The organism is Streptacidiphilus neutrinimicus, assembly GCF_000787815.1.
Taxonomy (GTDB): domain Bacteria; phylum Actinomycetota; class Actinomycetes; order Streptomycetales; family Streptomycetaceae; genus Streptacidiphilus; species Streptacidiphilus neutrinimicus.
Genome location: NZ_BBPO01000004.1, coordinates 118,815 through 164,026, shown reverse-complemented (window position 1 = coordinate 164,026; position 45,212 = coordinate 118,815). Strand labels below are relative to the sequence as shown.

Genomic DNA, 45,212 nt, shown 5'->3' with positions numbered 1-45,212 from the left:
CCCGCCGCGACGATCCCGCCGACGATCGCGCAGGTGGTGTCGACGTCGCCGCCGACGGAGGCGCACGCCCACAGCGCGTCCTCGTACCGGCCCAGGTGCCGGGCGGCGCACCAGAGCGCGAACGGCACCGTGTCGGCGGCGCTGACCTGCCGTCCGTTGCCGAGCCGGTGCGCGGCGTACGCGGCGTGCGGCTGCGACAGCAGCGTCCACGCCTCCACGAGCCCGTCGCGCACCCGCGTCCGCGGCGTCAGCTCCGTCGCGGCCTCCAGCAGCTCCGCCCCGCCCCCGCCCCGCGCGGCCACCGCCGCCGCGACGGCGACGGCGACCGCCCCCGCGGCGGCCTCGGGATGGGTGTGCGTCACCGCGGCGGACAGCCGCGCCTGCTCGGCCACCAGTCCGAGATCCCCGGCGAACCACGCGCCGAGCGGCGCGACCCGCATGGCCGCGCCGTTGCCCCACGAGCCCTGCCCGTCGAACAGCCCGGCGGCCAGCCCGCGCCAGTCCCCGCCCTGCCGCACCAGCCGCAGCATCCGGTTCATCGCGGGCCCGTAGCCGCGGTCGAAGTCGTGCCGCTCGGCGAAGGCCCGAGCCAGCGCGTCCTGCTCCACAGCTCCGCAGCGGGTCAGCACCTCGACCACGGAGCAGGCCATCTCCGTGTCGTCGGTCCACGGCCAGGTGCCGGGCGGCAGCCGCCGAGCCCGCAGGGCCGGCAGGTTGTCGGGGACGAAGAACTGGGCGCCGAAGGCGTCGCCGACGGCGAGGCCGGTCAGGGAGTCACGGATCGAGGAGGGCGTCGAGGAAGGCGTCGAAGGAGGCATCGGCGCCATCCTCCGGTCCGGACGCCGCCGACCGCGACCGAATTCCGTGGCAGCCCCCGGTCTGAGTCGGCGATCGGGCCCTCACGTGGACTTGACGGGCGATGTTGCAGACTTGGCGCATCGTCGACCCTCGACGACGGAGCGGGAGGGCACATGCGGGAGGACGGTGAGACCGCCGACGGCTGGGATTCCGTCGTCCTCGACGAGGCGTTCGTGCGGGGCGCGGAGGTCAGTGAGCCGTCGGGGCGGGCGCGGATGCTGGCGGCACGGTGGCGGCAGGAGGCGCCGGAGCCGCAGCCGTGGCGGGCGGACAAGCCGCCGGCGGGGTGGTTCTTCGGCCGGCGGCGTCGCCGCTGGAGGTAGGGAGGGGCAGCGTCAGGAGCGGCTCGGGGGTGGCGACCTGCAGCGTCTTGGCGAACAGCTGCTCGCGCAGCTCGTCGGGGCGGCCGATGGTGCGCAGCGTGGTGTTCATGATGCCGACGCATAGCGCCTCGAGGCCCGAGGTCGGCTCGTCGACGAAGAGGATTCAAATGGACTGCGTGGCCACGGACTGCGTCACAGCGGTGCGGTGGACGCGTTCGACGGCCTGGCCCCAGTACGTTCCCACGATCATCAGCACGGCTCCGAGCGAGGCCGGCACCGTGAGGCGTTCGCCACCGAGGCTGATGCCGACCACGACGGCCCAGATCGGTTCGGTGCCCAGCAGCAGACTGGCCCGGCTTGCGGAGGTGCGCTGCACCGCCCAGGTCTGCGCCACGAAGGCGAACACGCTGCAGAACAGGGCGAGATAGACGAGCTGCGACCAGGTGGCGGCGCTGCTGTGGGCCAGGGCGGGCACGTGAACCAGGGCGAGCGGCAGGAACAGCGCCGAGCCGACGACGGTCTGGGCCGTCGTCAGGTGCAGCGGGTCCATGGGGCGGTGGGCGGTGAGCCGTCCGACGAACGCGACGTGCCCTGCCCGCACGACCGCCGCAGCGAGCACCAGGGCGTCACCGAGCCGCAGCGTGTGCAGCCCGGTGCTCGAGGTCAGCAGACCGACTGCCAGCACGCACAGGCCAGCGGCGGCGAAGAACGTCCAGGGCAGTCGGCGGCCGCTCGCCGTCCGGTCCAGCAGCGGCGTGAGCACGATAGTCAGGCTGATGATCAACCCGGCGTTCGCGGCGCTGGTGTGCGCGACTCCGTAGGTCTCCAACGCCAGCACTGCCGCCTGCGTGACCCCCAGCAGCGACCCGGCGCGCACCTCCGCGCGCGTCCAGGGGCGTCCCCGGCGGCGGAAGGCGACCAACGCGACGCACGCGAGCGCGGAGATCGCGTAGCGGGCGAACAGCACGGTGGGGACGGGGAGCGTGCCCGTGGCCGTCTTGGCCGCCAGGTAGCTGGAACCCCAGACGAGGGCGATCAGGAACAGCACGGCATCGGTACGGCGCGCGACAGGCATGCCCCCACGCTGGACCAGCGGCATGTTGAAGACAATCACCAGCTTTCTAAACCCAAGCTGTAGCAGGCCTACACTGTCGGCATGGACGAGCGGCAGCTACGGATCCTGCGCGAGCTGGGAGAACTGGGAAGTGTGAGCGCCGTGGCCGAGGCGCTGCACGTGACGCCCTCCGCGATCTCCCAACAGCTGCGCCTCCTACAGCGCTCGATCCCGGTCCCGCTCACCGAGCGCGCCGGGCGCCGGGTGGTGCTGACCGACGCCGGGCAGGCCCTGGCCCGCGCGGCCGTCGAGGTGGAGAGCGCCCTCGCCCGGGCGCGGCACACCGTCGCCGACTTCGCCGAGCAGCCGGACGGCGACGTCTCACTGGCGGCGTTCCACAGCGCGGCCTCGGCGTTCTTCCCCCTGCTGCTGCGCGACCTCACCGGCCCGGGCCGGCCGCGCCTGGCGCTCGCCGACGAGGACGTAGCCCAGGACCGCTTCCCCGCCCTGACCCGGGACTACGACCTCGTCCTCGCCCACCGCCTCGACCACAGCGCGCCCTGGCCCCGCGGCGTGACCGCCGGCACCCTGCTGCGGGAGCCGCTCGACGTCGCCCTGCCGGCGGGCCACCCGCTCGCCGCCCTGGCGGTGCTGCTGCCCCAGGACGTGGCCGAGCAGCCCTGGATCACCGTCCACGACGGCTTCCCGCTCATGTCCACCATCGAGGCCATCGGCAGTGTCGCCAACCGTCGCCTCGGCATCGCGCACCGCGTCAACGACTTCGCCGTCGCGGCGGAGATCGTGGCCGCCGGGGGCGGCCTGGCGCTGATGCCGCGCTGGACCGCGCGCGCACACCAGGACCTGGTCCTGCGGCCGCTCGGCGCCGTCCACGCCCGACGCCACATCGACGTCCTGCACCGGCCGGAGCGCACGGCGCGACGCGCCGTCCGCACCGTCCTCGCCGCGCTGCACCGCGCCGCCGCCGAGATCCAGGGCCGGGACCCGCAGCCGGACGACCCGGCATGACGACCCCGCAAGGTGAGGCCCCGGACCGGGCTTTGCCGGGGGCTGCCGCGGCGAAGCCCCCGTCCGGGGCCGGGGAGGTGGCTTGCGGTGGACGAAGCGCGATGGGCGGACGAGACGCGGTGGACGGACGAAGCGCGGTGGACGGACGGCGGGTCAGGACGCGCCGGTGGAGGTGTGGCTGCCGCCGGAGCCCGCGCCCGGCAGGCTGGGGGCCTGGGCCCCGCCGCCGGAGTTCGCGCCGGAGCCGCCGGTGAAGTCGCTGGTGCCGCCGCCGTCGGAGGCGTGCGACGGGAGCAGGGAGGCGAGGTCGGGCAGGGCGTGGGCGTAGCCGAGCCCCAGCACCAGGGCCGAGGCGGCGGAGCCGACCAGGGTCCACCGGGTCACCCGCCGGACGCGGAGCAGCCCGGCGCTGCGGCGCTCGGAGGGACCGGGCGGGGCGGGCGGTCGGTACGGATGGGCGGCGGACAATGCGGCCTCCTCCCCCTGGAGCGCGGAACGCCGGGAAGCACGGAAGGCGGGCTTCCCGCTCATGTCTCCAGTGTGCGTGAAGCCCCGTCAACCGACGGTACGGAACGTCTTCAAATCCGGTTAAGATCCCGGGCCGTCCCCCGCATCGGCCCGGAGCACCTCGGGTCAGGCTCTACGCTGGGCCAATGGCACAGGTCACCGACACCGCAGTGGCGAGCGCCGCGCTGTCCGTGCTGGTCGTCGAGGACGACCAGGGCATCGCTGACTCCCTCGTGCGCGGGCTGACCCGCGCCGGCTACGCCGTCCGCTGCGCCGGGACGGGGGCGGAGGCGCTCGGCGCGCGGCCCGTCCCCGACGTCGTCCTGCTCGACCTGGGCCTGCCCGACGTCGACGGCGTGGAGGTCTGCCGCCGCATGCGCCGCCAGTCCGACGCGGCGATCATCGTGGTCACCGCGCGCGGTGAGGAGGCGGACCGCGTCGCCGCCCTCGACGAGGGCGCGGACGACTACCTGGTCAAGCCTTTCGGCCTGGCCGAGCTGCTGGCCCGGCTGCGCGCGGTGCTGCGGCGCACCCGCCCGAGCGGCGTGGAGCTGATCGTGCACGGGCCGCTCACGGTGGACCCGCGCACCCGGCGCGTCACCGTCGGCGGCCAGGAGACCGCGCTCACCCCCAAGGAGTTCGACATCCTGCACTGTCTCGCGGTCGACCCAGGCCGCGTGGTCACCCGGCAGGAGATACTCGAACGCGCCTGGGACGCCCACTGGTACGGACCGACCAAGGTGCTCGACGTCCACATCGCCGCACTGCGCCGCAAGCTCGGCGCGCCGGGCCTGGTCGAGACCGTCTACGGGCGCGGCTTCCGCCTGGGCGACCTCTCCGAGCTCGCGGACGCCGCAGCAGACGCCGACGCCGCGGGCGCGGACGCCACGGAGGACGAGGCCGCGGAGGACGAGGGCGAGGAGCACCGCGGCTCCGGCTCCCCCGCGCCGGACGTCCGGTCGTGACCCGACGGATCGCCCTCAGCGTGGGGGCGCTGATCGTCGCCCTGCTGGTGCTGGCCGTGGTGCCGCTCGGCATCTCCATCACCGACCGCGAGCACGACTCGTTCCGCGAGGAGACCGCCGCGCGTGCCCGCGCCGTCGCCTCCGCCGCCGAGGAGCACCTCTCCGACAACCACCCCGACACCGAGGCCGCCGATCAGGTCGCGAACGCCGGCCGGCACGGCGACTGCGCCCTGGTCTACGACAAGCACGGCACGCTGATCCTCTCCACCCCGTGCCACGCCTCCGCCCTGCCGCCCTCCGCCGTCGCGGACGTGCTCCGCACCGGCAAGGCACAGACCCGGCAGAACGACGGGTGGCTGACCATGGCGATCCCGGTCGACGACACCGTCCCGGCCTCAGGCGCGCTGGTCTACTCCCGGCCGACCGACGACCTGAACCACCAGCTGCTGACGGTCTGGGGCTGGCTCAGCCTCTGCGCGCTCGGCGCGCTGGCCGCCGCCCTGTTCGTGGCCACCCGGCTGGCCCGCTGGGTCGGGCGACCGCTGGTCGAGCTCGACGACGCGGCCACACGGCTGGGCGAGGGCGACCTCGGCGCGCGGGCCGCGGTCACGAACGGCCCACCGGAGGTGCGCCGGCTCGCGGCCACCTTCAACGCCATGGCGGCCCGGACCGAGAACCTGATCCACGGCCACCGCGCGGTGATCGCCGACGTCTCGCACCAGTTGCGCACCCCGCTCACCGCGCTGCGCCTGCGGCTGGACCTGCTGGCCGCCGACGTGGAGGACGACCTCGCCGTGGAGCTGGCGGGCGCGCAGGAGGAGATCGCGCGCCTGTCCCGGATGGTCGACGGCCTGCTCGCGGTCGCCCGCGCCGAGAACTCGGTGCCCCGGGCGACCCCGGTGCGCCTGGACCGCGTCGTCGCCGACCGGATCACCGCGTGGGAGCCGGTGGCAGCCGAACGCGAGGTGCGCTTCACCGCGAGCGGACCGGCCGAGCTGACCGCGTCGATGGGGCCGGGCGATCTGGAGCAGGCGCTGGACAACCTCTTCGCCAACGCGCTGGAGGCGGCCCCGGCGGGCGGCCAGGTGGAGATCCGCACCAGCCGCCCGGCGGAGGGCGGCACGGTCACCCTCGCGGTGATCGACCACGGGCCCGGGATGGACGAGTCCGCGCGCGAGCGGGCGTTCCGGCGCTTCGACACGGGGCGCGAGAGCGGGACCGGGCTCGGCCTGGCCATCGTGCACCGGCTGGTCACCGCGAACGGCGGTCAGGCGACGCTGGAGGAGACGCCCGGCGGCGGGCTCACCGTGCGCCTCTCCCTTCCGGCCGGCCCCTCCGAGGCACGCACCGCCCGTCCCGTCCGCCGCGACCGCCGCCCCCCGCGCGGCGAGCGGACCGAGCGGGGCGAACGCGGCGAGCGGGCCGAGCGCGGCGACTCGGGCGCGAACGGCGGTGGCACCGGGACGCCCACCGGATGATCTCCGTACAAAAACGGATGTTTACCGGTTCTTAAGACTTCCTGAACCGAAATCCCGGGTGCCGGGTGTGCAGGCTGGTGCGGTAGCCGCCCGCCGAACCCGAGGAGACGCCCCGATGGACGCCCCCGAGCAGCCCGCCGCCCGCGCCCGGGCCCACCGCCGCGACCGGTCGGTACGCCGCGTCGGAAACACCACGCGCTGGGTGACCGCAGCCGCCGCGGTCGGTTCGGTCGCGCTGGCCACGGGCTACGCCCAGGCCTCCACCACGGGCGGCGGCTCGACCGGCGCCGCGACGACGCCGAGTCCCTCACCCTCGACGTCCTCGGCCACCCCCTCCGCGTCCCCGAGCACGAGTGCGACCGCCGCGCCCAAGCCGACGCCCACGCACACCCAGACTCCGGCCACGCACTCGGCGACGCCGAAGCGCACCCACAGCGTCTCCCCGGTGCCGGCGCCGGTGCACAGCTCGGCCGCGCCCTACGTCCCGCCGACCCCCGTCGCGCCGCCCCCGACGAGCGTCGCTCCCCCGTCGGCGCCGCAGCCGACCCACACGACCACGGGTGGCTCATGAGCACCCCCTCCCATGATCAGGACCAGCCTCCGGGCCAGGCGAGCTTCCCCGTCTTCGGGACGACCGCCCACCTGCTGGTGACCGACCCGACGCGACTCGCGCCCGCCCTGCGCCTGCTGCACGCCGAGCTCGCGGCGATCGACACCGCCTGCAGCCGGTTCCGCACCGACTCCGAGCTGTCCCGCGTCAACGCGGCCGACGGCGCGGCCGTGGTCGTCGGACCGCTGCTCGCCGAGGCGCTGGACGTGGCGTGGCAGGCGGCGGCGGAGAGCGGCGGCCTGGTCGACCCGACCGTCGGCGCGTCCGTCATCGGCCTGGGCTACGACCGCACCTTCGCCTCGCTGCGCCCCGAGCAGCTCGGCGGGCCCGCGACCTCGCCCGCGCCCGGCTGGCGGAACGTCGTGTGGGACGCCGCCCGCAGGCGCGTGCGCCTGCCCGCCGGGGCCGCGCTGGACCTCGGCGCGACCGCCAAGGCGTGGGCCGCCGACCGGGCCGCACAACGGATCGCCGCCGCACTGCGCTGCGGCGTGCTGGTCAACCTCGGCGGCGACCTGTCCGTCGCGGGCGGGACCCCGGCCGGCGGCTGGCGTGTCTCGATCGCCGACGACCACCGCGCGCCCGCGCCCGACTCCCCCGTCGTCGCCGTGCACACCGGCGGCCTGGCCACCTCCGGCTCCGCCGTGCGCGCCTGGCAGCGCGGCGGGCAGCGCCTGCACCACATCGTCGACCCCCGCACCGGCCGCAACCCGGCCGTCTGCTGGCGTACCGTCACCGTCGCGGCGCCCTCGTGCGTCGCGGCGAACACAGCCGCCACGGCCGCGATGATCCTCGGCCCCGAGGCCCCCACAGCTCTCCGCCACGCGGGCCTGCCCGCCCGCCTGGTCAACGAGGACGGCACCGTGCTCCGCGTCGGCGGCTGGCCCGAGGACGTGCCCGGCGAGGCCCCGCACCACGCCGAGCACGACGCCCCGGCCGACGCGCCGACCGACACCCCGAACCAGCGAGGCGCGGCATGACCCCCACCACCGCTCTGCTCGCCGCGAGCACCGCACCCAGCCCGCTCTGGTACGCCACCCGCGCGGGCGGCACCGTCGCCCTGGTGCTGCTCACGGCCACCGTCGCCCTCGGCATCGCCGTGGGCGGACGGCACGCGCCCCGCACCGTCGCCCGGTTCGAGGTCACCAACCTGCACCGGAACCTGGCGTTTCTGACGCTGGTCTTCCTCGCCCTGCACATCGTCACGGCCGTCATGGACTCCTTCGTCCACCTCGGCTGGTGGATCACGCTGGTGCCCTTCACCTCCGGCTACCGCACGCTCTGGCTGGGCCTCGGCACGGTCGCCTTCGACCTGCTCCTGGCCGTCACGCTGACCAGCGCGACCGCCGGCCTGCGCCTGCGGATCGGGCAGCGGCGCTGGAAGGCGATCCACTGGCTGGCCTACGGCTCGTGGCCGATCGCCGTCTTCCACGCCGCCGGCACGGGCACGGACACCAAGGACACCCTGCAGCTCGCCCTGTACGCGCTCTGCCTGGGCGTGGTCGTGCTGGCCGTGTGGTGGCGGCTGTTCCGCGCCGGACCGGGACACGCCCTCGTCCGCGTGGCGGCGGGCGCGGCCACCCTCGCCGTCCCGCTCGCGCTGGTCACCTTCCTGCACGTCGGCCCGCTGGCGCCCGGCTGGTCGCACCGCGCCGAGGGCCCGGCACCGGCCGCGGCGTCGCCGCTCCCAGAAACCACCACACCCGGAACCACCACACCCGGGACGACCACGCCCGGAACGACCACCCCCGGAACAGCGACGGCCGCGCTCGCCACGCCGCCCACACCGACGAAGGAGGCGACCCGATGACCGCCGAGAGCGTCCACGAGTCCACGCGGCCGATGCCCGCCGTCCCCGCCGACGGCTCCGCGCCGGGACCGCACGGCACCCGGCTGCTGTCGGGCTGGTTCACCACCGGACGGGCAGCCGACCTGACCGACCACCTGGACCGCTACGGCCCGCTCCCGCTCGACCGCGCCCGCCGCGGACACGCGTCGCCGCTGATCAACGCCGTCGAGGAGGCCGGTCTGACCGGCCGCGGCGGCGCGGCGTTCCCCACCGCGCGCAAACTGCAGGCCGTCGCGGACGGCCGCGGCGCGGCCGTGGTGGTCGCCAACGCCATGGAGAGCGAGCCCGCGAGCGCCAAGGACGCGACCCTGCTCGAACTCGCGCCGCACCTGGTCCTGGACGGGATCGCGCTGGCCGCGCGGGCGGTCGGCGCGCGCGAGGCACACCTGTGCGTGGCCCGCACCCGGCAGCACCAGGTACACGAGCTGCACGCGGCCCTGGCCGAGCGCGAGCGCCGCCGCGTCGACCCGCTGCCGGTGCGCCTGCACGAGCTGCCGCACCACTACGTCTCCAGCGAGGAGAGCGCGCTGGTGCGCTGGCTGAACGGCGGCGACGCCCGGCCGCTGTCCACGCCGCCGCGCCCGTTCGAGAAGGGCGTCGGCAAGCGCCCGACCCTGATCGACAACGTCGAGACGCTGGCGCACCTGGCTCTGATCGCCCGCTACGGCCCGGCCTGGTACCGCGAGGCGGGCACCCCGGACGCGCCCGGCACCACGCTGGTCACCCTCGGCGGGGCGGTGCGGCACCCCGGCGTCTACGAGGCGCCGATGGGCGCGCCGATCGGCCGCCTGCTCGCCCACGGCGGCGGGCCGAGCGAGCCGCTGTCCGCGGTGCTGGTCGGCGGCTTCTTCGGCAGCTGGCTCCCGGCGGAGCAGGCGCTGCCGACGCCGTTCACCAAGCAGGACCTCGCCGCCTTGGGCGCGGGCCCGGGCGCGGGTGTGCTGGTCGCGCTGCCGCAGCGCGCCTGCGGCCTCGCGGAGACCGCGTCCGTGCTGGCGTTCCTGGCGCGCAACGGCGCGCAGCAGTGCGGTCCGTGCCGCTTCGGCCTCCCGGCCGTCGCGGAGGACTTCGCCGCGCTCGCCTTCGGCCGGCTCGACCCGGACGGGCTGAGGCGCCTGGAGCGCCGCGTCGGCCTGCTGGCGGGACGCGGGGCCTGCCGCCACCCGGACGGCGCTTCCCGCTTCGCCGCGACCGCGCTGCGCACCTTCGCCGCGGACGTGGAGCGCCATCTGCACCACGGCCCCTGCCCGGCGGTGCACCACGAGCCCGTCCTGCACGTGCCGACGGGCTCCGTCCCCGGCCCGGACGAGTGGAGGTGACGGGCATGGCGCTGACCCGATCGAACGAACAGTCGCTGCGTCTGGACCGCATCGCGTGCGAGGGCCACGGGGCCTGCGCCGAGCTGCTGCCGGAGCTCCTGTCGCTGGACGAGTGGGGTTTCCCGATCGTCCACTCCGCGACCGTCCCGCCCGAGCTCGCCGCGCACGCCCGCCGCGCCGTCGCCGCCTGCCCGGTACTGGCGCTGCGTCTGGAGCGAGCCCGCCCCTGACGTCAGGGGCGGTGCACGGCGAACGAACTGAACGAGTTCTTAGTCACCGGTCCGGCAGACTCGCCGCACGAGTCCGAGTCCTGCGCGCAGGTCCGCTGCACGCGCCCCCGGAAGGATGCACGGTGACCACTGCTCCCGCCGCCGCCACCCGTCAGGAGCACCGCCGAGCGCGCGGCCCCGAGGGCAACGAACGGCTGACGGCCGCCACCGGCACGGTGCTGCTGGTGCTCTTCGCCGTGCAGGGATTCACCATCCTGTCGCTGACGCAGCTGCTCACGGTGCACTTCTTCGTCGGTCTGATGCTGACCGGCCCGGTCGCGCTGAAGATCGGCTCGACCTGCTACCGGACCTTCCGGTACTACACCGGCGCGGACGCCTACCGGCGCAAGGGCGCGCCCGCGATGCCGCTGCGCCTGCTCGGCCCGCTGCTGGTGCTGACGTCGGCGGCCGTGCTGGCCACCGGCATCACGCTGGCCCTGCTGGGCCGCGGCCGCACGGCCGACCAGGTGCTGTTCCTGCACAAGGCCTCGTTCGTCCTCTGGGTCGGCCTGGCCGGGATCCACGTGCTGGTGTACCTGTGGCGGCTGCCACGGCTGCTCGGCTCGGAGCTGCGCCGCGACGCGGTGGCCGGACGCGGTCTGCGCTGGACGCTGCTCGCGGCGGCCCTGGGCGCGGGGCTCGCGGTCGCGCTGCTGGGCGTCCATCTGGTCTCCGGCTGGGCGCCGGGCCACTTCGGCAGGTGACCCAGGTCGCCGAGGTGACCCTCGCGGCCCGGTCCGCCACGCACAGCGACATGATTTGCGCAGGCCAGCGTGGGTACGTGGCCTCTGCGGGGACTCCGCTTTGAGCGGCCGGAGCCCCGTGTCGCGAGGGCATGGACAGGTTTCCTCGCGGCTCCTCACCCGGGATGCCGGGAACGTGGGTACTCCGGCATCCCGGGACCACGCGGCCGCGTGACACCACCGCCGCGAGCCGCCGCAGCCGCCGCGGGGAACGGCGGGCCGATGACCGATCCGAACGCCCGGCCCACACCGGCCGGAGGCGTCCTCGACGTGGCGCCGACGCCGCGGACGGCCCTGGCCTGGCTCCCACCCGACGAGCTGTGGCCGCCGGTCCAGGCGGTGCGCCGCGAACACGACCCGCAGATCCGGCGCTGGCCGCCGCACGTCAACGTGCTCTTCGGGTTCGTGCCCGAGTCCGACTTCGAGCTGGCCGCTCCCCTGGTCGCCGAGGCGCTCGGCGGAGTGGCTCCGTTCCCGGTCCGGCTCGCCGGGATCCGCACCTTCCGGCACCGCGGGTCCAGCACCATCTGGCTCGACCCGGCTGCGTCGGGCGCGGGCGGGTGGCGGGCGCTGCACGCGGAGCTGGCCGAGCGGTTCCCACGCTGTCGCGGGCGCTTCGAGGTCTTCACCCCGCATCTGTCCCTCGGCCGGACCGGCGATCCGCGACGGGTGGCCGCCGAGTGCGCCGTCCGCCTCGGCGCGTACTCCGCGCGGGTGATCGAGCTGGCGCTGCTGTCGCGGCGCGGCGCCGAGGATCCGATGCGGCCGCGGGCTTACGTCGCGCTCGGCACGGGCAAGGTACGTCGGATGGCGGGCGCGGACACGACACGCCGGTGACCGTGCGCGCCGATGCGAGCAGGCCGATCATCTGCTTATCGTCATTTCCATGCACGTCGAACGGCGTCTGATCCTTCGTCGGGCCGCGCAGGCCACCCTGGTCGCCGGCGTCACCGCGGTGGTGGCGCGCGCCTCCGCCGCGGCCGGTCCGGACACCGCACCCGCCCGCACCTGGGCCCAACCGGCGGACCTGCACTGGGTCGCCGACCAGCCCGCCATCGTGCGCCGCGCCGACTGGGACACCGTCGCCCCCACCCGTCCGCTGCCCCCACCGCGCTACGCGCAGGCGGTGAAGGCCGTTTTCGTGCACCACACCGACAGCGGCAACGAGTACGCGCTCAGCGAGGTGCCGAGCATCATCTGGAGCATCCACGACGACCAGACGGGCCGGCGCGGCTGGGACGACATCGGCTACAACTTCCTGGTCGACCGCTTCGGCACGATCTACGAGGGACGCCACGGCGGGGTCGACAGGCCCGTGATCGGCGCCCACTGCAGCGGCTTCAACATCAACACCGCGGGCATCGCCGCGATCGGCACCTTCACCGACGGCGCGACGCCGACCGCCGCCATGCTGAAGGCCATCGGGGCGCTGGTCGCCTGGAAGCTGAGCCTGCACGGCGTCGACGCCCTCTCCTCGACGACGCTGACCTGTACCGACTCCGAGAGCCGCTACAAGGTGGGCAGCCGGGCGAACTTCGCGGTGCTCTCCGGCCACACCGACGCCGACTGCACCCTGTGCCCCGGCTCGACGCTCTACGGCGCGCTCGCGGGGATCCGCCAGGATGCCGCCCGGATCCAGCAGTCCAGCGTCCACCCGGTGTTCGGGAAGGACTCGCCGGTACTCCAGGCCAAGCCCACGCCCGGCCGTTGAGCGGATCGGCCCGCGCGTGCGGGTGATTCACCCCCGTCGCGCGTGACGGAGCCTGAGCCGCGGTGATGCATACACATCATCCGATGATCCGCACGCCGCTCGCGCACGCCCTGAGGGAATCGCCATGACCGACCACGACGCGGACGTCCTCCGCGAGACGACCGGTGCCGACACGTCCGACGGCGCCGCCCGAGCCGACGGCGCCACGGCCGCGCCCCGACGTCGCCGCCGTCGGCTGCTGCCGTGGAAGCACCGCAGGGACCTGACGCCCGCCCAGCGCCGCCGCCGTCAGATCACCACCCGCTGCGGGCTGGCCGCCACCCTGCTCGGCGTCAGCTGGCTGGGCTGGTCGATCGGGCAGGCGCTGACCTACCCCGGCCGCGACGGCGTCGAGGCGCGGCTGGCCGAGTGGGGCCGCGACCACCACCTGGGCCTGGTGATCAACCAGTTGGAGGACTGGCAGTACGAGCTGAACCCGCCGCGCGTCGGCGGCTCGCTCTCGGCCGCCGAGCTCGCCCGGATGAAGGCGACCCAGAGCGCGGCTCCGGGGGGAGGGGCCGTGCCGCTGCGCGCCCCGATGCCGACCAGCATCAGCCCGAGCCTGCCGGGCGAGGGCGTCTGGCGCGCGCTGGTCACCTTTCACGGCCTCCCGCTGGTGCAGGGCACCTACGTCCGCCCGGACGCCGAGCACTCCTCCTACGAGGCCGCGGTCGCCTGGATCAGCGCCTCCCACGCCAAGTTCTTCCTGCACCCGGGGTTCCGGGAGCCGGGCGGCGACTTCGCCGTCCCGCCGACCATCCCCGTCGGACAGCGCACCGGCCTCATCGCCACCTGGAACGGCGGCTTCCGGATCACCGACGGCACCTCCAAGGGCGGCTTCTACCTCGACGGGCGCACCGACGGAACCCTGCGCGACGGCGCCGCCTCCGAGGTCTTCTACAAGGACGGCTCCATCCGCATCGGAACCTGGGGACACGACGTCACCATGACGCCGGACGTGGTCGGGGTGCGCCAGTGCCTGCAGCTGATGGTCGACAACGGCCGCCTCGCCCCGAACATCGACGTGCCCTACGCCTACGGCTGGGCCTACCAGGGCAAGAAGTACGTCGAGCGCTCGGGCGTCGGCGTCACCGCGAACGGCGACATCATCATGGTGGTCGGCCAGGCGCTGTCGGCCCGCACGCTGGCCGAGCTCATGCAGCACGCGGGCGCGGTGCGCGCGATGCCGCTCGACATGAACGGCGCGTGGCCGTCCTTCATGAGCTACGACGCGAGCGCCGACCCGGCCAACCCCAAGCCGACCAACATCCTCGACTTCGGCGAGGCCGCGGACCGCTACTACACCCAGGCCACCCGCGACTTCGTCGCGGTCTACGCCAAGTGACACACGCGGCCGGACGGGCTCAGGCGGACGGCTTGCGCCCCACGAGGTGGAAGACCCGGCTCATGGCACGGTAGGGGTCGCGTCGGCTCGCCTCGAGTTCGACGGCCGCCGCGGCCTCCACCTGCTTCTGGTCGGTCGGGTCCAGCTCGGTCCCGCCGAAGTCGAGCCAGTCGACGAACAGCCACACCCCGTACCAGCGCACCGGCGCCACGCCGCGTCCGCGCAGCAGGGCGCTGATCTCCTCCACCGTGGTGGGCCACGTCGGCACGCCGAGCACGCCCGTCTCCGAGGTGGCGTCGAAGGACGCCAGCGCGTCCTCCCAGCGCTGTTCCAGGGCCGGGCGCACCGCCATCGCGTGGGCGTTGCCGGCCATGATCGACACGATGCCGCCGTCGGCCGCGCACCGGCACAGCTGCTCCACCAGCGGCGCCGGGTCCTCCATGTAGCCGAGCACGCCGTGGCAGAGCACGGCGTCGAAGCGCCTCCCGTGCACGGCCTCCTCGGCCCGCTCGCCGTCGGCCTGCACCAGCGTCACCCGCGCCCGCGCCTCGGCGGGAAGGCGCGCGAGCCGCTCCCTGGCCTTGTCGAGCATCGCGGCGGACGGGTCGAGCAGCGTCACCTCGTAGCCGGCCAGCGCCAGCGGGAACGACTGGTGGCCCGCGCCGCCGCCGACGTCGAGCACGGAGGCCGAGGGCGGCGGCAGCTGCTCCAGCAACTGCTGGTGCATCACATAGGTGCGCACGCGCCCCTTCACCGTGGCGTACGCGCCGTCGGCGAACGGGTCGGCAAGATCGGCCCAGGTGTCACTGCCCATCACACCACTGTACGCGCAGACGTTTTCGCGGCGGCGGCCCTCCCCCTAGGGGGAGCTCAGCTGGGCTCGCGGTTGCCCGCGCCCAGCACCTCCCGCGTGGTGGCCTCGCCACGCACCAGCCGCCGGCCAGGCGGCTGATGCCGACACCGGTGCGGGCGGCATGGATGCGCAAGGCCTCCAGCCCCTCCTCGACGGTCAGGTGGCCGTCCTCCACCAGCATGCCCTTGGCCTGCTCGATGGCGGAGCGGGCCGCGAGCGCGCGGGTGATGTGGACGGCCGCGCTCTCGTGGGCGCGCGAGTGCTGCACGATGGCCACCATCGCCAGATCGGCGAAGGCCTGCGCCGTCGGAAGCCGGTCGGGGGCGCAGTCGGCGCCGTCGTAGCTGAACAGGTTGAGCGCGCCGACCGTGCGCCCGTAGAACCGCAGCGGCAAGGCGCGGACGGCCAGGAAGCCGGACTCCGTCGCCGCCTCGGCGAACCGGGGCCAGCGCTCGTAGACGGCGACCAGGTCCTTGACCACCACCGGCTGCCCGAGCTGGACGCACTCGACGCAGGGCCCCTCGGCCGTCTGCACCTGGAGCCGCTCCAGACGGCGGACCCGGTCGTCGGAGTAGGCGATGTCGCGCAGGTTGCCGTGCCCGTCCTCGATCACGATGCCGGCGCCGGCCGCTCCGCAGGCGTCCATGCCGGAGGCGAGGACGCGCTCGAGCGTCTCGGCCAGATCGAACGCGCTGACCAGGGTCTCCGCAGCTCGGCTGGTTCACCTGCTCGGAGCGGCCCACACCTCCCTAGTCGAGTCCAACGGTACCCCTCTTCTCTCCGCTCACGGCTTGAAGCTCACCCGCCGTCCCAGCACGTCAAGGGCGAGTTCGCCCACGGTGCGGCCCTCGGCGAAGGCGCGGGCGCGCAGGGTCGACAGCGCCACGTCGGCCGGTGCGCGGAGCTGCGCCATGACCATGCCGACGGCCTGGTCGACCTCCACCCCGTCGACGCCGGACTCCTCCGGCCAGGTCGGCGCGCCCAGGGGCTGCCCCGCGGCCTCGAAGGAGCGCGCCAGCGCGACGCTGGCCAGATCGGCGGCGATGCGCCCGTTGGCGCTCTCGCGCTCGTCCAGCTCTCCGGGCCGGTGCCGGGAGACCTCCAGCACGCCGAAGCTCACGCCGCTCAGCTGGAGCGGGAACGCGAACACGGCGCGGACCGGCAGACCTGAGCCGGCGAGCGTGACGGCCAGCGCCGGCCAGCGGTCCCCGTCGCCTCCGGTCAGGTCGCCCGCCAGGACGGCCGCGGAGCGTGCGACGGCGTCGAGTCCCGGCCCCTCGCCGAGGGAGAACTCGAGCTCGCCCAGCCTGGCGGTGTGCTTGTCGCTCGCGGCGAGCACCCGGTGGTGGGACAGGTGTGCCATCAACACCAGCACCGTGCCGTCACCCTCCAGCACCTCGTCGAGCGCGAGGCACAGCCGTCCGGGCAGTGCGTCCGCGTCCTCCTCCGCGATCGCGTTTCCCATGATCTGGACCACTCGGGTCAGATCCACCAACTGTCACCGCCTCGACGCCCGGGTGTCCGACCCCTCGTAGGAGGTCTTACGATCGAGAGCCCGGTGTCCCTGTTTCCGGATGCGCGCCTGACCACCACGCCGGTGTTCAAACCTCCGCACGGCCTTGCGGTGCGACGGCATGCCGGTGCGCGCGACGGGGAGCGGCGGCCCCTGCTCCCCGTCGCCGGAGGCGACGGGGACTCAGCAGATGCGCGGCAACTGCTCTCCCAGCGGCAGGTCGACGACACGGGTGCCGCCGAGCCCGGTGCGGGCCACGACGATGCCCGGGTGCTGGTCGGTGCACTCGCCGATGACGGCGGCCCCTGCGCCGAGCGGGTGCGCGCGCAGCGCGGCCAGGGCCGCGTCCGCGTGCTCGCGCGGCACGAAGGCCACCAGCTTGCCCTCGTTGGCCACGTACCAGGGGTCCAGGCCGAGCATCGCGCAGGCGTTGGCCACCTCCGCGGGCACCGGCACGGCACGCTCGTCGACGGTGACGCCGACTCCGGCCGCCGCCGCGATCTCGTTGAGCGCGGCGGCCAGCCCGCCGCGGGTGGGGTCGCGCAGCACGTGGACGTCGGGGACGGCGGCGAGCAGCGCGCGGACCAGATCGCCCAGCGGCGCGCAGTCGCTGACGATCTCGACGCCGAACTCCAGCCCCTCGCGCATGCTCATCACGGCGACGCCGTGCTCGCCCAGCGCGCCGCTGACGATCACGACGTCGCCGGGCCGCGCCCGCTGCGGGCGGATGTCGACGCCGGGGGCGATCAGTCCGACGCCGGAGGTGTTGAGGTAGACGCCGTCGCCGTGGCCGGACTCGACGACCTTGGTGTCGCCGGTGACGACCTCCACCCCGGCGCGCCGCGCGGCCGCGCCGAGCGCCTGGGCGACGCGGTGCACGGTGTCCAGCTCCACGCCCTCCTCCAGCACGAAGCCGCAGGCGAGGTAGGCGGGCACGGCGCCGCTCATGGCAAGGTCGTTGACGGTGCCGTTGACCGCCAGGTCGCCGATGCTGCCGCCGGGGAAGAACAGTGGCCGCACGACGAAGGTGTCCGTGGAGAAGGCGATTTGGGCCCCGCCGAGGCTCAGCACGGCGGAGTCGCCGAGCTGGGCCAGGTGCTCGCCGCCGAAGGCGGGGGCGAAGACGTCGCGGACCAGCTCGGCCGAGAGCATCCCGCCTCCGCCGTGGCCCATGACGACCCGCTCGCCGCCGCGCAGCGGCGCGGGGCAGCTGAAGCCGGAGAAGTCGGGGCGCTCGGCGCCGGTCGCGAGGGTGTCGACGATGTCAGCCAACGGGGCTCGCCTCCTTGCCGGTCGACGCGGTCGCGGTCGCGGCCGTCGTGCTCGCCGCGGTCGTGCTCGTCGCCCTCGTGCTCGTCGCGCTCGTGCCGCCGAGACGGCGGTAGAGGTAGTAGGCGGCGCAGGCGCCCTCGCTGGAGACCATGGTCGCGCCGAGCGGCGTGCGCGGGGTGCAGGTCGTGCCGAATGCCTCGCACTCGTGCGGCTTGAGCAGCCCCTGCAGCACCTCGCCCGCGCGGCAGGCGGCCGGCTCCACGGTGGCGATGTCGCCGACCTCGAAGCGGTGCTCGGCGTCGAAGGCGCGGTAGCGCTCGGACAGTCGCCAGCCGCTCGCGGGGATGACGCCGATGCCGCGCCAGGGACGATCGGTGACCTCGAAGACGTCCGCGAGCATCCGCCGCGCCGCCGGGTTGCCCTCGGGGCGCACCACACGCGCGTACGCGTTGTCGACCCGGTGCTCGCCGCGCTCCAGCTGGAGCACGGCGCGCCGCACGCCCTCCAGGATGTCCAACGGCTCGAAGCCGGTGACGACGATCGGCACCTTGAAGCGCTCGGCCAGCTCGGGGTACTCCTCGGTGCCCATGACGCTGCACACGTGCCCGGCGGCGAGAAAGGCCTGCACCCGGCAGTCGGGCGAGGTCATCAGCCCCTCGATCGCCGGGGGCACCCGGACGTGGGAGACCAGCATGCTGAAGTTCCGCACGCCCAGCTTCTGCGCCTGGTAGACCGTCATGGCGTTGGGCGGGGCCGTGGTCTCGAAGCCGATGCCGAAGAAGACGACCTCGCGCCCGGGGTTCTGCTGGGCGATGCGCAGCGCGTCCAACGGGGAGTAGACGACGCGCACGTCGCCGCCCTGACTGCGGACCTGGAACAGGTCGCGGTCGGTGCCGGGCACGCGCAGCATGTCGCCGAAGGAGCAGAAGATCACCCCGGGCCGGGAGGCGATCTCCAGGGCCTTGTCGATGGTCTCCAGCGGGGTGACGCAGACCGGGCAGCCGGGGCCGTGGATCAGCTCGACCTGCTCGGGCAGCAGTTGGTCGATGCCGTGCCGGATGATGGAGTGCGTCTGGCCGCCGCAGACCTCCATCAGCGCCCACGGACGGGTCGTCACGGCGTGGATCTCGTCCAGCAGGCGGCGGGCGAGCACCGGGTTCTGGAACTCCTCGAGGTACTTCACGCCCGCGCCTCCTTCGCGTGCGGCTCCTCGGCGGGCCCGTCCGCTCCGGCGGCCTTGGCCGCGAGCTCCCACTGGTCGCCGAACTCCTCCTCCAGCAGGCCGAGTCCCTCGAACAGGGCCAGCGTCTGCCGCGCGGACTCCTCGTCCAGGCGCTGCAGCGCGAAGCCGACGTGGACGATGGTGTACTCGCCGACCTGGAGGTCCGGCAGGTACTCCAGGCACACGTCCTTGACGACGCCGCCGAAATCGACGACGGCCATCCTGGTCCCCTCCTTCTCCTCGATCGACATGACCTTGCCGGGCACCGCCAGGCACATGGGCTGTTCTCCTTGCTTCGTGTCGCTTCCGGCTGTTCAGGGTCGGGCCGCGACGGCGAGCTGGCCGAGGGCCAGTCCGCCGTCGTTGGGCGGCACCAGGCGGTGCCGCAGTACGGTGAAGCCGTCCTCGCGCAGACCGTTCAGGGAGGCCGTCAGCAGCAGCGCGTTGGCGAAGACGCCGCCGCTGAGCGCGACGGCGCCGACACCGGTCCGCTCGCGCAGCAGGCGGCAGACCTCGCGGACCGAGGCCGCCAACCCCGCGTGGAACCGGGCCGCGACCAGCCGCGCGTCGACGCCGGTCGTCACGTCGGCGACGACGGCCCGCAGCACGGGGGCGGCGTCGATCCGCAGCGGCGCGTCGGGGACGGGCCGCAGGTCGAACCGGTAGGGCTCGGTGACGGGACCGTCCCAGGCGCAGGCGGCGGCCTCCAGCTCGATCGCGGCCTGCGCCTCGTACCGCGCCTCCTGGCACACCCCGGCCAGCGCCGAGACGGCGTCGAAGAGACGCCCGGCGCTGGAGGTCGGCACGCAGTTCAGACCGCGCTCCAACTGCCGAGCCAGCACTCGGCGCTCGACCTCGCCGCAGGCCTCGACGCACGGCAGTCCGGGAGTCCACGGCAGCCCGGCGGCGTACAGGTGGGCGAGCGCCATCCGGTAGGGGCGGTGGACGGCGGCATCGCCGCCCGGCAGCGGCGCCTCGGCGAGGTGGGCGAGGCGGCGGAAGCCGTCGTAGTCCGCGAGCAGCACCTCCCCGCCCCACACCGTGCCGTCCTCGCCGTAGCCGGTGCCGTCGAAGGCGACCCCGAGGACCGGGCCCGCACTCTCCTGCCAGCCGTTCTCGGCCAGCACGGAGGCGATGTGGGCGTGGTGGTGCTGCACGGTGCGCAGCGGCCGCCCCTGCGCGTTGCGGCGTGCCCAGGTGGCCGAGCGGTAGCCGGGGTGGAGGTCGGCGGCGAGCCGCTCCGGCGCGACACCGCTGATGGACTCCAACTGCCGTTCCGCGCCCTCGAACGCGGCGACGGTGGCGAGGTCGTCCATGTCGCCGATGTGCGCGGAGAGCCAGGCGTGGCGGTCGCGTCCGAGGCAGAAGGCATTCTTCAGGTCGCCGCCGACGGCGAGGGTCGGCGCGACGGCGAACGGCAGCGCGACAGGGAAGGGCGCGTAGCCGCGTGAGCGGCGTACCAGCAGCTCCTCGCCGTCGACGACGCGCACCACGGAGTCGTCGCAGGGCACGTGGATCGGGCGGTCGTGGGTGAGCCAGGCGTCGGCCAGCGGCGCGAGCCGCCCGAGCGCGTCGGCCTCGTCGGTGACGATCGGCTCACCGCCCAGGTTGCCGCTGGTCATCACCAGCAGACGCGGCCCCGGGGGATCGCCGGGCAGGCCGAGCAGCAGGTGGTGCACGGGCGTGTAGGGCAGCATCACGCCGAGGTCGGGGCTGCCGGGCGCGACGGCGTCCGCGACCAGGGCGCGGGCCCGCGCTCCCGAAGCGTCCGCGTCACGGCGGCGGCGCAGCAGCACGATCGGCCGGCGGGCGCCGGTCAGCAGCGCCCGCTCCTCCGGTCCGATCCGGACCAGCGTCGCGATCTCGTCCGGGTCGGCGGCCATCAGCGCGAACGGCTTGGCGCCGCGCGCCTTGCGCCGTCGCAGCTCGGCGACGGCCCGCGCGTCGGCGGCATCGCACGCGAGGTGGTAGCCGCCCAGCCCCTTGACCGCGACGATCGCGCCCTGCGCCAGCAACCGCCGTGCCGCGGCGACGGGCTCCCCCTCGCGCTCCACCGGACCGCCGGGCGAATTCACCAGCAGCCGCAACCGGGGGCCGCAGGCGTGGCAGGCCACCGGCTGGGCGTGGAAGCGCCGGTCGGCCGGGTCCTGGTACTCGCCGGCGCAGCGCGGGCACATCGGGAAGCCCGCCATCGTCGTGTTGGCGCGGTCGTAGGGCAGGCCGGTGACGATGGTGAACCGCGGCCCGCAGTGCGTGCAGGTGACGAACGGGTGCCGGTGGCGGGGGTCGTCCGGGTCGCGCAGCTCGGCCAGGCAGGCGTCGCAGGTGGCGGTGTCGGGCGAGACGAGCGTGCGGCGCGCGCCGCCCTCCCGCGAGGCTTCGATGGTGAACGCGGCGTCCCCGCGCACCGCGACCGGCTCATGGCTGACCGACTGCACGACCGCCAGCGGCGGCGCCTCGGGCGCGAGCCGCGCGCAGAACGCGGCGACCGCCCCACCCGCGCCCTCGACCTCGGCGATCACGCCCTCGGCGGTGTTGGTGACGTAGCCGGTCAGGCGCAGCTCGTTGGCGAGGCCGAAGACGTAGGGGCGGAAGCCGACGCCCTGCACCACGCCCTGCACGGTCACCCGGCGGCGTTCGGCCGGGGCGGCGGCGGGAGCGGTCATGGCGGCCTCAGTGGGAGTGCGCGTGGGCGTGCTGGGAGCCGTGGTGATGGTGGCCGAGCGCCTGCGGCGCGCTCGCCATGACGGGGCGGTGGGCGGGGCCGCCCGCCTCGTGGGCGGCGAGGGCGCGGTCGAGGAGCTCGCCCACGCCCTGTCCGCGCCGGGCGGAGGTGAAGACCACCTCCACACCCGGATTGACCTGCCGCACGTTCGCCAGGAAGCCCTCCCGGTCGAACTCGACCGCCTCCGCGAGGTCGGCCTTGGTGACCACGACCAGGTGCGCGAGGCCGAACGCGCTCGGGTACTTCAGCGGCTTGTCCTCCCCCTCGGTCACCGACGCGAGGGCGACCCGCACTGTCTCGCCGAGGTCGTAGGAGGCGGGGCAGACCAGGTTGCCGACGTTCTCGACGAACAGCAGGCGGGTCGGGTCGGGCAGCCAGCCCTCCAGGTGGCCGGCCAGCATGTCCGCCTCCAGGTGGCACAGGCCGTCGGTGAGCACCTGCTTGACCGGGGCCCCGGAGCGGGCGAGCCGCGTCGCGTCGTTCTCGGTGGCCAGGTCGGCGGTGAGCGCGGCGACGGGGACGCCGCGCTCACACGCCAGCTTCAGTTCCGCCTCCAGCAGCGCGGTCTTGCCGCTGCCGGGGCTGGAGAGGAGGTTGACGACGTTGGTGCCGCGGGCCGCGAGCCGGGCGCGCAGGTCGTCCGCGCTCCGGTCGTTCTTGGCGAGCACGGCCTGCTGCAGCTCGGTCACACGGCACACGGGGCGTCAGTCCTCCTTCGATGTGGGCACGCGGGCCGGTTCGGCCCAGCGCACCTCGGCGATCTCCAGCTCGCGCCCGGCGGTCAGCTCGCTCGCCCCGCCACCGCAGCGCGGGCAGCACAGGTCGGGCGGCAGGCCGGTGGCCCAGTCGGCGTCGCAGGGGGTACACCGGGCGCGGCCCGGCACGGTCTCGCACCGCAGCTCAGCCCCAGCCAGCAGGGTGTCCGCGCAGGCGAGTTCGAAGCAGAAGCGCAACGATTCGGGGACCACTCCGGCGAGTTCGCCGACGCGCAGGGTCACGCTGCGGGCCGTCGGCGCGGCCTCGTCACCGCCCGCGGCCTCGTCACTGCCCGCGGCCGCGCGCGCCGCCGACTCGACCTGGCCGACGACGGCCAGTGCGATCGACATCTCGTGCATCGCGCTCTCCTGACGCCGCGGCTCCTCCGTCGATTACACGGCGACCGCTCCGGCCGGTGGCCCCGCCACGCCGTCAGGGGCGTCGCGAGGTCCACCGTTCGGACGCGTCTACATCGAGCGCATCTTCAGATACCGCTTGATGTCCTCCATGTTGGCCACCGCGATGCCGACGGCCGCGAGAACGGTCATCCCGCAGAGAATCTTGAACATGTGCACCTCCTCGGTCAGTTCGATTTCAGAGCGGTCGCCGAGTCCTCGGCCAGCACGCGCAGGACGACGGCGACGGCCTCGTGCAGGGCCGTGGCGACGGGGGCGCTCAGCCCGATGCCCTCCTCCAGCGAGGCCGGTTCGCAGCCGACCACGACGACGCGGCGCGGGCGCGTCCCGCCGGTGCCGACACTGAGCGTGGCGAGCAGGGCGAGCACCGCGTCCGGCGTCATCCGGTGGCCGTCGATCACAGCCTCGGCGGGGTCGGCGATCTCGGCGTGGTCGATCAGGTAGACCGTCCCGGGTTCGCCGCCCTGGGCGGTGGCGTCGAGCAGCACGACGGTGTCGTAGCCGTCCAGCAGCTGGTAGGCGAGGTGGACGCCGCGCACGCCGATGTCCACGACCTCCACCCCGGGCGGCAGTTCACGCCGGGCCAGGCGCCCGGCGGCCTCGACGCCGAAGCCGTCGTCGGACAGGAAGATGTTCCCGAGCCCGGCGACCAGCACCCGGCGCGGGGCCTGTCGTCCGTTCATCGCGCCTCCACCGGAACCACCTCGTCGGGCTGGAAGTACAGGAACCGGCCCTGTTCGCGGCGCAGGTCCGCGCCCGGGTCGTCGTCGAGGGTGACGGCGAGGTGGACCAGCCCGTCGACGTCGTGCAGCACCGCCTCCACCAGCGCCGGCGCGTCGGTCAGGAACAGGTCCTGGGCGTCGCTGCGCCGCTTGCCCGGCCGCAGCCGCACCCTGCTGCCGGCCCGCACCGGCGTGCCGTCGACCAGGACGTGGTCGGTGCCGGGATCGACGCTGCGGTCCGCGGCCGGGTCCCACCAGGGCAGTTGGGGTGTCATCAGGTCCCCGAGCGCGGCCTGCTCCTCGCCCGGGGTGACCAGGACCGGCGGCCCTTCGGTGACCTCGCGCAGTGAGCGGACCGCGCCGTGCAGGCGCTCCCAGATCTCCGGGGGCAGCGAGTCGGCGAGGTCGACCACGGCGGCGGCGCGTTCGTCGGTGCCGCGCGCCTCGCGCTTCTCCTGCTCGGTGAGGGTGGCCGTGCGCAGGGCCAGGATCTCGTCGATCTCGGTGGAGTCGTAGAGCGCGCCGCAGCTCTCGGGGGCGATCCTGGGGTGGTCCTCCAGGATGATCGGCGAGGAGAGCACGACGTCCGCGCGACCGTCGACCCCGGCCAGCACCGGCCAGGTGCGCTCGTTGCGGCACTCGGCGACCAGAGCCTTGGCCCACTGCGGCGGGTCGGTCATCGAGACGAACGAGCCCGCCGTCAGGCCCAGCAGCAGGTGGGCGGAGAGCAGCGCGTGCGGCAGGGCCGCGTCCCGGTCTCCGGCGCGGCCGGCACCCGGGCTCCACTCGCCGGTGTTCTCGACGACCGCGCGCAGCCGCACCACCCGGTAGGGGCCCGGGAGTTCGACGGCCCACAGCCGCAGCACGCCGTCGATCCGCTCGCGGCGCCGCACCAGCCGCCCGACCGTGCGGCCCGTCTCGTCGCGGACCTCCTCCCTCTCCTCGGCGGCGGGGCGGCGGAACGGGAACTCCATCGGCTTGGAGCCGTGCTCGCACAGCTCGGCCACGGGCACCCGGAACTCCACGCACTCCTCGACGCCCTCGTCCCACGGGACCAGCACCTTGTCGGGCAGCTCCAAGCGGTCCGCCGTCCGGTAGGAGCGGTCCGGCCCGACCCGCTGGACGGTGCGCCGCTGCGCGTGCAGGAACCGCACCTGCGCGACGAGTTCGGCGTCCGCGCGCGGCTCGGCCAGGCACTCGGTGCGGTGCCAGGCGTGCTCGCCGACGCCCGCGCCGTAGGCGGGCGGGACCAGCACGCCGAACTGCCAGCGCATCCGGTTCTTGGCGGACGAGGCCCGGTAGGGATAGAGCACGTAGCCCTCGTAGAGCACCGCGTCGGCGGCCTCGCGGGCGGTGTCGAAGCACGGGCGGGCGGCCGTGGTGGTCACCTGGGGCTCCCCTCGGAGGTCAGCACGCGGGCATCCGTGGGGCCGTCCTCGCCGGCCCTCGCGAGCAGCTGCTCCACGGCGGCCTCCCAGGACGGGAGCGCATGGCGGGAGCGGTAGGCGCGCAGGGCGTCCAGCACGTCGCGGGGCAGGCGGAGCCAGCCGCAGCCGGGGAAGTGCTGGTCCATCATCTCCCGCCACACGGCCACCGGCATCCGGCAGACGGCCTCCTTGTTCCAGGGCACCGGCTCGACCTGGAAGCCGCCGGGGCCGCGGAAGGCCGTGCCGGAGAAGAGCAGCAGCAGCGGCACCTCGCCACCGGCCAGCGCCTCGCAGTACCGGGTGGCGGCGAGGTCGGTGTCGTAGCTGCACGGGACCGGCAGGTCGACCTCGGTGCTGCCGTCGAACCCGGGGACGACGACCGAAGCCTGGGCGAACTGCATCGGGTTGAGGCTGCGGCCCCACCGCTCCCGCTCGCCGAACAGGTCGCCGAGCCCCGCGGCCTCGGCGTCGCTGTAGCCGCGCTGCGCGGGTTCGACGCGGAACTGGCAGCGCAGCGCGATCGCGTGGACGCGCCGGTCCTCGCCGTGCGCGGTGATCCTGACGCGGAACACCAGCGTGGGGCCGACCGCGTAGGGCTCGGCGCGCACGCCGACGCAGGCGAAGTCCAGGCCGCCGCTCACCGGTCCGCCTCCGCCGTGCGCCTGAGCGGACGGGACCGGCGGGCCACGTCGGCGAAGAACGTGTCGAGTTCGGCGTGGGCCTCGGCGCCGCCGTCGAAGCCCTGCCAGAACATCCGCATCCGGCCGACGAGTTCGTAGGCCGCGTCGACGGGGACCAGGTGGCAGTCGCGGTGTCCGTCCGTGCGGCGCACGAGCAGCACCTCGACGTCGGGGAGGAGTTCGGCCGCGAGCGGGGTCGCGTCGGTGAAGCGCTCCCAGACGGCCGGTTCGATCTCGCTCTCGGTCACCCCGGCGGGACCGGGGAAGCAGGCGACGACCTGCCCGAGGACCGAGTTGCGCAGCAGGAACGCGACGCCGATGGGGATGCGCAGCATCGCCCAGGCGTCCTCGGTCAGCGGGGAGGCGGGGTCGTGCAGGTAGCGGCGCGGCACGGCGCGGTAGTGGACGCCGCCGGCGCCGTCGCGGTCGAACAGGGCGGCGCAGGGCGGGCAGGCACAGGCCAGGGCGCGCCGTTCGACGTCCACCAGGTGCCGGTGCTCGGGGGCGACCGGCGTCGCGCACAGCTCGCACCGCTCGACGGCGGGCGGGCGCGGCGCGGTGAAGCGCCGCAGCCCGCCGCGTGCGGTGACGGGAGCCGGCGGGTGGCCCGCGCTCATCGGGCCTCCGAGGGGACCGCGGGCCGTCGGCCGATCTGCAGCAGCGTCGGCTCGCGGCGCGCCGGCTGCTCGGCGGCGATCTCGACGGAGGTGACCTCCGGCGCGAAGCAGGACAGCGACGCCTCGATCCGCTCGCGCAGCGCGGTGTTGGTGCTCGGGCAGCCGCAGCCGTGGCCGCCGTCCTCGGCCTCACGCAGCGTCAAGCGGCCCTGCTCCTCGTCCAGCTCGACCACGTCCAGCGAGCCGGCCCCGGCCGAGCGCAGCGCGCGGCCGACGCGGGCGGCCAGGTCGTCGGGGTGCAGGTCGTGCAGGACCAGCAGCCCGGCGGTGACCTCGTCGTCCAACAGCGCGGTCAGCGGCGAGCCGGAGCGCCCGGACAGCAGCCCCACGACGCGGGCCAGGCCCGCGCCGTAGAACTCCATCAAGGCGCGCACGAGCTCCTCCGCCGCGGCGGCGGACGCCGGATCCTGCGCCGCGAGCCGGTCCAGCAGCTCCTCGACGCGGGCCGCGGTCTGCTGGGCGTTCGGCGCCTTGGTGTCGAGCGCGCCCGTCATCCGGCCAGACCGCTCAGGCCGGTCGGGACGTGCATCTTCTCCACCGTCTTGCCGTTGCCCACGTACATGTGGACGCCGCAGGGCAGGCAGGGGTCGAAGCTGCGCACGGCGCGCATGATGTCGATGCCCTTGAAGTTGTCCGGCGGGTTCTCCTCGAAGATGGGCGTGTTCTGCACCGCGTCCTCGTAGGGGCCGGGCGTGCCGTAGCTGTCGCGCACGGAGGCGTTCCACGGCGTCGGCGGGTAGGGGTGGTAGTTGGCGATCTTGCCGTCGCGGATCACCATGTGGTGCGAGAGCACGCCGCGCACGGCCTCGGTGAAGCCGCAGCCGATGGACTCGTCCGGAACCTCGAACTTCTCCCAGGTCTGGGTGCGTCCGGCGCGGATCTCCTTGAGCGCCTGCTCGGCGCTGTGCAGGGCGACGCCGGCCGCGTAGGCCTGGAAGTAGGTGCGGGCCCGGTTGCGCTCCAGCGCGTTGCTCCACTGCGGGATCTTCCACTCGAAGGTGGTCTCCGGCTTGGTGAGCGACTTGGGCAGGTTGATGATCACGCTGTGGCCGGTGGCCTTGACGTAGCCGATGTCGACCAGGCCGGAGAGCGCGGTGGACCACAGCCGGGCGATGGGGCCGCCGCCGGTGTCCAGCGCCAGGTGGTCGGTGCCGTCGAACCAGCGCGGGGACATGACCCAGCTGTACTTGTCGTCGAAGTTGCGCTTCTGCGGCGCCGGGATGGTGTGCTGGTTCCACGGGTGGCGCGGGTCGACCGGGTTGCCGAGCGGGTCGTGGGTGACGAACTGCTCCTGGCCCTCCCAGTCCTGGTAGTAGGAGCTGCCGAGCAGGATCCGGATGCCGAGGTTGATCCGGGTCAGGTCGTTGGTGACCAGCTTGCCGTCGACCACGACGCCCGGGGTGACGAACATGCGCCGTCCCCAGTCCGTCATGTTGCGGTAGGTGAAGTCGCAGTAGGCCGGGTCGTTCAGCGCGCCCCAGCAGCCCAGCAGCACGCGGCGGCGGCCGACCTCCTCGTAGCCCGGCAGGGCCTCGTAGAAGAAGTCGAACAGGTCGTCGTGGAGCGGCACGACGCGCTTCATGAACTCGACGTAGCGCATCAGCCGGCTGAGGTAGTCGGTGATCAGCTGCACCGAGGCGACCGTGCCGACACCGCCCGGGTAGAGGGTGGAGGGGTGCACGTGGCGTCCCTCCATGAGGCAGAACATCTCGCGGGTGTAGCGCGAGACCTGGAGCGCCTCGCGGTAGAACTCGCCCTCCAGCGGGTTGAGCGAGCGCATGATGTCGGCGATGGTGCGGTAGCCGTGCTCGGCCGCGTGCGGGGCCTCGGTGCGCTCGGCCAGCTCCAGCACGCCGGGGTTGGTCTCCTTGACCATCTTCTCGCAGTAGTCGACCCCGACCAGGTTCTCCTGGAAGATGTTGTGGTCGAACATGTACTCCGCGGACTCGCCGAGGTTGATCAGCCACTCGCCCAGGTGCGGCGGCTTCACGCCGTAGGCCATGTTCTGCGCGTACACCGAGCACGTGGCGTGGTTGTCACCGCAGATGCCGCAGATGCGGCTGGTGATGAAGTGCGCGTCACGCGGGTCCTTGCCGCGCATGAAGACGCTGTAGCCGCGGAAGACCGACGAGGTGCTGTAGCACTCGGCGACCCGCTTCTGCTTGAAGTCGATCTTCGTGTGGATGCCCAGACTGCCCACGATCCGGGTGATCGGGTCCCAGGACATCTCCAGCAAGCCGTCTGCCGCCATAGTGGTCTGCGCTCTTTCCTCGTCGATTCGATGACGTTTGTCAGCTGTCTCAGCTCTGGCCGGGCGCGCCGACTACCAGGGCTTGCGGTATCCGGTCGTCAGCTTGTCGCCCCGGTGACGCCACTTGGGCTCCTGGTCGACCGTCTTCATGGTCACGCCGCGCAGCCTGCGGATGGCCGCGCCGTAGACGCCGCTGGCGGCCGAGGAGATCTTGCCTCCGGGGGGCTCGTCCATGAACGGCATGAACTTGTCCGGGAAGCCCGGCATGGTGCAGGCGATGCAGATGCCGCCGACGTTCGGGCAGCCGCCGATGCCGTCCATCCAGCCGCGCTTGGGCACGTTGCAGTGCACCACCGGGCCCCAGCAGCCCAGCTTGACCAAGCACTTGGGCGAGTCGTAGGTGGTGGCGAACTCACCCTGCTCGTAGTAGCCGGCCCGGTCGCAGCCCTCGTGCACGGTGGCGCCGAACAGCCAGGTGGGCCGCAGCTTGTCGTCCAGCGGGATCATCGGCGCCTGGCCGGTGGCCTGGTAGAGCAGGTAGGTCAGGGTCTCGGCGAAGTTGTCCGGCTGGATCGGGCAGCCGGGCACGCAGACGATGGGGATCCCGGCCTTGGACTTCCAGTCCCAGCCCAGGTAGTCCGGCACGCCCATGGCGCCGGTGGGGTTGCCCTCCATGGCGTGGATGCCGCCGTAGGTGGCACAGGTGCCGATGGCCACGACTGCCAGCGCCTTGGGGGCGAGCCGGTCCAGCCACTCGCTGGTGGTGATGGGCTGACCGGTGGCCGGGTCGTCGCCGAAGCCGCACCAGTAACCCTCGCGCTTGATGGACTCGTTGGGGATCGACCCCTCGATCACCAGCACGAACGGCTCGAGTTCGCCGCGATCGGCCTTGAAGAACCACTCGACGAAGTTGTCCGCGCCCTGCACCGGACCGCACTCGAAGTCGATCAGCGGCCAGTGCACGGCGATCTTCGGCAGTCCGGGGAGCGCGCTCAGCGCGATCTCCTCGATGCTCGGCTGCGTCGCAGCCGTGAGGGCGACCGAGTCGCCGTCGCAGCTCAGTCCTGCGTTGATCCAGAGGATGTGGATCGGGGCCTCTTCTTGGGCCCCGATGTCCGCCGTGGCGGTGGAAGTCTGCGCATCCGACATGGATGCCTCCAAAGGGAAGGTTGTACGGAGCCAGACAACGGCGTCCTGACTCCTGGATAACGTGTGCCACGCCGTGGCGCGCGCCCACGGGGCGCGTCAGGGTGAGCCGGACACCGCCGAACGGTGGTACGCCGTCAAGTGCTCGGGAGTGGCCGTGGGCCGCTCCTTGCGGACGAAGGCGCGACGCAACGCGTGGTAGGGATGCTCGGGATCGAAGAAGATCGCGTGCATCCGGGCGAGCTCCTCCTCGCGGTAGGCGTGCAGCGGCCGCTCGCCCTGGTCGCGGTCCAGTTCGGCCTTCTTGCGGGCCGTCCTGGCCTGCGTTCCCGGGGTCGCGGCCAGCCGCTGGGCCGACCGGATGACGTTGGCGGCGAACTCCTCGGGCGTGCAGCCGAGGATCCGGTCCACCAGACCGAGGTCCAGGCCGCGCTCCGCGCCGACCGGCAGGGCCGCCTCCATCAGACGCTCCGCCTCGGCCGGGCCCACCCGCCGGGGCAGCGAGTAGGTCCAGTACTCCGAACCGTAGAGGCCCATCAGCCGGTAGTGGGGGTTCAGCACGGTGCCGGAGCGGCACCAGACCTCGTCGGCGGCCTGCGCGAGCATCACGCCGCCGGCGGCCGCGTTGCCGCCCAGGGCGGCGACGACCAGCCGGTCGGTGGTGGTCAGCACGGCCTCGACCAGGTCGTCCATGGCGTTGATGTTCGCCCAGGACTCGGCGGCGGGGTCGGGGGCGGCCTCGATGACGTTCAGATGGATGCCGTTGCTGAAGAAGTCCCGGCGGCTGCCCAGCACCAGCACCGAGGTGGGTCGGCGGCACGCCTCCTGGTAGGCGGCGAGCAGCCGGCGGCAGTGATGGGTGCTCATGGCCCCGCCCGCGAAGGAGAACCAGAGCAGGCCCACCTCGCCGACCTCCTGGTAGCGGATGTCGCTCCAGGTGCGGCGCCCGGGGGCGAGCTCCAGCGGGACGGGCGACTCGGGCAGCGTCAGCGGCGGCCGGTCCGTGCGGCCGCGGGCCGCGAGGGCCAGCGCCAGCGCGGCCGGCAGGCTGAAGGCGGGCGGACCGCCGGGACGGCGACGAGCCCGTAGCTGAGGGATCCACACCGCGCCGTCGACGGTCGCCCGGCAGACCGCGCCGGCGCGAGTGGCCAGCAGTTCGCCCGGGACGCCGCGCAGCCGGTCCTCCTCCTGCCCGCCGTGCAGGAACCACTCCACGCCGTCGATCTCGTCGAGCACCCCGGGCTGGGAGTCGGCCGACCACAGCCGCCGCAGGATCTCGGCCGTCGCGTCCCGCGTCCAGTCGATGCGGCGCTCGTCCTGCCGCAGCAGCGGCCGCGCCGAGACGAGCTCGCGCACCTCCGGTCGGTCCTGGGAGAGCGGCTGGTGGGTGCCGGAGGCGAACCGCTCGACCGCCAGCAGGACGGCCTCCAGGGCCGCGTCGCCCACCTCGCCCCGGTACAGGTCGCTCTTGCCGCGCGGCGGCAGCGGGCACGGCACCGTCGCCCACACCGGTCCGGCGTCCAACTCCGCCTCGGCCTGGAGCACGGTGACGCCCCAGCTGTCGCGCCCCTCCTGGACGGCCCGGTCCAGCGAGGACGGACCGCGGTCGCCCAGCGGTCCCGGATGCACGATGAAGCACGGGACGGACGACCAGACGTCGTCGGGGACGGCGGTCCTCAGCATGGGCGCGATGACCAGCTCAGGTCTCAGCCGGGCCAGCGCCGCGCGCAGCGACGCGTCGCTCAGGGCCAGTTCCACCGCGACGGCGTGGCCGCGGTCCCGCAGGGCCGCGAACACGCGCTGGGTGAGGCTGTTGAAGCCGGACGCCAGCAGCAGGATCTCCACAGGGGCCTCCTCGGGGGCCCGGAGCACCGCCCGTCCGGACGCGCGCCGGGTCCACCGGCAAGCCTGATACGCCGTCAACGACCGGCGCGGCACCCGCGCCGTGAGGTCACCCGAACGCCCCGGGACCGCCGGGGAAGTCCCCCGGTCGGCCGCGCTGCCTGCGGCGGCGCCGCAGGCGATGTCAGCGGCGCACGTCGGCGGCGTCGGCGTCGGCGTCGGCGTCGGCGTCGGCGGCCGGCAGCTTCTCGCGGTAGGCCTGGCGGACGACCTCCCACCAGTCCCAGCACTCCGGGCACCGGCGGGACGCGGCGATCTCGGCGACGCGGCCGATGGCCCGGCGGTCGCTGACGGGGTCGATCAACCGCCCGCACATCGCCACCAGGTGCCGCGAGCGGACGATGTGCCAGCACACCGTCTCCCGGCCGACCGGGTCGGCCGGCTGGTGCTCCGCGCGCAGCTCGTACCGGCTCATCTCAGCGCCGTCCCCGGGTCCGCGCCGAACGGCAGCAGTTCCGCGCAGCGGCGGCGGCAGACGGGACAGAGCCGTTCGGGGAAGACCTCGGCGGACGGCTCTGTCGTGCGCGTCGGGCCCTCGTGGTCCAGGCGGAGTTCGCACAGCGCGGTGTCGCTGCGCGCCAGGACCAGGTGCCACAGGTGGATCTCCCCCTCCTCCCACGCGCAACCCGGTTCCGCCTTCAGCTCCAGTTCCACCGATCTCACCTGCTCCAGCTCACGTCGAGCGCGTCGCCCCCGGTGTCCGTCCACCGCGCGCCTGCCCCGCGCCCCCGGAGGCAAACCGCGAGCCGTCCCGGCCGAGGAGAGCGAGAGCGGTGTCGCGTTCGGCGAGCCAGGTCAGGGCGCTGCGACCGCGGGCGCGGGCGTCGAAGGAGCCGTGCGCCGAAGTCGTGGCCGTCCGCCCCGTCGACCGGATGCCCCAGGTTGGCGGGCTGGTCCGGGGGCGGCGGGCTCGTCGGTCTGCTGGGAGCCGTAGCCGGTGCGCGCCGGGTAGCGGTCGAGCAGCGGCGCGGCCACACGCTGCGCCAGCAGCGTGGCGGTGGTGGAGGCGCCCACCCCGTACTGCTTGCGCCCGTGGGCGGCAGACGCCCGGGCCGGGGCACCGCGGGGAGGCGGCCCGGCGGCGCGCGGGGGCACGATTGTGGCGGGTGATCCGCGTGGGAACAGTCCGCGCGGGGCATGGGCCGTACTGGCGAACGTCGAACCACAGGAATCGAGGCAGCCATGGAACTGACCTTCCTCCATCCTCTGCTCGACCGACCCGGCCCCTGGGCCAGCGTGGTCATCGACACCTCGCGGACCACCGAGGACGCCGCCAAGCAGGCCGAACTGCGGATCCGCGCCGCCGCCAGGGACCTCGCCCGGCTCGGCGCCGACAAGCGCACCGTCGACGCGGTCACGCGCCACCTGGCCGGCGAGCCGCCGGCCGGCTCCCCCGCGGCACGCGCGGTCTACGCCACCGACGGCAAGGTCGTCCTGGACCTGCCGTTGGCCTGCGCTCCCGGCGCGCCGCTGACCGCCTGGGCCGCGCTGCCGCGGCTGGCCCCGCTGCTGCCCCTGCGCGCCGACCACCCCGACGTGCTGCTCGCCCTGATCGACCGCACCGGCGCGGATCTGGAGCTCTGCGACGGGCACGGCCGCCGTCCCCTCGCCAGCGCACAGGGGCCGCAGTGGCGCGGACACCGCTCCGTGCCCACCGACCGCTACGAGTGGCACTACCAGCACCGCATGGAGGACACCTGGGACCGCACCGCCCAGGTCATCGCCGACGAGGTCGCCCGGCAGCACACCGCGGCCCCCGAGTGCGTCGTGGTCCTGGCCGGGGACGCCCGCGAGCGGCACGAGGTGGTCCGCCGCCTCCCCCACCCGCTCGACGCCGACGTCACGGAACTGCCGAGCGGCGGGCGCGCCCCCGGCGGCGACCACGCCCTGGACCAGGAGCTCGAGGTCGTGCGGGCACGGGCCGAGGCCGACCACATGGAACGTGCCCTCGCCCGGCTCGCCGCCGGACGCGCGCGCGACCCGGAAACCGGGCACGCCGTCGCCCCCGAGCGCGGCGGCCGGACCGCCGAGGGCGTCCCCCAGGTGCTGCGCGCGGCACGCGACCGCAGCCTCGACACGCTCCTGCTCGGCGACTCCTCGGGCGACGCGGCCCGCACGGTGTGGACCGGCCCCGAGGCGTGCCAGCTGGCCCCCGGCCGCAGCGAGGCCCACGCGCTCGGCGCCCGCTACCCGGTGCCGGCCCGCGCCGACGACGCCCTGCTGCGCGCGGCCGTCGCACTGGACGCGGACGCGATCACGGTCCCGGCGGGAGCGTCCGGACCGATCGGCGGCGTCGGCGCCCTGCTGCGCTGGTCGCAGGCGGCCTAAGTAATCCGACGGACGAACAAATTCGACAAGGCCTGTCCAGGTAACGAACACGCGGGGGTGTGAGCCGGACGGCGTCGGGTACCCGCGCGAGAGCCGGATCTCGCGATTCCTCCAGGAGTCTTCGGTGATCTCATTGAGGTCGGCGCCGACGGGCCGGGCCCGTCTGCACCGCTATGACGCGCCGCTCGGGACGGGCCACGGCCTGCGCCACGTGCGGGACACCCTGGCGCGCTGGGGCCTGGACGGCGACTGCGAGCAGGCGTCGGACGCGGTGCTGGTGGCGGGCGAGCTGCTGGCCAACGCCCGGCAGCACGGCGGCGGCGCACGCGAGGTTGAGCTCTCCTGGCACGGCACGCGGCTCCGCATCGCGGTCAGCGACAGCAACCGGCAGACCCCGCGGCTGGTCTGGCCGCACCTGCCGGCCCGGCCCTCCGGCCATGGCCTGTACCTGGTCGAGTGCCTGGCCGGGCGGTGGGGCGCCTTCCCGCAGCGGGAGGGCAAGACGGTGTGGGCGGAACTCCGGATGCCGACGCGCTTCGGCCTGACGGCCTTTCCCCGGCCCCACGTCGACGGCTCCCCCCGGTAGCGGTCGGCCACGGCCGCCACGCGTCCGTCCTCCTGTTTGAAGTCCCTCGCGCGGGTACGCGCTGCATGCCGACGTGTTGACGATCCACCGGAGGCAAGTGATGAGGGAGACCCAGACCGTGTGCGGCGAGGGCCAGTCCGTACCGAGTCGACGACTGAAGGCCGAGAACGGGACGGCGGTGGGCACGGCCGTCTGCGCCCTGGTCGGCGACCTCGACCTGCACACCCGCCCGATCGCGGAGGGCGCGCTCGACCGGGCCCTGTCCGGCCGCCCGCCGGTCCTCTGCGTCGACCTGCGCGAGGTGCACTTCTGCGACTCGATGGGGCTCAACCTGCTCCTTGAGTACCGCTCTCGCTGCGCGGCGCCCGGCACCGCGCTCGCACTCGTCGCCCCCAGCTCGCGGGTCAGCCGGCTGCTCGAACTCACGGACACCGAAACGCTCTTCCCGATCTTCCCGGACTCCGGCTCGGCGGTGGCCGGTCTGCGTCAACGTGTGTGAACCGGTCGTGCCCGGTTAGACACGGTGTGTCGGGACCCCGCACCACGTCTGCAAGGGAGCGCCATGAGCCCGGACTCCGCCACCGCAGCCTCGTTCGGGCCGCGCCACCTCGACCTCCCGCACCGCGACGGGGTCGACCGGGTGGCCGCGGGCATCATGTTCGTCCGCGAGGCGCTGGCGGAGTGGCACATCGGCAGCGGGGAGGAACCGGCCATCGACGCGGTGCTCGTCGCGGCGGAGCTGCTGAGCAACGCGGAGCGGCACGGTGGCGGTGGGAGCTCCATGGACCTCGAGCACCCCCTGGGCCTGCTCCGGCTCACCGTCCACGACGCCAACGCCCGTGCCCCGCGCGCGGTCCACCCGCACCTGCCGGACCGCGTCGGCGGCCACGGCCTGTTCATCGTCGACCGGCTGTCGAAGGCCTGGGGCTGGCGGCCGGGCGGCGGTGGGAAGGACGTGTGGGCCGAACTGCCCCTGCCCGACCGGTGAAGGCGGCCGCGCGCGTCGGCTCGACGACGCTCAGTCGGCCCGGTCCGGCCCCTGCGCGCGGGCCTCGCCCGCCTCGTCGCCCGCGCCGTCGAGCGTGTCGTCGCGGGTGTCCCAGCCGGACGCGAGCGTCCGCGACCGGCTCAGACCGACGACACCGACCACGATCAGCGCGCACCCGGCCACGGCGGGGACGGTGTGCACGCCGAGGGCGAGCCGGTCCCCGAACAGGACCCCGCCCAGGACCAGGCTCACCAGCGCGTCGGCGAGCGTCAGCGCGGGCTGGGAGACGCGCAGCGTCCCCGCCCGGAGCGTGGCCTGGAGCAGCAGGAAGCTGGTCCCGCCCGTCGCGGCGAACACGTAGACCGGCCAGTCGAGCCAGAGCTGGGCGAAGCCCGCCGCGCCCGCGCGGGACAGGACCTCCTTGATCAGGGCCGCCGTCATCGCGAACCCGGTCGCCGTCGCGCAGCCGAGCAGCGCGGCGCGGGGCGCGCCGCGGACCGTCCGGGCCGCGGCGAGGAGGGCCACCACCGCAACGGCGACGGCCAGGCCGGTCATCGCCCAGCGCGCGGTGGTAGCCGAGTCGTCGCCCGGACGCGGACGGGTCGCGGCGAGGAACAGCGCCAGGCCGGCGGCCAGGGCCGTGAAGGCGCCCCAGGTGCGGCGGCCCGGGCCGCGTCGGAAGACCAGGGTGCCGACCAGCAGAGCGAACAGCAGCTCGGAGGCGAGCAGCGGCTGCACCAGCGAGAGGCTGCCGAGGCCCAGTGCGGCGGCCTGCGCGACCGCGGCCACGAGCAGCGCCGCCGAGCCCGCCCACCAGACCTTGCTGCGCAGCAACAGCCGCAGCCGCCGCGTCCCGGTCCCGCCCGCGGGCACGTCCAGGGCCGCCAGCCGTTGCAGGGCGGAGACGGCCGCGTTGGCGGCGGCGCACACCAGCGCGCACAGGACGGCCAACGAGGTCACCGGGTGCGTCCTCCCCTCGGGTCGTCTCGGCGGCTCTCAGCCGAAGCGGAAGGCCAGTCGCTGGTAGAGCCCGGGGACCGCGCTGCGCACGAGCCCCGGCAGACGCAGCCAGCCGGGCACGTAGACCTGTTCGCGGCCGAGCGCCACCGCGCGGCAGATGGCGTCCGCGACCCGGTCGGGCGGCATCGGACGCGGCCGGGAGCGGGCGTAGGGAACGCCGCGCCGCTCGAAGAAGGGCGTGTCCACCACGCCGGGGACCACGAGCGTGACGTGCACGCCGGAGCCGTGCAGTTCCTGGCGCAGCGCGTCGGCGAAGACCCCGAGGGCCCCCTTGGCGGCCGAGTAGACCGCCTCGTTGCGCACGCCCACGCTGCCCGCGACCGAGCCGACTAGGACGATGTGCCCGTCCTCCGCCGCCAGCATGGACGGCAGGACCAGTCGGACCAGGTGCACGGTGGCCCGTAGGTCGACGGTGAGCAGCCGGTCGACCGCGTCGCCGGGCATGGTCCACAGCGGCCCGGCCCAGCCGACGCCGGCCGCTGCCACCAGCAACCCGATCCGGTCCTGCCCGGCGAGTGAGGCCGCGGCGACGAGCACCTCGGTGGCGCCGGGCACAATCAGGTCGGCCGGGAACACGGCTCCGCCGGTGCGGGCCGCGACCCGGTCCAGCCGATTGCGGTCGCGTCCGTTCAGCGCGAGCCGCCAGCCGCCCTGGACGGCCAGCCGTTCGGCGACGGCCGCGCCGATCCCCGAGGACGCGCCGGTGACCAGGGCCACCGGCACGGACCGGTCAGCCTCGCTGTGTGGTCCTGCTCGACGTCCCGAAGGGCGTGCCTCCCGGTGGAACAAGATCACAGCGGGCTCCTGTCCGAACTGGCGGCGAACTGCGGCTGACTGCGACGGACGGCGGTGGGCGGCGGGAGGACAAGCGCCCCCGCGGGGCACGCCCGGCGGGCGGTCACTCCCCTTCCACCATCCCCGAGTCCGGGCGTTCAGGCGCGCCGAACCGGCCCCCGCGTGCCCGGCCGCCTACGGTGGGCAAGGTGAGCCGGTTCCTGATCCTCAGCGCGAGCATGGGCGACGGGCACGACGCCGTCGCCCGCGCCCTGGCGGGCCGGCTGAACGGTCAGGGCCACGACGCTGTCGCCGTCGACGTGCTGCGGTTGCTGCCCTCCCGAGCGGCCGGGGCGGCGCTGCGCGGCTTCTACCGGGGCAGCATCCGCCACGCGCCGTGGATCTACGCGGCCCTCTACGCCGCGTTCTTCCGGCCCGGCGCCGGGCCGGGCACCAGCCCGCTCGCCGCCGTCATCGGTCCGAGACTGCGCGACCTGACGGATCGCCTGCGACCCGACCTGGTGGTGCCGGTGTTCCACCTGGCCGCGCAGACCACGGGCCGGGAGCGGGAGCTGGGCCGCCTCACGGTGCCGACGGCCGTGCTGGTCACCGACTTCGCCGTGCACCGCCAGTGGCTGCACGCGGGCAACGACCACTACCTGTGCCTGACCGAGGACGCGGCCGACCAGGCCCGCGTCGGCACCGGTCGTCCGGCCCATGCCGTCGGCGCCGTCCTCGCCGATCGGTTCCTCCCGCCGCTGGCCCCCGCGCGCAGCCCCGCTCCCGGGCGACCGCGCGTGCTCCTGTCGGCCGGGGCGTGGGGCGCGGGGACGCGGTTCGCGGAGACCGCGCGGACCCTGGCCGCCGCGGGCTTCGCACCCGTGGTGCTCTGCGGCCGCAACGAGCGGATGCGGCGTTCGCTGAGCGGGCTGCCCGGGGTCACCGCCCTGGGCTGGCAGCGCGACCTGCCCTCGGTGCTGGCCGCGAGCACCGCCCTCATCGACAACGCCGCAGGCCAGACCGCTTTGCAGGCGCTGGCCCTCGGCGTCCCCGTGGTCGCCTACCGGCCCCTGCCGGGCCACGGCCGCGACGGCGTCCTGGCGATGGCCGGCCTCGGCCTCACCCGCCTGGCTGACTCCCCTGGCGCCCTGCTGGCCGCGCTCACCGAGGCGAGCCGAGGGCCGCAGGGCCCTCCCCCGGGCCTGGGCCGTCTCTTCCCGGGGACGGCCGCGACCGCCCTCGCCGCCCTGGCGACGCGGCAGCCGGCCGGCTCCGCGTCCCCGGACGGCGTCTGACGGCGTCGCGGCCGACTCAGGGCGCGCCTGGGCCGACGGGCTTGGGTTCGGGCTCGGGCGGCTTGGCCGGGGGTTCGGCGGGCCGGGCCGGCTCAGGGTCGGGGTAGGGCATCGGGTCCGGGGCGGGCCCTGGGCGCGGCAGCGGGCGGTCCGGGTCGGGAGGCATCGGGACCGGGGGATCCGTCGGGCCGGGGATCGGCACCACGTCGGGGTCCGGGGGTGCGGGGATCGTGGCGTGCACGGCGTGCTCCTCCTCGGGTCAGTGCCGGGCGGTCGAGTGCTCGGCCGGCGCCTGTCGGGCGAAGTGGGTGACGAGCGCGTCGTCGAAGGCGTCGAGGTCGTCGGGCTTGCGGCTGGTGATCAGCACGCTGTTCCCGCCCTCGCAGACGACGAGCTCCCGGTCCACCCAGTCTGCCCCCGCGTTGCCTAGGTCGGTACGCAGGCTGGGCCAGGAGGTCATCGTCCGGCCTCGGACCACGTCGGCCTCGATCAGGGTCCACGGCCCGTGGCAGATCGCGGCGACGGGCTTGCCCGCCGCGAAGAATCCGCGCACGAAGGCCACCGCCTCGGGGTCGGTGCGCAGGAGGTCGGGGTTGGCCACGCCGCCCGGCAGCACCAGCGCGTCGTAGTCGTCGACCGTCTCGTCCCCCACCACCGCGTCCACCGGGAACCGGTCGCCCCGGTCCAGGTGGTGGAAGGCCTGGATCTCCCCCGACTCGGTCGACAGCAGGCGCGGCGTGCCGCCCGCCTCCTCGACCGCCTGCCAGGGACGGGTCAGTTCGACCTGCTCGGTCCCCTCCGGGGCCACCAGGAAGGCGACCGTACGTCCTTGAAGTGTGATCACGTCTCAGCTCCCGTCGGTGCTGTGTCGATGGCCGCGGCGCGTCAGCGTCCGAGGGCGCTGGCCAGCTGACGCTTGTTCATCTTGGAACGGCCCTGGATGTTCCGCTGCTTGGCCTCCTCGTACAGCTGCTCCCTGGTCGGGCCCTGGGCGCCGCTGTGGGAGCGCAGTCCGCCGCGGCGGCCGGAGGAGATGTCCTGGAGGGAGGTCCGGCTCGCGGTCTTGGACTCCCCGTGCCGGGCACGTTCCTTGTTGACGGTGCGCGCGGCGATCTCCTCGGCGCGCTTCTCGCTCTCGCCGCGCTCCTTGGCGCTGTCCTTGATGTGCTCGTACTGCCGTTCCCGCTTCGGGCTCGATCCCCTGGGCATGGCAGCGCTCCTCTCCTCGGTTCGGCCCTTCTCGGCCGTGCTCGGCCTTGCTCGGTCAGTGGTTCGGGGCGGCCGCGCTGACGCGGCCCGGCGCGGACGCCGACGCGGACACGGTGACGGGCCGGCGCGTGATCATCTCTCGGATCTTCTGGCTCATGGCTCTTCCTCGCCTGTGAGGTCCTGAGGCGACCGCTCGCCCCGACAGGCCGCGCCTACCCGGGCCGGGAGCGCGTACACGCCACATCGACGCCACCGGGAACCCCCTAGAACCCGTCAGGGGGCCTCGTCCAGGCTCGTGGCGAGGGCGATGCAGCCGGCGTCGATCTGCTCGGCCACCTGTGCCGGCAGCACCCGTACGGTCCGCACCGTCTCGATCGAGCCGAGGACCCGCTGCTCACGCAGGGACAGCGCGGGGCCGTGCTGTGCCTCCATGGCTGCCTCTCGCTGTCGTGTCGACGCGGTCTGTGAGGCGCCTTCCCGGGACGGGCACTCGCATGCGCGCCGACCTTCCTCGTGCGAGGGGGCTGGTCGGCGGTGGGCATCGGAGTAGGCGCGGGTGAGTCCGTCACGGGTTCACAGGGGACCCGGCCGGGCCGGCCGATCGCCGTAACGGGCCCTCCCATGCGACCTACGACGAACGCGCGCGTGCGCCGCCCCCGCGCCGGACCGCGCTGGGACGTCGGCGCCGAGGCCTCTGCCCTGCCCACGGCGGCGTGTGCCCCGTCCGCGGCGAAGTGGGCGCCGTCCGGTGTGCCGTCCGACGAGGGTTCGTTCATCGCCTCACATCTCGGCGCGGTCGGGTGTCAACCGGCGTCGGCGGGGCAGTCGCCTGGCCCGGAGGAAGAGACCCATTCGGGGCCATGTGAAGGAGTAGCCCATGGTCACCCGCGGACCCATCGTCACCGCCCTGCCGCACGCCCACGACGCCGCGCTGGAGCTGTTCGGCCGGCTCGTCCGGGAGGTGGAACCGGACCAGTGGGCCCTGCCGACGCCCTGCCGGCAGTGGACGCTGCGCGATCTGGTCAACCACGTCACGGTCCAGGAGCAGTGGCTGGCCCTGCTGCTGGCGGGCTCCTCACCCGCGGACGTCGGCGACCGCCTCGACGGGGACCAGCTCGGCGACGACCCCGTCCTGGCCTTCAAGCGGGCGGCCGCGGAGGCGGAGGCGGCGGTCCACGGCTCCGGCGCGCTCGACGGCGCGGTGACGCTGTGGGCGGGTCCGGCCCCGGCACGGCATCTGGTCAGCCAACTGGCGATGGACCTCGTCGTGCACAGCTGGGATCTGGCGCGAGCCGTCGGCGCCGACGACCACCTGCCGGGCCCGCTCGTCTCGTTCGCGCTGCGGGAACTGTCCGGCTACGCCGAGCGACTGGCCGAGTCGGGCCTGTTCGACCCGCCCCTGCCGGTCCCGCGCGGCGCGGACTCGCAGACCAGGCTGCTGGCCCTGACCGGGCGTCAGGCAGCGGCCCGGCGGACGGAGCCGGCGCCGTGATCAGCGTCGAGCTGCCGCTGCTCGCGCTGAGCGAAGGAGCACTGCTCATCCCCGCCGAAAACGTGACGGCCCTGCTGCGGGACATCGCCGGCGAGTACCGCAGCTGGGGCCGGGCCGACCACTCCGAAGCCCAGGCCGTCGCGGACGCGGCCCACGTCCTGGACCGCCTGGCCGACCAGATCGACGTCGAGTGCATCGCCGTCACGGACGACTCCGCCTGACGCTCCTCCGGGGCCCCCACGACGCCGTTTGTTCCCGTGTGACGGGGTAACCGCGCAGCACCCGGGGGAACCGGCAAGCGACCGCCACGGAGGAAGGAGCCAGGGCCATGGGTCACGGCGGGAACATCATCGAGGAACTCAAGGTCGACCACCGCGAGGTGGAGGCCATGTTCGACAAGATCAACGCCCTGCCGTTGGGCGATCCCCGGCGTCGCGAGGTCGCGGACGAGTTCACCATCGAACTGGTCCGCCACTCCGTCGCGGAGGAGATGTACCTCTACCCGGCCGTGCGCGAGCGCGTTGCGGGCGGCGAAGCGATGGCCGACAAGGAGCTCGAGGACCACTCCACGGTCGAGGGGCTGCTCAAGAAGCTCGAGGGCATGGACGTGAAGCGCTCCGAGTTCGACACCCTGGTCGCCGGCATCATCACCGAGGTCACCGGCCATGTCGCCGACGAGGAGAACCGCCTCTTTCCCGCCCTGGCAGCCGCGTGCACTCCCGCGCAGCTGGACGAGCTCGGCGAGAAGATCCGCTCCGCGAAGGACAGGGCCCCGACGCGTCCCCACCCCGCGGCCCCCAGCACTCCCCCGATGAACAAGATCCTCGCCCCCGGCGCAGGCCTCGTCGACCGCGCCCGCGACATGCTTTCCGGCCGCGGCCGCTCGTAACCGAGGCGGCACCGAGGATGGATCCCGTCGAGAGCGGGACCGCGGTGGAGATCAACTGCCGGCCGGAACGACGCGACCCACCGGACGACCTGCTGCTCCTCGCCGCCGAGCAGGGCTGCCTCTTCGCCGTCGACACCGACGCGCACGCGCCGGGGCAACTGCACTGGCAGACCTCCGGCTACGCCCGGGCGGCCCGCGCCGGACTGGGCGCGGACCGGCTGGTGACCACCTGGCCGCTCGAGCGCCTGCTGCGCTGGACGTCCGCTACGGCCTCCCCCATGCGGGACGGCTAGGGCGTGATCCACAAGACAGGCCCTGGTGCCGGGGTTCTACGCGGGGTGGCCGGCGTCGAGGTCGCGGACCTGGCGGTACATCAGCACGGGCCCGGGGCGCGCCTGGCGGGCGTCGAGGGGATCGAGCAGAAAGCCGACGTGGTCCCCCCAGTCGGCGCGGTCGAGGACGCGTCCGACGAGCCACGCCGCAGCACCGCCGAGCAGCGGCACCCCTTCCGGGCCCGGCGTCCAGGGCGTCCGGGCGAACTTGTCGACGCCCTCGTCCTCGGTGAGGGCGCCGAAGAGCCGGGCGAGCGCGAGCGCGTCGTGCGGCAGCGTATGCACCGCCAGCACCGCCGAACGGGCGGCGACCGCGTACGTCCGGTTGGCCTTGGAGAGCCAGACGGTGAACCGCGGCGGATCGATGGAGGTCTGCCCGGCGAAGCCGACCAGGCAGCCGGCCCGCTCCCCCGAGCAGGCGGCCGTGACCACGTGGACCGGGTAGTCCAGCGCCTGGACGAACCCCTCGAAACCGCTCATCACTGGTCTCCTTCCGGTTTCCGGTTTTCCGGCTCCTGCCCCGGGAAGGCGCGAGCCATGGTGAAGATCGGATACACGATGATGGGCGAGCAGGCCGGTCCGCGACAGCTGGTCGAGGACGTCGTGCACGCCGAGGCGGCGGGTTTCGACTTCGCGGTCGCCTCCGACCACTACTTCCCCTGGCTGGAGGAGCAGGGCCACTCGCCGTACGTGTGGAGCGTGCTGGGCGCCGCCGCCCAGGCCACCTCGCGGATTCCGCTGATGACCTACGTCACCTGCCCGACGACCCGCTACCACCCGGCCGTCGTCGCGCAGAAGGCGGCGACGGTCCAGCTGCTGTCGCAGGGCCGGTTCACCCTGGGGCTGGGCTCGGGCGAGAACCTGAACGAGCACGTCGTCGGCGAGCCCTGGCCCTCGGCCGAGGTTCGCCTGGACCGGCTCTCGGAGGCGGTCGAGATCATCCGGCGGCTGTTCGGCGGCGGGTATGTGACGCATCACGGGACCCACTACGACGTCGACTCCGCGCGCTTGTGGGATCCGCCGGAGCCGCCTCCGCCGATCGGCGTGGCCGTCTCCGGCCCCACCTCCTGCGCGCTGGCGGGACGGGCCGCCGATCTGGTGATCGCCGTGGAGCCGGACCGCGGGCTGCTGGAGGCGTTCGACGCGCACGGCGGCACGGGCAAGCCCCGGGTCGGGCAGGTCCCGGTGTGCTACGACCCGGACCCGGCCGTCGCCGTCGAGCGGGCCCACGAGCAGTTCCGCTGGTTCGGGTCCGGTTGGAAGGTCAACTCCGAGCTGCCGGGTCCGGCCGCCTTCGACGCGGCCGCCCGCTTCGTGCGCCCGGAGGACGTGGCGGCCGCCATCCCGTGCGGCAACAGCCTGGACTCCTTCGCCGAGGCGGTCCGCGGCTACGTAGAAGCCGGTTTCACGGACGTCGCCCTGGTGCAGATCGGCGAGAAGTCGCAGGACGCCTTCCTGCGCTGGGCCGAGGACGAGCTCCTGCCCGCGCTGCGGCGCCTGTGAGCCGCCGGGCCCGCGGGCTCAGGCGTGCAGGGTCGTGCTGGGCGGGCAGTGGTAGAGGTCCTGGTAGCGGGCGGCGAAGCGGCCGGCGTGGAGGAACCCCCAGCGTGCGGCGACCTTGGAGACGGTGGTCAGCGCCGGGTCGGCGTCCACCAGGTCGCGGTGCGCCCGCCGCAGCCGCACGTCCCGCAGGGAGGCGAGCGGGGTCGTGCCCAGGTGGCGCCGGAAGGCGTACTGCAGGGCGCGCGGGGTGACGAAGGCCGCGCCCGCGATGTCGGCGAGCGTGATGTCCCGGTCGGCGTGCGCCTCGATGAACGCCGCCGCGCGGCGCACCGTGAGCGGGGTGGCGTCCGCCGTCTCCCCGGAGAGGTCGGGCGAGGCGGCCGCGGAGTTCCGGAAGACGGCCAGCGCGGTGGCGGCCAGCAGCTGCGCGGCGTTGGCGACGACCAGGCGGGTGGCGTACTCGGGACGTTCGAGCAGGGTGGCGGTGCAGGCAGCGGTGGCGCGCCACCGGTCGGCCGCCCCGGGCGAGGACGCGCGCAGGGCGGCGAAGCGCAGGGGCCCGGACTGGTCGGGCAGCTGTCCGGCGACCTTGTGGAGCAACGTCAGCGGCAGTGTGACGGTCTGCACGTGCGCGTCGTGGGTGGCGGCGGTGTGAACCGTGGCCGGCCGCCCGGTCAGGAAGACGTCACCGGCGGTCAGGCGCTCCTCTCCGGAGGGCGTGCCCCGGCTCACGGCGCCCGCCAGCAGCTGCCCGACGACGACCTGCGAGGCCGGCTCGGAGGCGAAGTCGAGCGCGCCCGGAAGCTGCTGGTCACCGGTCTGGAAGAGGTCGGCGTCGGTGTGCTCCAGCCGGAAGGTTCCTCCCGACGCCGATGCGGCCATCCGGATCGGCGTGCCGTACGCGGCGACGAGCTCGCTTCGCGCCACCTCGGGGTCGGTGGTCACCAGGCGGTGGCGCGTCGGGGCGGCGCAGCCGACCGGGGCGGGCGTGGGAGCGGGCCGCGACGCGTCGGCCAGGACGACGGCGCAATGCCAGGGCAGGGTCCGCCCGACCGCCGCGGCGTCGCCCGTCAGCTTCCGCCGCGCCTCGGCGGCGGTGCCGCCGGTCTGGTGCATCACGACGCCGGTGGCGCGCTCGACC

At 74.4% G+C, this 45,212-nt stretch carries 54 protein-coding genes; 23 read left to right on the top strand and 31 right to left on the bottom strand.

What is annotated here, in order from left to right; all coding sequences use genetic code 11:
- Positions 1 to 818: ADP-ribosylglycohydrolase family protein (locus tag TR48_RS05065; protein WP_042364713.1), on the bottom strand; the 818-nt coding region annotated here is incomplete at its 3' end.
- A gap of 153 nt (positions 819 to 971) precedes the next feature.
- On the opposite strand from TR48_RS05065, the gene TR48_RS05060 reads away from it, so the two are divergent.
- Positions 972 to 1,181 (top strand): SGM_3592 family protein, encoded by a 210-nt coding sequence (locus tag TR48_RS05060; protein WP_042364628.1) that lies wholly within the window; start codon positions 972 to 974, stop codon positions 1,179 to 1,181.
- Between the two features lie 163 nt (positions 1,182 to 1,344).
- On the opposite strand, the gene TR48_RS05055 is transcribed toward TR48_RS05060, so the two are convergent.
- Positions 1,345 to 2,256, bottom strand: coding sequence for a DMT family transporter (locus TR48_RS05055; protein ID WP_042364712.1), 912 nt, complete (start codon positions 2,254 to 2,256; stop codon positions 1,345 to 1,347).
- An 81-nt stretch (positions 2,257 to 2,337) separates the two neighbouring features.
- Here TR48_RS05055 and TR48_RS05050 point away from each other — a divergent pair, with 81 nt between their 5' ends.
- Entirely contained in the window at positions 2,338 to 3,261 is a 924-nt protein-coding gene (locus TR48_RS05050) for a LysR family transcriptional regulator (RefSeq protein WP_042364627.1), read from the top strand.
- Between the two features lie 153 nt (positions 3,262 to 3,414).
- Here TR48_RS05050 and TR48_RS05045 read toward each other — a convergent pair whose 3' ends face one another.
- Entirely contained in the window at positions 3,415 to 3,792 is a 378-nt protein-coding gene (locus TR48_RS05045; RefSeq protein WP_152627795.1) for a hypothetical protein, read from the bottom strand.
- Between the two features lie 122 nt (positions 3,793 to 3,914).
- Here TR48_RS05045 and TR48_RS05040 point away from each other — a divergent pair, with 122 nt between their 5' ends.
- From TR48_RS05040 to TR48_RS04990, 11 genes are all read left to right on the top strand, one after another.
- Positions 3,915 to 4,733 (top strand): response regulator transcription factor, encoded by an 819-nt coding sequence (locus tag TR48_RS05040; protein WP_084728798.1) that lies wholly within the window; start codon positions 3,915 to 3,917, stop codon positions 4,731 to 4,733.
- Positions 4,730 to 6,211 (top strand): sensor histidine kinase, encoded by a 1,482-nt coding sequence (locus tag TR48_RS05035; protein WP_063770905.1) that lies wholly within the window; start codon positions 4,730 to 4,732, stop codon positions 6,209 to 6,211. The genes TR48_RS05040 and TR48_RS05035 overlap by 4 nt, the downstream gene beginning before the upstream one ends.
- Before the next feature lie 115 nt (positions 6,212 to 6,326).
- Positions 6,327 to 6,782, top strand: a complete 456-nt coding sequence (locus tag TR48_RS38600; protein WP_052442404.1) for a hypothetical protein — start codon at positions 6,327 to 6,329, stop codon at positions 6,780 to 6,782.
- A complete protein-coding gene (locus tag TR48_RS05025) occupies positions 6,779 to 7,798 on the top strand; it encodes an FAD:protein FMN transferase (RefSeq protein WP_063770904.1) in 1,020 nt (339 codons plus the stop codon). Before TR48_RS38600 ends, TR48_RS05025 begins: the two co-directional genes overlap by 4 nt.
- Positions 7,795 to 8,628 carry a ferric reductase-like transmembrane domain-containing protein gene (locus TR48_RS05020; RefSeq protein ID WP_063770903.1) on the top strand — a complete coding sequence of 278 codons (834 nt, stop codon included), beginning with the start codon at positions 7,795 to 7,797 and terminating at the stop codon, positions 8,626 to 8,628. Before TR48_RS05025 ends, TR48_RS05020 begins: the two co-directional genes overlap by 4 nt.
- The gene (locus TR48_RS05015; protein ID WP_236652010.1) at positions 8,625 to 9,986 is read left to right on the top strand and encodes an NADH-ubiquinone oxidoreductase-F iron-sulfur binding region domain-containing protein; all 1,362 of its coding nucleotides are present in this window, start codon (positions 8,625 to 8,627) and stop codon (positions 9,984 to 9,986) included. Before TR48_RS05020 ends, TR48_RS05015 begins: the two co-directional genes overlap by 4 nt.
- A 5-nt stretch (positions 9,987 to 9,991) precedes the next feature.
- Entirely contained in the window at positions 9,992 to 10,216 is a 225-nt protein-coding gene (locus TR48_RS05010) for a ferredoxin (RefSeq protein ID WP_042364624.1), read from the top strand.
- 122 nt (positions 10,217 to 10,338) lie between these two features.
- Positions 10,339 to 10,959 carry a hypothetical protein gene (locus tag TR48_RS05005; protein WP_042364623.1) on the top strand — a complete coding sequence of 207 codons (621 nt, stop codon included), beginning with the start codon at positions 10,339 to 10,341 and terminating at the stop codon, positions 10,957 to 10,959.
- Positions 10,960 to 11,220: 261 nt separating this feature from the next.
- Entirely contained in the window at positions 11,221 to 11,835 is a 615-nt protein-coding gene (locus TR48_RS05000) for a 2'-5' RNA ligase family protein (RefSeq protein ID WP_042364622.1), read from the top strand.
- A 49-nt stretch (positions 11,836 to 11,884) separates the two neighbouring features.
- A complete protein-coding gene (locus TR48_RS04995; RefSeq protein ID WP_063770902.1) occupies positions 11,885 to 12,709 on the top strand; it encodes a peptidoglycan recognition protein family protein in 825 nt (274 codons plus the stop codon).
- Between the two features lie 124 nt (positions 12,710 to 12,833).
- On the top strand, positions 12,834 to 14,093 hold the full coding sequence (locus TR48_RS04990) for a phosphodiester glycosidase family protein (protein ID WP_042364621.1): 1,260 nt from the start codon (positions 12,834 to 12,836) through the stop codon (positions 14,091 to 14,093).
- 19 nt (positions 14,094 to 14,112) lie between these two features.
- Here the strand turns inward: TR48_RS04990 and TR48_RS04985 are convergent, their stop codons facing one another.
- From TR48_RS04985 to TR48_RS04895, 20 genes are all read right to left on the bottom strand, one after another.
- Complete coding sequence (locus TR48_RS04985; RefSeq protein WP_042364620.1) at positions 14,113 to 14,907, bottom strand: class I SAM-dependent methyltransferase; 795 nt, start codon at positions 14,905 to 14,907, stop codon at positions 14,113 to 14,115.
- Positions 14,897 to 15,628, bottom strand: coding sequence for a GAF and ANTAR domain-containing protein (locus TR48_RS04980; RefSeq protein WP_268873559.1), 732 nt, complete (start codon positions 15,626 to 15,628; stop codon positions 14,897 to 14,899). The genes TR48_RS04985 and TR48_RS04980 overlap by 11 nt, the downstream gene beginning before the upstream one ends.
- 102 nt (positions 15,629 to 15,730) lie before the next feature.
- A complete protein-coding gene (locus tag TR48_RS04975; protein ID WP_042364704.1) occupies positions 15,731 to 16,438 on the bottom strand; it encodes a GAF and ANTAR domain-containing protein in 708 nt (235 codons plus the stop codon).
- A 204-nt stretch (positions 16,439 to 16,642) separates the two neighbouring features.
- Entirely contained in the window at positions 16,643 to 17,731 is a 1,089-nt protein-coding gene (gene hypE / locus TR48_RS04970) for a hydrogenase expression/formation protein HypE (RefSeq protein WP_304941215.1), read from the bottom strand.
- Positions 17,724 to 18,914, bottom strand: coding sequence for a hydrogenase formation protein HypD (gene hypD, locus TR48_RS04965; RefSeq protein ID WP_042364619.1), 1,191 nt, complete (start codon positions 18,912 to 18,914; stop codon positions 17,724 to 17,726). The genes hypE and hypD overlap by 8 nt, the downstream gene beginning before the upstream one ends.
- A complete protein-coding gene (locus TR48_RS04960) occupies positions 18,911 to 19,231 on the bottom strand; it encodes a HypC/HybG/HupF family hydrogenase formation chaperone (RefSeq protein WP_042364618.1) in 321 nt (106 codons plus the stop codon). Before TR48_RS04960 ends, hypD begins: the two co-directional genes overlap by 4 nt.
- Before the next feature lie 36 nt (positions 19,232 to 19,267).
- Complete coding sequence (gene hypF / locus TR48_RS04955; protein WP_042364617.1) at positions 19,268 to 21,619, bottom strand: carbamoyltransferase HypF; 2,352 nt, start codon at positions 21,617 to 21,619, stop codon at positions 19,268 to 19,270.
- Positions 21,620 to 21,626: 7 nt separating this feature from the next.
- Positions 21,627 to 22,376, bottom strand: coding sequence for a hydrogenase nickel incorporation protein HypB (hypB, locus tag TR48_RS04950; RefSeq protein WP_042364616.1), 750 nt, complete (start codon positions 22,374 to 22,376; stop codon positions 21,627 to 21,629).
- Positions 22,377 to 22,382: 6 nt separating this feature from the next.
- Positions 22,383 to 22,793, bottom strand: a complete 411-nt coding sequence (locus TR48_RS04945) for a hydrogenase maturation nickel metallochaperone HypA/HybF (protein WP_042364615.1) — start codon at positions 22,791 to 22,793, stop codon at positions 22,383 to 22,385.
- A 108-nt stretch (positions 22,794 to 22,901) separates the two neighbouring features.
- The gene (locus TR48_RS46770) at positions 22,902 to 23,003 is read right to left on the bottom strand and encodes a DUF6893 family small protein (protein WP_439654438.1); all 102 of its coding nucleotides are present in this window, start codon (positions 23,001 to 23,003) and stop codon (positions 22,902 to 22,904) included.
- A gap of 14 nt (positions 23,004 to 23,017) precedes the next feature.
- The gene (locus TR48_RS04940; protein ID WP_042364614.1) at positions 23,018 to 23,533 is read right to left on the bottom strand and encodes a hydrogenase maturation protease; all 516 of its coding nucleotides are present in this window, start codon (positions 23,531 to 23,533) and stop codon (positions 23,018 to 23,020) included.
- Positions 23,530 to 24,960 (bottom strand): hypothetical protein, encoded by a 1,431-nt coding sequence (locus TR48_RS04935; RefSeq protein WP_042364613.1) that lies wholly within the window; start codon positions 24,958 to 24,960, stop codon positions 23,530 to 23,532. Before TR48_RS04935 ends, TR48_RS04940 begins: the two co-directional genes overlap by 4 nt.
- Complete coding sequence (locus tag TR48_RS04930) at positions 24,957 to 25,640, bottom strand: DUF6084 family protein (protein ID WP_236652009.1); 684 nt, start codon at positions 25,638 to 25,640, stop codon at positions 24,957 to 24,959. Before TR48_RS04930 ends, TR48_RS04935 begins: the two co-directional genes overlap by 4 nt.
- Positions 25,637 to 26,296, bottom strand: coding sequence for a DUF5947 family protein (locus TR48_RS04925; RefSeq protein WP_042364612.1), 660 nt, complete (start codon positions 26,294 to 26,296; stop codon positions 25,637 to 25,639). The genes TR48_RS04930 and TR48_RS04925 overlap by 4 nt, the downstream gene beginning before the upstream one ends.
- Positions 26,293 to 26,850 carry a NifU-related iron-sulfur-binding protein gene (locus tag TR48_RS04920; RefSeq protein ID WP_042364611.1) on the bottom strand — a complete coding sequence of 186 codons (558 nt, stop codon included), beginning with the start codon at positions 26,848 to 26,850 and terminating at the stop codon, positions 26,293 to 26,295. Before TR48_RS04920 ends, TR48_RS04925 begins: the two co-directional genes overlap by 4 nt.
- Complete coding sequence (locus TR48_RS04915) at positions 26,847 to 28,607, bottom strand: nickel-dependent hydrogenase large subunit (protein ID WP_042364610.1); 1,761 nt, start codon at positions 28,605 to 28,607, stop codon at positions 26,847 to 26,849. Before TR48_RS04915 ends, TR48_RS04920 begins: the two co-directional genes overlap by 4 nt.
- A 72-nt stretch (positions 28,608 to 28,679) precedes the next feature.
- Complete coding sequence (locus tag TR48_RS04910; RefSeq protein WP_042364609.1) at positions 28,680 to 29,756, bottom strand: NADH-quinone oxidoreductase subunit B family protein; 1,077 nt, start codon at positions 29,754 to 29,756, stop codon at positions 28,680 to 28,682.
- Positions 29,757 to 29,852: 96 nt separating this feature from the next.
- Entirely contained in the window at positions 29,853 to 31,598 is a 1,746-nt protein-coding gene (locus tag TR48_RS04905; protein ID WP_042364608.1) for a hydrogenase maturation protein, read from the bottom strand.
- 181 nt (positions 31,599 to 31,779) lie between these two features.
- Entirely contained in the window at positions 31,780 to 32,070 is a 291-nt protein-coding gene (locus tag TR48_RS04900; RefSeq protein WP_042364607.1) for a hypothetical protein, read from the bottom strand.
- Positions 32,067 to 32,309 (bottom strand): hypothetical protein, encoded by a 243-nt coding sequence (locus TR48_RS04895; RefSeq protein WP_042364606.1) that lies wholly within the window; start codon positions 32,307 to 32,309, stop codon positions 32,067 to 32,069. The genes TR48_RS04900 and TR48_RS04895 overlap by 4 nt, the downstream gene beginning before the upstream one ends.
- 528 nt (positions 32,310 to 32,837) lie before the next feature.
- Between TR48_RS04895 and TR48_RS42955 the strand changes: the two genes are divergently transcribed.
- The 4 genes from TR48_RS42955 (at position 32,838) to TR48_RS04875 (ending at position 35,557) form a co-directional block, all read left to right on the top strand.
- The gene (locus TR48_RS42955) at positions 32,838 to 33,983 is read left to right on the top strand and encodes a baeRF2 domain-containing protein (protein ID WP_042364605.1); all 1,146 of its coding nucleotides are present in this window, start codon (positions 32,838 to 32,840) and stop codon (positions 33,981 to 33,983) included.
- A gap of 124 nt (positions 33,984 to 34,107) precedes the next feature.
- Positions 34,108 to 34,569, top strand: a complete 462-nt coding sequence (locus TR48_RS38595; protein WP_152627794.1) for an ATP-binding protein — start codon at positions 34,108 to 34,110, stop codon at positions 34,567 to 34,569.
- Positions 34,570 to 34,669: 100 nt separating this feature from the next.
- On the top strand, positions 34,670 to 35,068 hold the full coding sequence (locus tag TR48_RS04880; RefSeq protein WP_052442401.1) for an STAS domain-containing protein: 399 nt from the start codon (positions 34,670 to 34,672) through the stop codon (positions 35,066 to 35,068).
- A 63-nt stretch (positions 35,069 to 35,131) separates the two neighbouring features.
- Positions 35,132 to 35,557 carry an ATP-binding protein gene (locus TR48_RS04875; protein ID WP_084728792.1) on the top strand — a complete coding sequence of 142 codons (426 nt, stop codon included), beginning with the start codon at positions 35,132 to 35,134 and terminating at the stop codon, positions 35,555 to 35,557.
- 30 nt (positions 35,558 to 35,587) lie between these two features.
- Here the strand turns inward: TR48_RS04875 and TR48_RS04870 are convergent, their stop codons facing one another.
- Together TR48_RS04870 and TR48_RS04865 are read right to left on the bottom strand one after the other, a co-directional pair.
- On the bottom strand, positions 35,588 to 36,517 hold the full coding sequence (locus tag TR48_RS04870; protein ID WP_042364604.1) for a DMT family transporter: 930 nt from the start codon (positions 36,515 to 36,517) through the stop codon (positions 35,588 to 35,590).
- Positions 36,518 to 36,553: 36 nt separating this feature from the next.
- Positions 36,554 to 37,300: an SDR family NAD(P)-dependent oxidoreductase gene (locus TR48_RS04865; protein WP_439654437.1), complete on the bottom strand. Its 747-nt coding sequence runs from the start codon at positions 37,298 to 37,300 to the stop codon at positions 36,554 to 36,556.
- Positions 37,301 to 37,590: 290 nt separating this feature from the next.
- Between TR48_RS04865 and TR48_RS04860 the strand changes: the two genes are divergently transcribed.
- Positions 37,591 to 38,646 (top strand): MGDG synthase family glycosyltransferase, encoded by a 1,056-nt coding sequence (locus TR48_RS04860; protein WP_042364698.1) that lies wholly within the window; start codon positions 37,591 to 37,593, stop codon positions 38,644 to 38,646.
- A gap of 16 nt (positions 38,647 to 38,662) precedes the next feature.
- Here TR48_RS04860 and TR48_RS04855 read toward each other — a convergent pair whose 3' ends face one another.
- The 4 genes from TR48_RS04855 to TR48_RS42950 form a co-directional block, all read right to left on the bottom strand.
- Positions 38,663 to 38,887, bottom strand: a complete 225-nt coding sequence (locus TR48_RS04855) for a hypothetical protein (RefSeq protein ID WP_042364602.1) — start codon at positions 38,885 to 38,887, stop codon at positions 38,663 to 38,665.
- Positions 38,888 to 38,905: 18 nt separating this feature from the next.
- Entirely contained in the window at positions 38,906 to 39,490 is a 585-nt protein-coding gene (locus tag TR48_RS04850; protein WP_201777086.1) for a type 1 glutamine amidotransferase domain-containing protein, read from the bottom strand.
- Between the two features lie 41 nt (positions 39,491 to 39,531).
- Complete coding sequence (locus TR48_RS04845; RefSeq protein ID WP_042364601.1) at positions 39,532 to 39,855, bottom strand: hypothetical protein; 324 nt, start codon at positions 39,853 to 39,855, stop codon at positions 39,532 to 39,534.
- Between the two features lie 273 nt (positions 39,856 to 40,128).
- A complete protein-coding gene (locus TR48_RS42950; protein WP_161789774.1) occupies positions 40,129 to 40,287 on the bottom strand; it encodes a hypothetical protein in 159 nt (52 codons plus the stop codon).
- A gap of 445 nt (positions 40,288 to 40,732) precedes the next feature.
- On the opposite strand from TR48_RS42950, the gene TR48_RS04840 reads away from it, so the two are divergent.
- From TR48_RS04840 to TR48_RS04825, 4 genes are all read left to right on the top strand, one after another.
- A complete protein-coding gene (locus tag TR48_RS04840; RefSeq protein WP_042364600.1) occupies positions 40,733 to 41,347 on the top strand; it encodes a TIGR03086 family metal-binding protein in 615 nt (204 codons plus the stop codon).
- The gene (locus tag TR48_RS04835; RefSeq protein WP_042364599.1) at positions 41,344 to 41,568 is read left to right on the top strand and encodes a hypothetical protein; all 225 of its coding nucleotides are present in this window, start codon (positions 41,344 to 41,346) and stop codon (positions 41,566 to 41,568) included. The genes TR48_RS04840 and TR48_RS04835 overlap by 4 nt, the downstream gene beginning before the upstream one ends.
- A gap of 107 nt (positions 41,569 to 41,675) precedes the next feature.
- The gene (locus TR48_RS04830) at positions 41,676 to 42,236 is read left to right on the top strand and encodes a hemerythrin domain-containing protein (protein WP_042364598.1); all 561 of its coding nucleotides are present in this window, start codon (positions 41,676 to 41,678) and stop codon (positions 42,234 to 42,236) included.
- A gap of 17 nt (positions 42,237 to 42,253) precedes the next feature.
- Positions 42,254 to 42,529, top strand: a complete 276-nt coding sequence (locus TR48_RS04825) for a hypothetical protein (RefSeq protein WP_042364597.1) — start codon at positions 42,254 to 42,256, stop codon at positions 42,527 to 42,529.
- A 36-nt stretch (positions 42,530 to 42,565) separates the two neighbouring features.
- Here the strand turns inward: TR48_RS04825 and TR48_RS04820 are convergent, their stop codons facing one another.
- Complete coding sequence (locus TR48_RS04820; RefSeq protein WP_042364596.1) at positions 42,566 to 43,048, bottom strand: flavin reductase family protein; 483 nt, start codon at positions 43,046 to 43,048, stop codon at positions 42,566 to 42,568.
- Between the two features lie 57 nt (positions 43,049 to 43,105).
- Between TR48_RS04820 and TR48_RS04815 the strand changes: the two genes are divergently transcribed.
- Positions 43,106 to 44,071, top strand: coding sequence for an LLM class F420-dependent oxidoreductase (locus TR48_RS04815; RefSeq protein WP_042364595.1), 966 nt, complete (start codon positions 43,106 to 43,108; stop codon positions 44,069 to 44,071).
- A gap of 18 nt (positions 44,072 to 44,089) precedes the next feature.
- Here TR48_RS04815 and TR48_RS38590 read toward each other — a convergent pair.
- Positions 44,090 to 45,212: helix-turn-helix transcriptional regulator (locus TR48_RS38590; protein WP_161789773.1), on the bottom strand; the 1,123-nt coding region annotated here is incomplete at its 5' end.

Bases quoted from the DNA above. Each gene is read 5' to 3' on its own strand.
- TR48_RS05060 (WP_042364628.1), top strand. From the start codon at position 972: ATGCGGGAGGACGGTGAGACCGCCGACGGCTGGGATTCCGTCGTCCTC.
- TR48_RS05055 (WP_042364712.1), bottom strand. From the start codon at position 2,256: ATGCCTGTCGCGCGCCGTACCGATGCCGTGCTGTTCCTGATCGCCCTC.
- TR48_RS05050 (WP_042364627.1), top strand. From the start codon at position 2,338: ATGGACGAGCGGCAGCTACGGATCCTGCGCGAGCTGGGAGAACTGGGA.
- TR48_RS05045 (WP_152627795.1), bottom strand. From the start codon at position 3,792: ATGAGCGGGAAGCCCGCCTTCCGTGCTTCCCGGCGTTCCGCGCTCCAG.
- TR48_RS05040 (WP_084728798.1), top strand. From the start codon at position 3,915: ATGGCACAGGTCACCGACACCGCAGTGGCGAGCGCCGCGCTGTCCGTG.
- TR48_RS38600 (WP_052442404.1), top strand. From the start codon at position 6,327: ATGGACGCCCCCGAGCAGCCCGCCGCCCGCGCCCGGGCCCACCGCCGC.
- TR48_RS05025 (WP_063770904.1), top strand. From the start codon at position 6,779: ATGAGCACCCCCTCCCATGATCAGGACCAGCCTCCGGGCCAGGCGAGC.
- TR48_RS05020 (WP_063770903.1), top strand. From the start codon at position 7,795: ATGACCCCCACCACCGCTCTGCTCGCCGCGAGCACCGCACCCAGCCCG.
- TR48_RS05015 (WP_236652010.1), top strand. From the start codon at position 8,625: ATGACCGCCGAGAGCGTCCACGAGTCCACGCGGCCGATGCCCGCCGTC.
- TR48_RS05010 (WP_042364624.1), top strand. From the start codon at position 9,992: ATGGCGCTGACCCGATCGAACGAACAGTCGCTGCGTCTGGACCGCATC.
- TR48_RS05000 (WP_042364622.1), top strand. From the start codon at position 11,221: ATGACCGATCCGAACGCCCGGCCCACACCGGCCGGAGGCGTCCTCGAC.
- TR48_RS04995 (WP_063770902.1), top strand. From the start codon at position 11,885: ATGCACGTCGAACGGCGTCTGATCCTTCGTCGGGCCGCGCAGGCCACC.
- TR48_RS04990 (WP_042364621.1), top strand. From the start codon at position 12,834: ATGACCGACCACGACGCGGACGTCCTCCGCGAGACGACCGGTGCCGAC.
- TR48_RS04985 (WP_042364620.1), bottom strand. From the start codon at position 14,907: ATGGGCAGTGACACCTGGGCCGATCTTGCCGACCCGTTCGCCGACGGC.
- TR48_RS04960 (WP_042364618.1), bottom strand. From the start codon at position 19,231: ATGTGCCTGGCGGTGCCCGGCAAGGTCATGTCGATCGAGGAGAAGGAG.
- hypF (WP_042364617.1), bottom strand. From the start codon at position 21,619: ATGACCGCTCCCGCCGCCGCCCCGGCCGAACGCCGCCGGGTGACCGTG.
- TR48_RS04945 (WP_042364615.1), bottom strand. From the start codon at position 22,793: ATGCACGAGATGTCGATCGCACTGGCCGTCGTCGGCCAGGTCGAGTCG.
- TR48_RS46770 (WP_439654438.1), bottom strand. From the start codon at position 23,003: ATGTTCAAGATTCTCTGCGGGATGACCGTTCTCGCGGCCGTCGGCATC.
- TR48_RS04940 (WP_042364614.1), bottom strand. From the start codon at position 23,533: ATGAACGGACGACAGGCCCCGCGCCGGGTGCTGGTCGCCGGGCTCGGG.
- TR48_RS04925 (WP_042364612.1), bottom strand. From the start codon at position 26,296: ATGAGCGCGGGCCACCCGCCGGCTCCCGTCACCGCACGCGGCGGGCTG.
- TR48_RS04920 (WP_042364611.1), bottom strand. From the start codon at position 26,850: ATGACGGGCGCGCTCGACACCAAGGCGCCGAACGCCCAGCAGACCGCG.
- TR48_RS04915 (WP_042364610.1), bottom strand. From the start codon at position 28,607: ATGGCGGCAGACGGCTTGCTGGAGATGTCCTGGGACCCGATCACCCGG.
- TR48_RS04910 (WP_042364609.1), bottom strand. From the start codon at position 29,756: ATGTCGGATGCGCAGACTTCCACCGCCACGGCGGACATCGGGGCCCAA.
- TR48_RS04900 (WP_042364607.1), bottom strand. From the start codon at position 32,070: ATGAGCCGGTACGAGCTGCGCGCGGAGCACCAGCCGGCCGACCCGGTC.
- TR48_RS42955 (WP_042364605.1), top strand. From the start codon at position 32,838: ATGGAACTGACCTTCCTCCATCCTCTGCTCGACCGACCCGGCCCCTGG.
- TR48_RS04880 (WP_052442401.1), top strand. From the start codon at position 34,670: ATGAGGGAGACCCAGACCGTGTGCGGCGAGGGCCAGTCCGTACCGAGT.
- TR48_RS04875 (WP_084728792.1), top strand. From the start codon at position 35,132: ATGAGCCCGGACTCCGCCACCGCAGCCTCGTTCGGGCCGCGCCACCTC.
- TR48_RS04860 (WP_042364698.1), top strand. From the start codon at position 37,591: ATGGGCGACGGGCACGACGCCGTCGCCCGCGCCCTGGCGGGCCGGCTG.
- TR48_RS04845 (WP_042364601.1), bottom strand. From the start codon at position 39,855: ATGCCCAGGGGATCGAGCCCGAAGCGGGAACGGCAGTACGAGCACATC.
- TR48_RS42950 (WP_161789774.1), bottom strand. From the start codon at position 40,287: ATGGAGGCACAGCACGGCCCCGCGCTGTCCCTGCGTGAGCAGCGGGTC.
- TR48_RS04840 (WP_042364600.1), top strand. From the start codon at position 40,733: ATGGTCACCCGCGGACCCATCGTCACCGCCCTGCCGCACGCCCACGAC.
- TR48_RS04830 (WP_042364598.1), top strand. From the start codon at position 41,676: ATGGGTCACGGCGGGAACATCATCGAGGAACTCAAGGTCGACCACCGC.
- TR48_RS04825 (WP_042364597.1), top strand. From the start codon at position 42,254: ATGGATCCCGTCGAGAGCGGGACCGCGGTGGAGATCAACTGCCGGCCG.
- TR48_RS04820 (WP_042364596.1), bottom strand. From the start codon at position 43,048: ATGAGCGGTTTCGAGGGGTTCGTCCAGGCGCTGGACTACCCGGTCCAC.
- TR48_RS04815 (WP_042364595.1), top strand. From the start codon at position 43,106: ATGGTGAAGATCGGATACACGATGATGGGCGAGCAGGCCGGTCCGCGA.